Source organism: Bacillus piscicola (assembly GCF_022458745.1).
GTDB lineage: Bacteria > Bacillota > Bacilli > Bacillales > Marinococcaceae > Alteribacillus_A > Alteribacillus_A piscicola.
Genome location: NZ_JAJJJF010000006.1, coordinates 1 through 57,671, shown reverse-complemented (window position 1 = coordinate 57,671; position 57,671 = coordinate 1). Strand labels below are relative to the sequence as shown.

50 protein-coding genes, 3 pseudogenes and 1 riboswitch are annotated in these 57,671 nt (G+C 43.2%); of the genes and pseudogenes, 25 read left to right on the top strand and 28 right to left on the bottom strand.

The window, feature by feature from the left end; genetic code table 11:
- The first annotated feature begins 37 nt into the window (after window positions 1–37).
- The 3 genes from thiD (at window position 38) to LOR49_RS11015 (ending at window position 1,917) form a co-directional block, all read left to right on the top strand.
- On the top strand, window positions 38–871 hold the full coding sequence (gene thiD, locus LOR49_RS11025) for a bifunctional hydroxymethylpyrimidine kinase/phosphomethylpyrimidine kinase (protein WP_240376755.1): 834 nt from the start codon (window positions 38–40) through the stop codon (window positions 869–871).
- A 180-nt stretch (window positions 872–1,051) separates the two neighbouring features.
- Window positions 1,052–1,510, top strand: coding sequence for a LytTR family DNA-binding domain-containing protein (locus LOR49_RS11020; protein WP_240376754.1), 459 nt, complete (start codon window positions 1,052–1,054; stop codon window positions 1,508–1,510).
- Window positions 1,507–1,917 carry a DUF3021 domain-containing protein gene (locus LOR49_RS11015; protein ID WP_240376753.1) on the top strand — a complete coding sequence of 137 codons (411 nt, stop codon included), beginning with the start codon at window positions 1,507–1,509 and terminating at the stop codon, window positions 1,915–1,917. The genes LOR49_RS11020 and LOR49_RS11015 overlap by 4 nt, the downstream gene beginning before the upstream one ends.
- 94 nt (window positions 1,918–2,011) lie before the next feature.
- On the opposite strand, the gene LOR49_RS11010 is transcribed toward LOR49_RS11015, so the two are convergent.
- On the bottom strand, window positions 2,012–3,634 hold the full coding sequence (locus tag LOR49_RS11010) for a DUF2339 domain-containing protein (protein ID WP_240376752.1): 1,623 nt from the start codon (window positions 3,632–3,634) through the stop codon (window positions 2,012–2,014).
- Window positions 3,635–3,826: 192 nt separating this feature from the next.
- Between LOR49_RS11010 and LOR49_RS11005 the strand changes: the two genes are divergently transcribed.
- Complete coding sequence (locus LOR49_RS11005; RefSeq protein ID WP_240376751.1) at window positions 3,827–4,249, top strand: pyridoxamine 5'-phosphate oxidase family protein; 423 nt, start codon at window positions 3,827–3,829, stop codon at window positions 4,247–4,249.
- 99 nt (window positions 4,250–4,348) lie between these two features.
- On the opposite strand, the gene LOR49_RS11000 is transcribed toward LOR49_RS11005, so the two are convergent.
- The 6 genes from LOR49_RS11000 to acsA all read right to left on the bottom strand — a co-directional run bounded on the left by LOR49_RS11000 (window position 4,349) and on the right by acsA (window position 10,928).
- Window positions 4,349–4,849 carry a TspO/MBR family protein gene (locus LOR49_RS11000; protein WP_240376750.1) on the bottom strand — a complete coding sequence of 167 codons (501 nt, stop codon included), beginning with the start codon at window positions 4,847–4,849 and terminating at the stop codon, window positions 4,349–4,351.
- A 75-nt stretch (window positions 4,850–4,924) separates the two neighbouring features.
- Window positions 4,925–6,652: a methyl-accepting chemotaxis protein gene (locus LOR49_RS10995; protein ID WP_240376749.1), complete on the bottom strand. Its 1,728-nt coding sequence runs from the start codon at window positions 6,650–6,652 to the stop codon at window positions 4,925–4,927.
- Window positions 6,653–6,700: 48 nt separating this feature from the next.
- A riboswitch (cyclic di-GMP riboswitch) is annotated at window positions 6,701–6,785 on the bottom strand.
- 133 nt (window positions 6,786–6,918) lie between these two features.
- Entirely contained in the window at window positions 6,919–7,281 is a 363-nt protein-coding gene (locus LOR49_RS10990; protein ID WP_240376748.1) for a PilZ domain-containing protein, read from the bottom strand.
- Window positions 7,282–7,354: 73 nt separating this feature from the next.
- On the bottom strand, window positions 7,355–8,383 hold the full coding sequence (locus LOR49_RS10985) for an NADH:flavin oxidoreductase/NADH oxidase (protein ID WP_240376747.1): 1,029 nt from the start codon (window positions 8,381–8,383) through the stop codon (window positions 7,355–7,357).
- 43 nt (window positions 8,384–8,426) lie between these two features.
- Window positions 8,427–9,050 (bottom strand): protein kinase family protein, encoded by a 624-nt coding sequence (locus LOR49_RS10980; RefSeq protein WP_240376746.1) that lies wholly within the window; start codon window positions 9,048–9,050, stop codon window positions 8,427–8,429.
- A gap of 156 nt (window positions 9,051–9,206) precedes the next feature.
- Entirely contained in the window at window positions 9,207–10,928 is a 1,722-nt protein-coding gene (acsA, locus tag LOR49_RS10975) for an acetate--CoA ligase (protein WP_240376745.1), read from the bottom strand.
- A gap of 275 nt (window positions 10,929–11,203) precedes the next feature.
- Here acsA and htpG point away from each other — a divergent pair, with 275 nt between their 5' ends.
- Entirely contained in the window at window positions 11,204–13,084 is a 1,881-nt protein-coding gene (gene htpG / locus LOR49_RS10970; RefSeq protein WP_240376744.1) for a molecular chaperone HtpG, read from the top strand.
- Window positions 13,085–13,162: 78 nt separating this feature from the next.
- On the opposite strand, the gene LOR49_RS10965 is transcribed toward htpG, so the two are convergent.
- A complete protein-coding gene (locus LOR49_RS10965; protein WP_240376743.1) occupies window positions 13,163–14,335 on the bottom strand; it encodes a TraB/GumN family protein in 1,173 nt (390 codons plus the stop codon).
- Window positions 14,336–14,508: 173 nt separating this feature from the next.
- On the opposite strand from LOR49_RS10965, the gene LOR49_RS10960 reads away from it, so the two are divergent.
- Entirely contained in the window at window positions 14,509–14,832 is a 324-nt protein-coding gene (locus LOR49_RS10960) for a hypothetical protein (RefSeq protein WP_240376742.1), read from the top strand.
- A 25-nt stretch (window positions 14,833–14,857) separates the two neighbouring features.
- Here the strand turns inward: LOR49_RS10960 and LOR49_RS10955 are convergent, their stop codons facing one another.
- Window positions 14,858–16,363, bottom strand: a complete 1,506-nt coding sequence (locus tag LOR49_RS10955; RefSeq protein WP_240376741.1) for a nicotinate phosphoribosyltransferase — start codon at window positions 16,361–16,363, stop codon at window positions 14,858–14,860.
- A gap of 201 nt (window positions 16,364–16,564) precedes the next feature.
- On the opposite strand from LOR49_RS10955, the gene LOR49_RS10950 reads away from it, so the two are divergent.
- On the top strand, window positions 16,565–18,826 hold the full coding sequence (locus LOR49_RS10950; RefSeq protein ID WP_240376740.1) for a heavy metal translocating P-type ATPase: 2,262 nt from the start codon (window positions 16,565–16,567) through the stop codon (window positions 18,824–18,826).
- 39 nt (window positions 18,827–18,865) lie between these two features.
- Here LOR49_RS10950 and LOR49_RS10945 read toward each other — a convergent pair whose 3' ends face one another.
- The 3 genes from LOR49_RS10945 to LOR49_RS10935 all read right to left on the bottom strand — a co-directional run bounded on the left by LOR49_RS10945 (window position 18,866) and on the right by LOR49_RS10935 (window position 21,001).
- Window positions 18,866–19,234: a DUF2512 family protein gene (locus tag LOR49_RS10945; RefSeq protein ID WP_240376739.1), complete on the bottom strand. Its 369-nt coding sequence runs from the start codon at window positions 19,232–19,234 to the stop codon at window positions 18,866–18,868.
- An 88-nt stretch (window positions 19,235–19,322) separates the two neighbouring features.
- Window positions 19,323–19,982: a methionine ABC transporter permease gene (locus LOR49_RS10940; protein ID WP_240376738.1), complete on the bottom strand. Its 660-nt coding sequence runs from the start codon at window positions 19,980–19,982 to the stop codon at window positions 19,323–19,325.
- Window positions 19,979–21,001, bottom strand: a complete 1,023-nt coding sequence (locus LOR49_RS10935; protein WP_240376736.1) for a methionine ABC transporter ATP-binding protein — start codon at window positions 20,999–21,001, stop codon at window positions 19,979–19,981. The genes LOR49_RS10940 and LOR49_RS10935 overlap by 4 nt, the downstream gene beginning before the upstream one ends.
- A gap of 234 nt (window positions 21,002–21,235) precedes the next feature.
- On the opposite strand from LOR49_RS10935, the gene LOR49_RS10930 reads away from it, so the two are divergent.
- A complete protein-coding gene (locus tag LOR49_RS10930; RefSeq protein ID WP_240376734.1) occupies window positions 21,236–22,087 on the top strand; it encodes a MetQ/NlpA family ABC transporter substrate-binding protein in 852 nt (283 codons plus the stop codon).
- Window positions 22,088–22,968: 881 nt separating this feature from the next.
- Here LOR49_RS10930 and LOR49_RS10925 read toward each other — a convergent pair.
- The 7 genes and pseudogenes from LOR49_RS10925 to LOR49_RS10895 all read right to left on the bottom strand — a co-directional run bounded on the left by LOR49_RS10925 (window position 22,969) and on the right by LOR49_RS10895 (window position 29,777).
- Window positions 22,969–24,189, bottom strand: coding sequence for an ABC transporter substrate-binding protein (locus LOR49_RS10925; protein ID WP_240376730.1), 1,221 nt, complete (start codon window positions 24,187–24,189; stop codon window positions 22,969–22,971).
- 28 nt (window positions 24,190–24,217) lie between these two features.
- The gene (locus LOR49_RS10920; RefSeq protein WP_240376728.1) at window positions 24,218–24,958 is read right to left on the bottom strand and encodes an ABC transporter ATP-binding protein; all 741 of its coding nucleotides are present in this window, start codon (window positions 24,956–24,958) and stop codon (window positions 24,218–24,220) included.
- A complete protein-coding gene (locus LOR49_RS10915) occupies window positions 24,955–25,740 on the bottom strand; it encodes an ABC transporter ATP-binding protein (protein ID WP_240376727.1) in 786 nt (261 codons plus the stop codon). The genes LOR49_RS10920 and LOR49_RS10915 overlap by 4 nt, the downstream gene beginning before the upstream one ends.
- A 41-nt stretch (window positions 25,741–25,781) precedes the next feature.
- Complete coding sequence (locus tag LOR49_RS10910) at window positions 25,782–26,798, bottom strand: branched-chain amino acid ABC transporter permease (protein WP_240376725.1); 1,017 nt, start codon at window positions 26,796–26,798, stop codon at window positions 25,782–25,784.
- A complete protein-coding gene (locus LOR49_RS10905) occupies window positions 26,798–27,676 on the bottom strand; it encodes a branched-chain amino acid ABC transporter permease (RefSeq protein WP_240376723.1) in 879 nt (292 codons plus the stop codon). The genes LOR49_RS10910 and LOR49_RS10905 overlap by 1 nt, the downstream gene beginning before the upstream one ends.
- A gap of 189 nt (window positions 27,677–27,865) precedes the next feature.
- Window positions 27,866–28,147: pseudogene (locus LOR49_RS17725) on the bottom strand (3D domain-containing protein); the annotation flags it as partial.
- 439 nt (window positions 28,148–28,586) lie between these two features.
- Window positions 28,587–29,777, bottom strand: a complete 1,191-nt coding sequence (locus tag LOR49_RS10895; protein ID WP_240376721.1) for an MFS transporter — start codon at window positions 29,775–29,777, stop codon at window positions 28,587–28,589.
- 225 nt (window positions 29,778–30,002) lie between these two features.
- On the opposite strand from LOR49_RS10895, the gene LOR49_RS10890 reads away from it, so the two are divergent.
- From LOR49_RS10890 to mscL, 4 genes are all read left to right on the top strand, one after another.
- Window positions 30,003–30,284 (top strand): DUF2325 domain-containing protein, encoded by a 282-nt coding sequence (locus tag LOR49_RS10890; RefSeq protein ID WP_240376720.1) that lies wholly within the window; start codon window positions 30,003–30,005, stop codon window positions 30,282–30,284.
- Window positions 30,285–30,831: 547 nt separating this feature from the next.
- Window positions 30,832–31,428, top strand: coding sequence for a class I SAM-dependent methyltransferase (locus LOR49_RS10885; RefSeq protein WP_240376718.1), 597 nt, complete (start codon window positions 30,832–30,834; stop codon window positions 31,426–31,428).
- Between the two features lie 55 nt (window positions 31,429–31,483).
- The gene (locus LOR49_RS10880; RefSeq protein ID WP_240376715.1) at window positions 31,484–31,840 is read left to right on the top strand and encodes an IDEAL domain-containing protein; all 357 of its coding nucleotides are present in this window, start codon (window positions 31,484–31,486) and stop codon (window positions 31,838–31,840) included.
- Between the two features lie 122 nt (window positions 31,841–31,962).
- The gene (gene mscL, locus LOR49_RS10875) at window positions 31,963–32,454 is read left to right on the top strand and encodes a large conductance mechanosensitive channel protein MscL (protein WP_240376713.1); all 492 of its coding nucleotides are present in this window, start codon (window positions 31,963–31,965) and stop codon (window positions 32,452–32,454) included.
- A 91-nt stretch (window positions 32,455–32,545) separates the two neighbouring features.
- On the opposite strand, the gene LOR49_RS10870 is transcribed toward mscL, so the two are convergent.
- Both LOR49_RS10870 and thrC read right to left on the bottom strand, forming a co-directional pair.
- Window positions 32,546–32,788 carry a DNA alkylation repair protein gene (locus tag LOR49_RS10870; RefSeq protein WP_240376711.1) on the bottom strand — a complete coding sequence of 81 codons (243 nt, stop codon included), beginning with the start codon at window positions 32,786–32,788 and terminating at the stop codon, window positions 32,546–32,548.
- Window positions 32,789–33,206: 418 nt separating this feature from the next.
- Window positions 33,207–34,226 (bottom strand): threonine synthase, encoded by a 1,020-nt coding sequence (thrC, locus tag LOR49_RS10865; RefSeq protein WP_240376709.1) that lies wholly within the window; start codon window positions 34,224–34,226, stop codon window positions 33,207–33,209.
- 196 nt (window positions 34,227–34,422) lie between these two features.
- Here thrC and LOR49_RS10860 point away from each other — a divergent pair, with 196 nt between their 5' ends.
- The 8 genes and pseudogenes from LOR49_RS10860 to LOR49_RS10830 all read left to right on the top strand — a co-directional run bounded on the left by LOR49_RS10860 (window position 34,423) and on the right by LOR49_RS10830 (window position 44,362).
- Window positions 34,423–35,541 (top strand): polysaccharide deacetylase family protein, encoded by a 1,119-nt coding sequence (locus LOR49_RS10860; RefSeq protein WP_240376707.1) that lies wholly within the window; start codon window positions 34,423–34,425, stop codon window positions 35,539–35,541.
- Window positions 35,542–35,978: 437 nt separating this feature from the next.
- Entirely contained in the window at window positions 35,979–37,181 is a 1,203-nt protein-coding gene (locus tag LOR49_RS10855; RefSeq protein WP_240376705.1) for a cation:proton antiporter, read from the top strand.
- Between the two features lie 101 nt (window positions 37,182–37,282).
- Complete coding sequence (locus tag LOR49_RS10850; RefSeq protein WP_240376703.1) at window positions 37,283–39,004, top strand: pyruvate oxidase; 1,722 nt, start codon at window positions 37,283–37,285, stop codon at window positions 39,002–39,004.
- A 266-nt stretch (window positions 39,005–39,270) separates the two neighbouring features.
- A pseudogene (locus tag LOR49_RS17720) lies at window positions 39,271–39,601 on the top strand (transposase); the annotation flags it as partial.
- Window positions 39,602–39,783: 182 nt separating this feature from the next.
- Window positions 39,784–40,002, top strand: coding sequence for a transposase (locus LOR49_RS17715; RefSeq protein WP_420830437.1), 219 nt, complete (start codon window positions 39,784–39,786; stop codon window positions 40,000–40,002).
- A 214-nt stretch (window positions 40,003–40,216) separates the two neighbouring features.
- Window positions 40,217–41,775, top strand: a protein-coding gene (locus LOR49_RS10840; RefSeq protein ID WP_240376701.1) for an IS3 family transposase whose coding sequence is annotated in 2 segments (ribosomal slippage) — window positions 40,217–40,850 and window positions 40,850–41,775 — 1,560 coding nt in all. Because the reading frame shifts where the segments join, the coding sequence is not laid out codon by codon here.
- 160 nt (window positions 41,776–41,935) lie between these two features.
- A pseudogene (locus LOR49_RS10835) lies at window positions 41,936–42,943 on the top strand (DUF3231 family protein).
- Between the two features lie 159 nt (window positions 42,944–43,102).
- The gene (locus LOR49_RS10830; protein ID WP_240376699.1) at window positions 43,103–44,362 is read left to right on the top strand and encodes an L-lactate MFS transporter; all 1,260 of its coding nucleotides are present in this window, start codon (window positions 43,103–43,105) and stop codon (window positions 44,360–44,362) included.
- A gap of 47 nt (window positions 44,363–44,409) precedes the next feature.
- Here the strand turns inward: LOR49_RS10830 and LOR49_RS17500 are convergent, their stop codons facing one another.
- The 7 genes from LOR49_RS17500 to LOR49_RS10800 form a co-directional block, all read right to left on the bottom strand.
- Window positions 44,410–44,535, bottom strand: coding sequence for a hypothetical protein (locus LOR49_RS17500; protein ID WP_275899630.1), 126 nt, complete (start codon window positions 44,533–44,535; stop codon window positions 44,410–44,412).
- Window positions 44,535–44,771 (bottom strand): heavy-metal-associated domain-containing protein, encoded by a 237-nt coding sequence (locus tag LOR49_RS10825; RefSeq protein ID WP_240376698.1) that lies wholly within the window; start codon window positions 44,769–44,771, stop codon window positions 44,535–44,537. The genes LOR49_RS17500 and LOR49_RS10825 overlap by 1 nt, the downstream gene beginning before the upstream one ends.
- 5 nt (window positions 44,772–44,776) lie before the next feature.
- Window positions 44,777–45,280, bottom strand: a complete 504-nt coding sequence (locus LOR49_RS10820; protein ID WP_240376696.1) for a helical membrane plugin domain-containing protein — start codon at window positions 45,278–45,280, stop codon at window positions 44,777–44,779.
- Window positions 45,255–48,245, bottom strand: a complete 2,991-nt coding sequence (gene fdhF / locus LOR49_RS10815; RefSeq protein WP_240376695.1) for a formate dehydrogenase subunit alpha — start codon at window positions 48,243–48,245, stop codon at window positions 45,255–45,257. Before fdhF ends, LOR49_RS10820 begins: the two co-directional genes overlap by 26 nt.
- A 174-nt stretch (window positions 48,246–48,419) precedes the next feature.
- A complete protein-coding gene (locus tag LOR49_RS10810) occupies window positions 48,420–49,856 on the bottom strand; it encodes an aldehyde dehydrogenase family protein (protein ID WP_240376694.1) in 1,437 nt (478 codons plus the stop codon).
- A 12-nt stretch (window positions 49,857–49,868) separates the two neighbouring features.
- Window positions 49,869–51,500, bottom strand: coding sequence for an acetolactate synthase large subunit (locus LOR49_RS10805; protein ID WP_240376693.1), 1,632 nt, complete (start codon window positions 51,498–51,500; stop codon window positions 49,869–49,871).
- Window positions 51,501–51,667: 167 nt separating this feature from the next.
- Window positions 51,668–52,693 (bottom strand): YeiH family protein, encoded by a 1,026-nt coding sequence (locus LOR49_RS10800; protein ID WP_240376869.1) that lies wholly within the window; start codon window positions 52,691–52,693, stop codon window positions 51,668–51,670.
- A gap of 154 nt (window positions 52,694–52,847) precedes the next feature.
- Between LOR49_RS10800 and LOR49_RS10795 the strand changes: the two genes are divergently transcribed.
- The 5 genes from LOR49_RS10795 to ehuA all read left to right on the top strand — a co-directional run bounded on the left by LOR49_RS10795 (window position 52,848) and on the right by ehuA (window position 57,262).
- The gene (locus LOR49_RS10795; RefSeq protein WP_240376691.1) at window positions 52,848–53,750 is read left to right on the top strand and encodes a LysR family transcriptional regulator; all 903 of its coding nucleotides are present in this window, start codon (window positions 52,848–52,850) and stop codon (window positions 53,748–53,750) included.
- Between the two features lie 301 nt (window positions 53,751–54,051).
- Window positions 54,052–54,993, top strand: a complete 942-nt coding sequence (ehuB, locus tag LOR49_RS10790) for an ectoine/hydroxyectoine ABC transporter substrate-binding protein EhuB (protein ID WP_240376689.1) — start codon at window positions 54,052–54,054, stop codon at window positions 54,991–54,993.
- Between the two features lie 108 nt (window positions 54,994–55,101).
- Window positions 55,102–55,764 (top strand): ectoine/hydroxyectoine ABC transporter permease subunit EhuC, encoded by a 663-nt coding sequence (ehuC, locus tag LOR49_RS10785; protein WP_240376868.1) that lies wholly within the window; start codon window positions 55,102–55,104, stop codon window positions 55,762–55,764.
- Window positions 55,761–56,492 carry an ectoine/hydroxyectoine ABC transporter permease subunit EhuD gene (gene ehuD / locus LOR49_RS10780; RefSeq protein WP_240376686.1) on the top strand — a complete coding sequence of 244 codons (732 nt, stop codon included), beginning with the start codon at window positions 55,761–55,763 and terminating at the stop codon, window positions 56,490–56,492. Before ehuC ends, ehuD begins: the two co-directional genes overlap by 4 nt.
- Window positions 56,492–57,262, top strand: coding sequence for an ectoine/hydroxyectoine ABC transporter ATP-binding protein EhuA (ehuA, locus tag LOR49_RS10775; RefSeq protein WP_275899629.1), 771 nt, complete (start codon window positions 56,492–56,494; stop codon window positions 57,260–57,262). Before ehuD ends, ehuA begins: the two co-directional genes overlap by 1 nt.
- Window positions 57,263–57,671 lie beyond the last annotated feature (409 nt).

Below are 57,671 nucleotides of genomic sequence, written 5' to 3'. Positions count from 1 at the left end.
ATAGTAGCAGCCTGGATAAAAAAAGGAGACTTTTATAATGAAACGAGTATTATCCATTGCCGGCTCTAGCAGCATGGGCGGTGCCGGCATTCAAGCAGACCTAAAAACCTTTCAAGAATGCGGCGTTTACGGGATGGGAGCAATCACCGCGTTTGTAACGATCAGCAAAGAAAAAGGCCGGAATATTTTCCCGCAGCCACTGGGAGTCATGGAAGCACAGGTACTAACCGCCCTCAACACGATCGGAGTCGACGCGCTTAAAACAGGGTTGCTTCATTCTGTGGAGCAGATGGAATACACAGCGCAGCTCATTCAAGACCACAATCTTAAGCATGTAGTCGTAGACCCTGTTATCGTTACGAAAAGCGGTGCTGAGCTTATCGAGCATGAGGCAATTGAACGCCTAAAGAAGGTGATACTTCCAAAAGCAGCGATCGTCACCCCAAACGTGCCGGAAGCATTAAAACTAAGTGGACGTTCGCACATTGAGTCAACCGAAGATATGAAAAGAGCTGCTGTAGACATTCATGCGCTTGGTCCGAAAAGTGTAGTCGTCAAAGGTGGACGCCTGGACTCTGAAGAAGCAGTCGATGTTTTGTTTGATGGTGAACGCTTCGTCACGTTTTCATGTAAACGTATATCTACAGATACAAACGGTGCCGGCTGTACGTTTTCCGCTGCAATTGCAGCTGAATTAGCGAAAGAAGATTCTGTTCGAGAGGCTGTCAAAAAAGCAAAGACGTACATAACCGGAGCAATCCATAGCAGTGTTATGTTTCTCGATGAATCAAAACGTATCAATCACTCTGCTTTACGACATGATGCTTCTTCTCCCTCCATTCATATCTCGGAAGAAACTCTTAACTTTTAACTAGACACGGCACTTCCTCCCCTTTTTCCAGCCTTCCTTTTACAAATGAACGACAGGTGAGCAGCTAGAATGTGCAGCTCACCTTTCATTTCTCACTTTTCACCCGACAACTCAAGACAACACAAAAATTTAAGACTACAATAGTCTCACAAGTACAAAGTTAGATCGGAGGCTGAACGATTGAAAGTAACCGTAGATATTAGCAGTGATTATAAAGAGACGTCAGTCACGGTTCATTGCAGAGAGGTCGATGATTCAATCCAAGATATACTTAATTTTCTCAATAAGCGCGAAGCTGCCTTTATCGTCGGCAGAGACGGTGATATGCAGCATATCTTGCAGCCCGATGAGATTCATTACTTTCATACCAATAAAGAGTCGGTACTTGCTGTCACAGCGGATGGTTCTTTTAAGGTGAAGGAGAAACTCTATGAACTAGAAGAAATGCTGCCGCAAGACCGCTTTGTTCGTCTTTCTAAGTCAGTTATCGCCAATCTTTACGAATTAAGACGTTTTGAACATTCTTTTAACGGCACCCTTTGCGTGTATTTTAAATCAGGAGAAAAAGAGTATGTTTCCAGGCATTACGTCAACACCATCAAAACAGCGTTGCAAATGAACAGGAGGAAAAAATCATGAAAACTTTTCTATGGAGAAGTGTGATTGGTATTTTTTACGGTGCTTTCTTAATGGTAATCGTTACAAATGGCATTGTATTAATGGGAGGACACGAGCAATTAGATGGAGGCCTTTTCCTAAAAAATTCTCTTGGTTTTATGTTTTGTGGTTGGTTCTTCACTGTGACCCCGCTTTTCTTTGAGATGAATCGATTACATCTCTTCCAGCAGACAGCACTTCATTTCGTGACGGTCACTGTTCTCTATTTCACTTTATCACTAGGGGTCGGCTGGATTCCTTTTAATGCAAGAAGCATTATCTTTTTCACTGTTATATTTCTTGTCATTTATCTTATCATTTGGTCCGTCTTCTACTTTTATCATAAAAATGCAGCCAAAAAATTGAATGAAGAGCTTCACAAAATATGACGAAAACGATAGAAGAATGACAGTGCTACAGCCTCCCTTCTATGTAGAAGGGTGGCTGCCAAACTGCTAGATTCCTCTTAAAAGCGGTGTAAAGTTAATCGCCTTTGCCGGCGTAGAAAAAGCGGGATAAGGCCACGCCCATGCCTCCGAGAGCAATAAATAGTAACGCTCGCACTGCTAATGATACTTCTGAAATATCGACGAAAAACACTTTAGCAAGTGTGACGAACAACAGGATGACCCCGAATACCCGCAACCTGCCGTTATTTTTCCAGAATCCGATAATAATGGAAGCAGCAGCAAATACGATCCATACAAATGACAAGGAATACAGCCATACTTCTTCCGAGATACTATGTGTAACGGCATAAACGACTAAACTTGTATACGTCAATAAGATGGTGACAACTATCATTTCATAGACTTGAAAAAATCTCTGTACGTGCTGAGGAGGACGCCAGCGCAACCCTATAGCGTAGAGCGCACCAAGACCAAGAACCGCAACGACCCAATTAACATGCTCAGTTGATAAAGTTTCAAAAGGCGTTTGAATCGCAAGCAGCCACAAGCTGATTCCTAACGAGACGAAGCCAACCACCCGTTGCAACTGCGAGTTTAAAATGTATCCGAGTAAGACTGAGACAATGCCTGAAATGATAAGAGTAGAAGTCATCCATTCATCGAAAAACCGTACGGACAGCGAAAAGATGGTAAACGAGATGGCAGCAAGCAGCATCCCCGTACGCAATCTGCTTTGAAGGCGCCAATAAGCATGCCCCGCTGCCAGCAAATGAAAGATCAGCCAACCAAGTAAGACTATTAAAAATTGCTGTTTAGTTAAGAACAATACGCCCCACCCTGTCAGTAACACATATTGAGAAAACACCATCCCCAACGGGTATTCTTTATGCTTCCTCCAATAAAAGAAAAATCCGAGAAGTAACAAGTGTTGAAGGGCGAGCGCTGTATACATAAGATACATGTCTGTATTGGATGCAAAAAAAGACACGGGAAGATATACGATATGTAAAGCAGCAATTGATACATAAAAGAGAAATAGAAAACGAAACCACGCTGCTACGGAAAAGAACAGAATGTAAGCAATAAATTCATAGACAATAAAAAACACAACACTTGGATCACTGTTGTCCAAAAGGATCGGATTCAGAAAACCACCAATAGCTGCTAAAATAGCAAGAGCCTGGGATCGGTACTTCGCCGTTAATATTATTGTCGCTAGTGCAATTACTAAATTGGTAGAAAAAGCAATGGACAACGGGATAAGATGATATAAAGCATGCCCGGCAAAGGTTGTAAGAGTTGGTATGATCACTGCTGCTGCTAAGATTACTTGCGCTAACCCTGTATGCTTTCGCCGATACTGCCACATTCCAGCTGCTGCCAGTCCGCCGGAAACAACGTAGCCGATGGTAAGAACAACTGGCTCTGTTATCAAGCCGCTGTCATATGCAGCGGCAAATGCCCATACTACTCCCAGAAGCAAAACAAATAAAAATATTCGAGGCAGCCACGTTTTCCCAAAGTGCTTCTCCAACGCTCCGAAACTACGCTCTTCTTCTAGAGCTGGTGATTCGGAGGATTTTTCTTTGTATGTATTTGGGAGTAATTTAGATGATTGCTCTTGTTCCAAGCGTTTTTCAAGCAACAGGACCCTGCGTTCCAGCTCCGCAATACGCTGGTCTTGCTCATCTGTCATTATGGCTCTCCTGCCTTTTTTGGTTGTTATTTTCCTTTTAACTCTACAAAATCTTTATTAGTCACACAAACTAAAGCGGATAACTCTACTGTTAGATTGTAATAAATCCTAACCGGTCATCAAAGGTCAATGCATGTTTATCTTTTAGTGTGGAATACTAGTGGTTAACAGCCTTATAAGGAGTGAATATTAGTGGAACAAAAACAAATTAAAAAGAATATCGAAAACATATTAGAGAATAGTCATGTCGGGACAATGGCAACAGTGAATAATGATAAACCGCACTCTAGGTATATGACTTTTTTTCACGAAGGCTTGCAATTATATACGGTGACAGACAAGGAAACAGAGAAAATAGATGATATAAACGCTAATCCACATACACATATCTTGCTTGGATATGAAGGAGATGGATTCGGTGATGAGTATGTAGAGTATGAGGGAAAAGTATCGATCAATGAGTCAGAAGAAATGAAAGAAAAGTTGTGGAATAAAAATATGGAAGAATGGTTTGACGGACCAGAAGACCCCAACTATCTCGTATTAGAAATCGAACCAACCCAAATCAGCTTGTTAAACAAGAAAGGAACAGAACCCCAAATATTGGAAATGTAACAAGTTGGTCTTTCCCATGAGAAAGGGAGGGACTTTTTTAATTGGCGATGACGATAGACCATCGCTTCGCTTAAAAACCATCCCTCTTTTCTCTATCCCTCATGAAATTGATTTATTTAATTTCCAGAAAGAATAGTTAAGACCTAATGCAAAAGTTACCCAACCAATATAAGGTATCATTAGCGTTCCCGCGACACGATCCTTCTTATAAAACACATACGTAGTAATCATTATCATACCAAGAAGTGCAGTCATTTCCATAAGTGCCGTGCCACGAAGATTCCATTTGAAAAACAGGAAGGACCACATGTAGTTTAGCCCCAGTTGTAATTCATACAACGGAATAGAATCAATAGTTGTTTGTTTTTCGGTCTCACTTATCCGATATTTCGCAAGCCCCATCAATCCATAAAGAGTTGTCCATGCAACAGGAAACACTGCAGCCGGAGGTGAAAAAGATGGTTGCTCTAACCTTTTAAATTTTTCCTGAGCCTTTCGGTTAGCAAGCCACCCAGTAATCGAACCTCCTATAATTGGAGCAAGCACATGAAAAATAAGACGTTTTTTGTTCACGCGCCCGTTAACCTTTATTAGTTCCATTTTCCGTTACCTCCTTATTATGCTTATACTGTTCCCCAAAGAGCAATAAAAAAACAGGAGGCAAGCAGATTTCCCTTATAGCTCTTGCTCTAATTTCGTCAATAGCTCCACCACTTGCTGGGAAGCCTTGTCTAAGTAGTCATAAGCTTCTTGTGCACCATTCAAATCGCCGTCACTATACCGTTCCACCGCTTCATTTGCGTAATGATGGACCGCTTTATGCGGTTCTTCAATTTGTTTAAATGTGTTCTTCTCTCTTACTTTGGCTGGAAGGTCACTGTAATACCACTTTCCGAACCGGCAGGATTCATGGGAGGTAACTTCTTCCGGATCAATTGTGCCGATTCCAATAATCATGTTGTATACTTTCCATTTCCAATGCAGGTGATCTGTTTTCGCCACTTTCACAATGTCTTTGTTATTGAAGGCCACATTGATATGAAAGAAGGTCTGACGGTGTTCATCCATTTGCTGACTTAAATTAAATACCAGCCGGCCCGTCTGCTTCGCGATTTCTTGAGTGTCACTGCTCAGATCATAAATCACCGTATTGCGTTGGGCGATGTCCATTACCGTTGACGTCTGTTCCTCACTCATTGCTGCAATCTGCGAAATGGATTCATTAATTTCTTTCATCGTTGTTACGATATTAGTAAGCGCGCTTCCTGCATACTCCGAACCAGTCACACTTTGTTCCACCCACTCACCCGTTTGCTGAATTTGTTCTGTCACTTCATGAGACACTTGCTGCAATGACTCCATACTCGAAGTAATCTGAGTGATTTGCTCCTGCGTGTGTTCTGACAAACTCCTCACCTCCGAGGCAACTACCGCAAAGCCTCTTCCATGTTCCCCGGCTCTTGCTGCTTCAATACTTGCATTAAGGGCGAGTAGATTCGTTTGATCCGCAATTCCTTTAATAATCTCAATCACGTTTTGGGTATGTTCAATCTCTTTATCAAGCGCATTTACCCGATCGACGACCTGCTCGTAGACGCCGCCTACTTTTTTAATATCATCAAGCGCTTTATCAATGACTTCCTTGCTTTGTTCTGCCGACTCAACAGCATCTCCTGTTCCTTCTGAAACTTTGACAGCATAATCTGCGACTTCATTAATGGAGGCACTCATTTCCTCAGTAGCTGCAGACACACTATGAGTCTCTTCAATCTGCGCATCCATTCCGACAAGTAACTTTTTCGTCGTATCAAGCTGCGTCGTATGGTCTAACATTTCCGAGATACCGAAGAGGAAGGACTTGAATGTATCTTCCATGTACACTTCGACGATGAGCTGCTGGTCAAAAGCAGCTAATTTTTGTACCGCCAAAACTGCAGCCATCATATCATCCGGTTTATGGTGCAGTTTTTCCATTAAAATTGTTGTCATCATCTGCAGCAGTAAATGGTGGGCTGAAATAAAATGCTCTGCTGTCAAATGAATACGGCTATGTACTTCGCCGACAACAATTCTTGTCTTTATGTATTCTTTGTTCACATCTGCTTCTAGAAATTGGTCCAAGTACCTTTCCATCGTCTTCCGTAAGCGCTCTACTGTAGAATGATCTTCTATGATGCCTCGTAGATGATCAACAGCCGTAATATTATCATAAAAATGGTTGACGATCTCCTTTTTGAACGGCGTAAGCACTTGTGCCGCTTCCCGGACGTGCTGAAGCGTCTCTTCGTCTATTCCCAAGAATACTAGCCGTTCTTTTGCCCGCTCCCCAACTTGGATGTTCGTGGTGCCTGAAAATTCTAAATGTGCATTCCATGGTCGCGTTTTTTTCGTAAAAATACTCACTTTATCCCCACCCCTGTCATATAGTTTACAAAACAACCGACCCCTCTACAAACAAAGGGTCGGTTGCACTACTAGCTCCCAGTTATTCCAAGTGCCCACATCCAAATAACTGTTCACAGCTCCCATATTTTAATAAAATTAGCTTCTTCCTTTATTATCGGCAAGGTGAGCGTAATCTTTTGAGAAACTTTTTTTACAACACAAAACACCGGTTGCGACACACAGCCGGTGTTTGTCAATAGTTCCTGCGGAGGGAGAATCCCGCTTCACTTTTGAGATTTATGGTGATGGACATACTGTTTAAGTTCTGTGAACAACTGCCGGTCTGAGTATGTATCCGGGTTCAGTTTAACTCCGTAGGTAAACCGTTGATAACTACCTTTTTTCCAGACTAACTCCCCAATAGCGCTCACCGGATTTTTATCTAGAACAAACTCCAACAATAGTTCGGTGCCGTCCGCAGGCAAATTCAAGGGGGAGACAACTTTCGCTCCTTTTAAACTCATATCGATAATATGAAGCTTGCCTGTCTTATGTTCGACATCTTGTCCTTTCAGTTTTAGGATCGTAAAGGAAGCTGAAAGCGGCTCTTGAAACGTAACGCGGAACCCTTCATCCCGTCTATACATGCGATCACCTGCTATCTTTTTTCCAACATATTGTCGCTATCAATCCGAACTGAACACGTAAACAAACGTTTATTTAATTGGAAAAGCCCATCCTGTACTGTTTGGGGAAAGCAGTTTCTTTGTTTAGTGTTGCTGCAGCTTCCAATGACCAATAGGGATTACGAAGCATTCCTCTTCCGATGATCACCAAGTCAGCTTCCTCATTCCCTATGACGGCATTGGCCAGAACTGGATCTTCCAAACGACCGACTGCGGCAACGGGTGTGTCAGCATCTCTCCTTATTTCTCTTGCAAACGGAACTTGGTACCCTGCATGGCTTCCAGGCTTACCGCCGCCTCTTATTGGCCCTTCTCCTCCTGAACTTACATCAAAAAGGTCCACTCCTGCTTCTTTAAACGCCTTAACAAACGACTTACTATAATCAAGGTGATATCCGCCCTCCACATACTCTTTTGCAGAGATACGCATGAACAATGGCATATCAGCCGGCATTTCCTGTTTAGCCGCTTGGATGACTTCTTTTCCAAATCTTGTTAGATCTACTCCATATTCGTCTTTTCGTTTGTTAGTATAAGGGGACGTAAATTGGTGGATTAAATAGCCGTGTGCCCCGTGCAGTTCCACGACGTCAACACCCGCTTGCACTGCTCTTCTCACTCCCAACCGATATTTTTCCACCATTTCCTTTACTTCTTCCGTTTCCAAAGCACGTGGTGTTTTAAGCTTTTCATCAAAGGCAATCGCAGATGGCGCAACTGGAACTTCTGCGTCTTCTGCTTTTCGGCCTGCATGAGCAATTTGAATACCTATTTTTGCGCCGTGTTCATGCACCTCGTCTACAATTTTGGCAAACGCTTCAATGTGATCGTCAGACCAAATGCCGAGATCCCTGTTTGTGATACGGCCGTCTGGTTCCACGTCCGTCATTTCCACCATTATTAGCCCGGCGCCCCCTACCGCACGTGACACATAATGCTGCAGGTGCCAATTGTTAGGAGCTCCGTCTTCCGCCGTAACCGAATACTGACACATCGGCGACATCATAATTCTATTTTTCAGTTCAAGACCTTTCAGTTGAAAAGGTGAAAAAAGATGTGGCATTTTCCTCTTCCTTTCATAATTTATGTTCGGTGTACAGCCTGTTCTAGGTAATAGTAAAAAATGTAGTAAACCATCTTTTTTTATAGAGTACAGCGATAAAGTTTAATAAAAAAGCCGGCAACTTCCGCGGACAATAACGTTTTTTATAAACATGATTGAATGCTTTTTTTAAATCATCCCACTGGGTGCACCGTTTCGACTGTCTATAACGCGCAACATCGATGACCTTAATCTGTCCTTCTAGTGTAACAATTATGTTACGCAGATGGATATCCGAAGGGTTTAAACCTTTCTTTCGGGCCATCTGCAAAGCACGATCAATTTCCTCTACATTTTCTTCCGAAACAGGTATTCCCCGCTGTAAACATTCAAACAACGTATATCCTTCTACAAAATCAATGACTAAATAATTGCCTCCTGCATCATATAGGGATGGAAACCACCTCAACCCTGTCAACTTACGGTATACATCCGCTTCTTCTAACGCCATATACTCCAACCCTGGGAAGAAGACCTTTAACACTTTATTGGAGTTAGTAATTCTAAACACATAAGCACTGCGTCCCCTCCCAATAAGTTCCAGACTTTCTTCCTTCTCTAGCAGAACTGCTTGTGACGCTGAACGTTTCATACGGACACTTGCCGCAAGCTCTTGATAGCCTTTCACCAGCAGTAAACTCCCTTCCCATTCTATCGCTTTATTTCTCTATCATATTATATTCTATACTTCTTTCTAAATAATTTGCTTGACCAGTATAGCAACCCCCTGCATCAAACAAGAAGGTCCCACTCATTGACTGAATGGGACTTGGATATGTTCTGTTTATTCTTCCATCGTGGACAAGTCGCCGGTTGGAAGGCCGAGCTCCCATGCTTTCAAGACGCGGCGCATAATCTTCCCAGAGCGTGTTTTTGGAATAGAGCTTCGTACCTCAAACTGTCGCGGTGCTGCATGTGCAGCCAGCTTTGTTTTGACATGTTGACGAATTTCCTCGAGCAATTCTTCACTTTCCTCATATCCGTCACGCAATGTGATAAACGCTTTTATCACTTCTCCGCGAACGGAATCCGGCACCCCGATCACGCCTGCTTCGGCAACAGCCGGATGCTCGACCAGCTTGCTCTCCACTTCAAATGGTCCGACTCGTTCTCCAGATGTATTAATGACATCATCGACCCGGCCTTCAAACCAAAAATAGCCATCGTCATCTTTATAAGCCGTATCACCCGAAATAAACCAGCCATTTAAAAAATACTGTTCATAGCGCTCGGGATTATTCCAAATTGTCCGGACCATCGCCGGCCATTTCGGTTTAATTGCAAGGTTACCCATCCGCCGTGGCGGCAATTCGTTCCCGTTATCATCAATAATTGTCACTTCAATACCCGGGAGCGGCTTCCCCATGGAACCTGGACGAATTGGGTTGCAGCGGAAATTGGCACACGTGGAGGCACCGGTCTCTGTCATCCACCAGTTGTCATGAATTCGTAAATTCAATACATCCGTTCCCCAACGGATCACTTCCGGGTTTAGTGGTTCACCTGCTGACAGCAAATGCCTCAACTTCGAAATGTCATACTTTTTCGGGAGCTCATCGCCACTGCTCATTAGGAGACGAAAAGCAGTTGGCGCACTGAACCACACGGTTACGTTATGCTTTTCCAATGTATGAAACCATTCCTCCGCATTGAAACGTCCTCCACGCACTACGTTCGTTACCCCATTTAACCACGGTGACCACATCCCTGCTGATGTTCCTGTCACCCAGCCCGGATCAGCCGTACACCAATAAACGTCATCTTCTCGCAAGTCATAGACCCATTTTCCCGCTACATATTGATGTAGCATCGCATCGTGAACTTGGAGAACACCTTTTGGTTTTCCGGTCGACCCTGACGTATAAATCAATAGCATGCCGTCCTCCCGGTCTACCCACTCCATCGTATATTCAGAGGAACTTTCGATTAAATCATTATATAAAAGTTGATTGTCTTTTGTTTTTTTATCAGCCCCTGCTAAAATTACATATTGCAGGTCGGGAAGCTCTTCATCCGGGACACGCTCAAGCAGTTCAGGTGTTGTTACAACTGCTTTTGCTCCGCTGTCCTTTAGGCGCTCTTTTACCGCACCCTCCATAAACGCTTCGAACATCGGACCGGCAATAGCCCCAATTCTCAGAATACCGAGCATCGCAATATACAACTCCGGACTGCGGGGCATAAAGATAAACACACGGTCTCCTTTTTCAATTCCTTGGGCACGTAATCCATTCGCAAAACGGCATGTGAGCGTTTTCAAGTCTGCATAGGTAAACGTTTCTTCACGCGAGCTATCCGTATAAATAAACGCGATCTTGTTCCCTCTTCCTTCATCCACATGACGATCAATCGCTTCGTGCACCATATTTACTTTCCCTGTTTGTGACCATGTGAAATACTTTTCAATGTCTTTCCAATCCATCGTTTCAACGGCTCTTTCATAATTCTGAAGGTTTGCGGTCTGATCCATTCCTTTAATTTCATTGCTATCTAACGAACTGCCCATTTATGAAGCCTCCTTAGTAACAATGTTGGTGAAAAAACCAGTCTCCAAATATATTGTACGTCACTTTGAATCTTTTCGAAATGCTTTAGTCAAAAAATTAAGAAATATTATTATCATACGAAGTTTACTGCTTTGCTTTCCCCAGATTACCTCCAAGTTCAGCCATTGACATAGAAAAAGCAATCTGTAAAATAATAGGAGAAGTATTTAGCACTCTAGTCATGTGAGTGCTAATATAAATAACAATAAAAACAAATGTGGAAGGAGATACAAAAATGGCGGTAAAAGAGTTTCAAGCGGAATCCAAACGGTTACTGGAAATGATGATTAACTCCATTTACTCGCAGAAGGAGATTTTTCTGAGAGAATTAATATCCAATGCAAGCGATGCCATCGATAAGCTTTATTACAAGGCACTGACCGATGATTCCCTTTCATTTCATCAAGACAGCTATTACATAAAAGTAACGGCAGATAAGAAAAACCGGGAACTTACGATAACGGACACTGGTATAGGGATGACCGAGGAAGAACTGGAAGCAAATCTTGGGACGATTGCAAAAAGCGGATCCCTAGCTTTCAAAAATGAAAATGAAATGAAAGACGGCCATGATATTATCGGCCAATTCGGGGTCGGTTTTTACTCCGCGTTTATGGTGGCCGATACCGTGACTGTTTACACGAAATCAGTTAACAGCAACCAAGCTTTTAAATGGGAATCCAACGGTTTAGATGGCTTTACGATTGAGCCGACTGATAAGAATACCGTTGGAACCGAAGTGGTGATCAAGCTCCGTGCAAACACGGAGGAAGAGAATTACGATGAGTTTTTAGAAGAATATCGTTTGAAGTCGATTATTAAGAAATACTCTGATTTCATCCGCTACCCGATTAAAATGGATGTGACTGTTCAGAAACCAGAAGATGATGACAAAGAAGAACTTGCTGAAGTCACCGAGGAACAGACCATTAACAGTATGGTTCCTATTTGGCGGAAAAATAAGAACGAGTTAACGAAAGAAGACTATGAAGCGTTTTATGCCGAAAAGCATTACGGTTTTGATAAACCGTTACAGCATATTCATTTAAGTGTAGATGGCGCGGTCCGTTATCAAGCTGTGCTGTTCATCCCCGAACAGACTCCTTTTGATTATTACACAAAGGAATACGAAAAAGGACTTGAGCTTTATTCTAATAGTGTGCTTATTATGGAAAAGTGCCCGGACCTGCTCCCTGATTATTTCGGCTTCGTCAAAGGGATGGTCGACTCAGAAGATTTATCGCTTAACATATCAAGAGAGATGCTGCAGCATGATCGGCAGCTTCAGCTTATTGCCAAAAATATTAAAAACAAAATCAAAGGCCAGTTAAAGGACCTATTGAAAAACGATCGAGAGAAGTATGAAACGTTTTATCAAGCTTTCGGACGCCAATTAAAGTTCGGAGTGCAGATGGATTTCGGCGCACATAAAAAGGATCTTGAGGATTTACTTCTCTTTTACTCGTCGAAAGAAAAGAAAATGGTAACACTTGCGGAATACGTAGAGAGAATGCCGGAAGAACAGCCGTACATCTATTATGCGACCGGAGAATCTTACAGCCGTATTGAGAAAATGCCGCAAACGGAAATGGTGCTCGATAAAGGGTATGAAATTCTTTACTTCACAGAGGACATCGACGAATTCGCAATTAAAACGTTAATGTCCTATCAAGACAAAGAGTTCAAGTCCGTATCGAGTGGGGATTTGGGGATTGAAAGCGAGGATGATGAGAAGGAGGAAAAAGCCGAAGAAGAACAGAACCAAGAACTGTTCGCCGCAATGAAAGAGATCTTAGCCGGCAAAGTCAAAGATGTCCGGGCCTCCAAACGTTTAAGAAGTCACCCCGTCTGTTTAACAGCAGAAGGCGAAATATCGATAGAAATGGAAAAAGTATTAAAATCCATGCCGGATAATCAAGATATCCAAGCCGAAAAAGTTTTAGAAATCAACACAGACCATGATGTCTATCAGTCCCTAAAAGATAACTTTAACAAAGACAAAGATAAATTAACGCTCTATACAAACCTCTTATACAATCAAGCCCTGCTCATTGAAGGGTTGTCTGTAGAAGATCCAGTCGCATTCACGGACGATATATGCAAAATAATGGTGTAGCAGCTTACGCACGCCACCCTATGAACAGCTTCAAAAAACAGCGGAGATCCTCTCTCCGCTGTTTTTTGTCTCTATCTATTATAGATTCTCAAGAAACAGGCGTACGACATCAGCCCCACCTATCACGGTACCCAACGTACTTCCGAGATTAGCTAACACGACGATAAGCAGTATCCGTGTTACTCTGTTTCTCCAAAAACCTTTCAGACTAAAAACATCCTCATTAAGGACTTCAAAATCCCTAACGTGGGGCCGGCGGATCAGGGCTTGGACAATACCTGCAAACCACCCTGCTGCTATGAAAGGATTTAAGGAAGTGATGGGAGCTGCTACAAAAGCGGACAAAATGGTAAGCGGATGGCCGAAAGCTACTGCTGCCCCAAGTGCCGAGAAGGAGCCATTCCATAACACCCAACTAATTGTTTGCTGTATACCTGCTGATGGATTAGCGACAAAGGTATAGACGATAAGCGCTATGATCAGGATCGGGATCGCCCAGCCAATAATGGCAGGCACTTTCGACTTAGGAGGCCGTTTCGTTAGTTGTTTTAGATCATGTTCCTTTTGAATCTCTTCTGTAATGCCGGGTACGTGGGCCGCCCCGAGTACAGCAATTATCTTTTTCCCGGGAGCATGTTTGATTTTTTGCGATAAATACTGATCACGTTCATCAATTAGAGGTTTCTTTAGTTCCGGAAATGTCACCGTGAATTCATGGAGCATTGCATTTAGAGTATCTTGAGATTTCAGTTTTTCCAATTCTTCTTCCGATATGCTTTCGCTGCTGAAAATGCTCAAAATGATTCCCGACAGCAGCTTCATGCGTCCCCACAGCCCTACTCCGTTCCAAATACGGGAAAAAGTGATTTGGATATCTCTGTCGGCGAGTACAATCTCGGCTCCCGTGTCTTTTGCCGATTGTATTCCTTGAAGCATTTCTTCTCCTGCCTTGATCCCTAATTGTTTCGCGGCCCGTTTTTGAAAGGCGGAGACAGCAAGATTCATTAACAACAGGGTTGCTTTTTTCTCTTTTAGCACCTGGAAAATGTCCATGTTTTTCCACTTATCGTGGTCCATCATGGATTGGTACCGTTGCTCATCCAGTTCAATACATACCGAGTCCGGTTGTTCCCTTTCAATCATTTCCTTCACTTGTTCGGCACTTTTCCTGGACACGTGGGCGGTTCCAATTAAAATGATTTCCTTGCCGTTAACGTGAAGTCTCGTAATCGTCTCCTGTTCCTCAACCATACAATCATTCCTTCTTGATATTCGATTCTCATGGCCCTAATCTGGCTTGACACTGTATGAACACTTATTCTTCTACAATCCTTCAGTCCTCTAGAACAGATTTTTTGTCCTTCACTTGTTATTATAAATCATGGAGCATCTTAACAGTTTGTATGTTAAAAAGGAGAATGATGATGGATCAGAAGGATATGGAAGAAAAAATAATTAACAGCTACCAGCAGGATGAGCATATGATGATTCTTGTGTTTGCGCAGTGGTGTGTCAACCACAATCTCGATCCGCAAGCTCTTTATGTCCAGGCCTATCCAGATCAAGCAGCCAATCCTCCTCTCCAGCAAGCTTGTCAGTTGACTGTTCCTAAAGAGGAGGCCGGGGATATTCCTGACGACACCGTACTTGGTGTACTATCTTTATTCGGCAACGATGACCTGGCTCATATCGTCTCCCAGGAAATCGAGAAAAGGCATCAAAAAGAGAGCAAGAAGGACGGAAGATAATAGCCGTTCCTTCTTGATTACTCGTTTATCTTCTTCGGCGTCTCTCTTGCTGAGAGGAAGGGGCTTGTTTTTTCAATGCTTTTACTGCCTGCTTCACTTCCCTGATGTTCTCCATCTTATTATCCCAGCATGCCTGACTAAGATCTACCGGATATTCCTCTGGATTCAATGTCCGCAAGTATTCTTCCCATAGTAAGCCCAAGTTGTCCGCAGCGAAGTCTTGAATATTTTGCAACGGTGGAAGCTTGTAGACTAGCTGACCTTCTTTGAAAATCTCTCGATGTAGTTCAACCGCGTCAAAATCCGTAACAAACTTGCTTATGAAAGTATGTACAGGGTGAAACATTTTTAGCTGTTCTTCTTTTTGAGGTTCTTCTCCTTCAAGAGTAATGTAGTCCCCTTCCGATTTACCGTCTTTTCTATTTATGATACGGTACACCTTTTTTAACCCGGGTGTCGTTACCTTTTCTGGATTACCACTTATTTTAATCGTATCCGCCATTTTTCCGTTGTCATCTTCAATGGATACAATTTTATAAACTGCTCCAAGGGCTGGCTGATCAAAAGCCGTAATTAACTTTGTTCCAACTCCCCAAACATCAATCTGGGCGTCCTGCGCTTTCAAATTAATAATGGTTTCTTCGTCAAGATCATTAGAGGCGATTATCTCTGTTTCTGTAAAACCAGCCTCATCCAGCATTACTCTCGCTTCTTTGGAAAGGTAAGCAAGGTCTCCACTGTCCAAACGAATGCCTTTAAAGTTAATTTTATCACCAAGTTCTTTTGCCACTTTAATCGCTGTAGGCACCCCGGATTTCAATGTATCATACGTATCCACAAGGAAGACACAGTCACGGTGACACTCGGCATATTTATGAAAAGCTGTATATTCGTCCCGGTATACTTGAATCATCGCATGAGCGTGGGTGCCCGCGACAGGCATACCAAACATTTTTCCCGCTTTTACGTTAGATGTCGCCGCAAAACCTCCAATATAAGCAGCCCGCGCTCCCCAAATTGCCGCTTCCATCTCCTGTGCACGGCGACTACCAAAATCAATCGCCGTCTGTTTGCCGACTACTTGTTTGATACGTGAGGCTTTTGTCGCGATTAAGGTTTGATAGTTCACGATATTCAGGAGTGCCGTTTCGATTAATTGAAGCTCCGCAAGCGGTCCCTCCACCCGAAGCAACGGCTCATTTCCAAATACAAGTTCTCCTTCTCTCATCGACCGAAGTGTGCCGGTGAAGCGCAGATCCGCTAAATAATCGAGAAACTCCTCGTCGTATCCTAACTCATCACGCAAATAGGCGATGTCACCTTGCGTAAAACGCAGGTTGCAAAGAAAATCAACCACTTTCTCCAACCCTGCAAAGATCGCATAGCCATTATCGAAAGGCATATTGCGAAAGTAAAGCTCGAACACGGCTTTACGGTTATGTAATTGATCCGCCCAATAGGTCTGAATCATGTTTATCTGGTAAAGATCAGTATGTAGTGCTGAATAGTCGGCTTCATATTCTTGCCTCATCTCGATAACCTCCAACTTGTTTTACTAAGGCGGCTCCACCAATACATCTTATTTTAGCAAACTTTCATGTATTTACACTGTGATCTGTAAGAAGCGATGGGCTTATTATAACATTTTTTATAGGACAAGTACGTTCTATTAGGGACAGGCTCCTAATAGACTAGCCATAACAAGGTGGTTTTCAAAAGGGGGTTGAGATGAATGAACCAACAAACAATAGCATTAGAAATCACTGGGATGCATTGTGCAGCTTGTGCGGCCCGTATTGAAAAAGTAGTTTCTAAAATGGAAGGGGTTACCACGGTATCGGTAAATCTCGCTACAGAAAAAGGGCGAGTTACCTTCAACAAAAGCCAGACCAGCCTTGCTGATATTCTTAATAAAATACAAAAAATTGGCTTTCATGCAGCCCCCACCCCTTCTACAAAGGAATATGCAAGTGCACAAAAACAAAATGAAATCAGAAAGCTGCAATTATCATTTATTTGCGCTGCTCTGCTTTCTTTCCCTTTAATTTGGGCCATGTTTGCTCACTTTACATGGGCTTCCTTCATCACCGTTCCAGGACTGTTTACCAACCCATTGTTTCAACTGGTATTAGCTTTTCCGATCCAATTTTTTATTGGATTCCCTTTTTATAAGAGTGCGTGGTCTGCTCTAAAAAACAAGAGTGCCAACATGGATGTGTTAGTCGTTTTAAGTACATCAGCCGCCTTTTTCTATTCTCATTACCTCACCTTTTCGTCGATCAAAGATCCGCATCGTTTTTATTCGTTGGATTTGTTTTACGAAACAAGTGCCCTTATTATTACCTTTATTCTTTTAGGAAAAGTAATGGAAGCAAAAACTAAACGTAAGACAACCGAGTCGATGAAGAAGCTGTATCAACTTCAAACGAATACAGCGTCGCTATATGAAAGCGGCAAAGAACGGAAAGTTCCGATTACAAGCATCGTACCCGGAAATATCGTCCTCGTGAAACCAGGAGAGAAAATACCTATAGATGGGTACGTCATCGAAGGCAGCTCCACACTTGACGAATCCCTTCTAACCGGGGAAAGTTTCCCCGTTGCAAAAACGTATAGAGATCCGGTTTATGCAGGAACGTTGAATCATAACGGACTCTTGAAAGTAAAGGCGGTAACAAGCGACGCTGACACTGCGCTGTCACGAGTTATCCGCATTGTAGAAGATGCTCAGGCCTCAAAGGCACCAATACAGCGGATTGCCGATCAAATTACCGGATGGTTCGTCCCAATTGTAGTCCTTCTTGCAATGGTTACCTTTGCAGCTTGGTATACGGTTTGGGAACCTGGAGAGTTTCACGAAGCGTTGGAACATACCATTGCCGTTTTAATTATTGCTTGCCCTTGTGCACTTGGACTTGCCACCCCAACTTCTATCATGGTCGGTAGTGGACGAGCAGCCACGAGGGGGATTCTTTTTAAAGAAGGTCAGTTTATCGAAGTGTTAAATAAAAGTAATGTCGTTGTCCTGGATAAAACAGGCACCATCACAGAAGGTGAACCTCAAGTAACCAATGTATATGCTGAACATTACAGGGAAAGTGAATTTTTAAAGATAATTGCAGCAGCAGAAAAGGGGTCGAGTCACCCTTTAGCCCATGCGATTCTCACCAAAGCAGGCGAAAAAATTTTTACCTTACCGGAAGCCAGTCACGTTCTTTCCATGCCTGGTTACGGGATAAAAGCCTTTGTCAACGGCAAAAGCGTAATCGTTGCTAACGCACGGTATTTCCATAAACAAAAACTGCCCCTTCCCTCCCATGCCAGGGAACTGATTCGTCATTTGGAAAGGGAAGGCAAAACGGTGATGATCGCTACTTTCGACGATCGTTTTGCTGGAATTGTTGCAGTTTCTGATCAAGTAAAACCTGCCTCTCCCCCAGCGATCAATCGTTTACAGCAAATGGGACTAGAGGTTATCATGCTTACCGGCGACAACGAGGTGACAGCGGCCGCCATTGCGCAAAAGACCGGGATTAGACAAGTCGAGGCAAATAGAACGCCACAGGAAAAAGCAGCGTTGATTCAACAGCTGCAAAAGGCAGGAAGAAAAGTCGTCATGGTAGGAGACGGGATAAACGATGCGCCTGCTTTGACTACTGCCGACATCGGCATTGCCCTTGGTACTGGCGCCGACGTGGCTATGGAGGCTGCTGATGTTACCGTAATGAAAGGAGACTTAAACCGCGTGGTCGATGCCATCACAACCAGCCAGGCAACAACCACGAATATGAAACAGAATTTTGTATGGGCATTTCTTTATAACATGATCAGCATCCCCTTTGCTGCACTGGGTTTCCTGGCTCCTTGGCTTGCTGGAGCGGCCATGGCATGCAGCTCCGTATCCGTCGTAGTAAACTCTTTACGATTGCAAAAAATGAAGCTCTTTGAAGAAAACAAACTTTTTTCTGTTGAAAGAACAAAAAGACCTTCCTAAGAGATTTATTCCTTTCTCCAAGGAAGGTCTGACAGAGAATTACGTCAAAGCGCCACTTTCGTTGTTTTTAAAAATGGTCCGGGTCACATATTTGTGGAATAACCATTCACCTGCACCGATAGCAATAGATGCCAGGAAGGCTACCAGAAAAGACACTGGCTGGTTAAGGATAAGCGGCCCGACCAGCCATATGAGTAGCGTACACATGCCAATATCTAAAACGGTTGATAGCGTGTTATTGCTCAACCGTAAAATCAAAAGATCTCCAACGACATAAGCAACCGCCGTAATTATTAATGCCAGCCCCAACGTATTCCAGATGGCATAACCATTAAATAATGACAACACAATGCTAAGTGCAAAGAAAATGATCGTGGCTTTGAGGCTAAGAGCTGCAATGTGATTCATATTGTTCCTATCCCCTTTCTCTTTGCATTTTAGTGTGTGATAAAATGTAAAAAGTATGTGCACAGAAAGGGAACTCACGTTGATTCTCTTAGCCGCGTCGGACTTTACGAGCGAGAACATTTCCTAATGATTGTATAACTTGCACGAAAACGACTAAGACTACAACCGTTGCGATGATTACAAATGTGTCAAAGCGCTGGTAGCCATAGACGATGGCCATATCACCAACGCCTCCTGCCCCCACAGCTCCGGCCATTGCGGTTGCCCCGATAAGCCCGATAGTCGCCGTAGTAAGACTTAAAATCAAAGACCCAAATGCTTCTGGCAGCAAAAAATAGCGAATCACTTGATATGGTGTTGCCCCCATTGCCTCCGCCGCTTCCATAATTCCCGGGTTTACCTCGAGAAGTGAATTTTCCACGAGCCGCCCTATATAAGGAGCAATATAAATCGTTAACGGAACGATGGCGGCACTAGTGCCAATAGACGTCTGAACAATTAATTTGGTCAGCGGAATAATCGCCACGAGTAAAATAATAAACGGAACCGATCTTACAATGTTTATAATAGGGTTCAACAGCCCATAAACCCATTTATTCTCGATAATTCCTCCTGGTCTCGTCACAACTACGAGAATGCCGAGCGGAATGCCAAGTACGGAACCGATGATAAGGGAAATACTAACCATTTGGATTGTTTGATAAATGGACAGCATAAATTGATCCATTGTAATCGTTGTCGATATCATGGGTACACCACCTCCTGTACTGCCACATCATTTCCCTCCAAAAATTGAATAACCTCTTTCGCCTTGGCACCTTCACCCTCTAATTGAACAATTAAGGTGACGAGCATCGCTCCCTGGATATCAGTGGTGTTGGCAAACAGAATATTCACTTTCACATGAAAGCGTTGAATCAACTTGCTAATTAACGGTTCCGACGAGCTCTGGTTTAAAAAATCAAGTTTCAAAAGTTTCGAGTTGCCGTCTTTTTGTATCGCCTGTTTTAAACTGTCCGGCACTTCATTTTTAATGACTGTCCGTACGAATGTTTCGGTTGTTGGGTGCTTAGGATTACCAAAAACTTCAATGACCGCTCCCTGCTCGATGATTTCTCCTTTTTCCATCACGGCGACTTTATCGCAAATTTGCTTCACCACTTCCATTTCATGGGTGATGATGACAACTGTTATGTTATATTCTTCATTTATCTTCTTTAGCAGCTTTAAAATCGAATCGGTCGTCTGCGGGTCTAAAGCGGAAGTCGCCTCATCACATAGTAAGATGGTTGGGTTAGAAGCAAGAGCACGGGCAATACCGACGCGCTGCTTTTGTCCACCTGACAGTTCATTCGGATACTGCTTTGCCTTATCCTCAAGACCGACGAATGCTAGTAATTCATACACCCGTTTTTCGATCACTTGCTTCTTTTCTTTTAATAACACAAGCGGCAAGGCCACATTATCGAACACTGTTTTCGACTCAAGCAAGTTAAAATGCTGAAAAATCATCCCGATCTGTTTTTTCTTCGCCCGTAATTCAGATACCGAATAAGAGGCTAAATCTACCCCTTCAATGAGCACTTGGCCTTCTGTCGGCTCCTCCAAGTAATTAATAAGCCGGACTAACGTGCTCTTCCCTGCACCGCTGTAGCCAATCACCCCATAAATGTCACCCTTTTCAACCTGTAAGTCGACATTCCTTAAAGCAGTAACTGCCGCACCTTTTTTGTTATATATTTTCGTTATATCCCGCAATTCAATCATGGCTCTCCCCTTCTATTCTTTCATTCCTGGCAGTGCCTATATAAAAAATCATAGTAAACTAATAAGAATTATTTATTTAATTATGTTAGCTTTTCTTTTTCTTTCTGTCAATCCTTTATCCGCCCATTTTACCGGGAAAGGAGATTAAAAATTTAATTGACGAACGTTTACTTCGGTGCTAATATTTTATTAATCCAATTAGAAAACTATGAATTGAAGGGAAGGAGATAAATAATGAGAAAAATAGGGTTGATCCTTTTAACTGGACTGCTGTTTATCATTTCAGCATGCGGTAATAGCGGTGGAGAAGAAGTTTCCGAGCAAGGAATAGAAGGGGATGAAGCTAAAAAAGAAATGACGATGGGGTTTGGCGTAGGCACCTATGAGGAGCAGTTTAGAAAAGGGATTCTGCCAATTTTGGAGGAACAAGGATATACCGTTGATATCAAAACATTTTCTCAAAACATGCAGGTGAATCCGGCCATGGATGAAGGGGCCATTGATGCGAGTGTGTTCCAAAGTACAGCTTACATGGAAGGGATCAATACGGAGTTAAATACGAATATGGCTCGTCTCGCTTTCGCTCCCGGTGCCCCCCAAGGACTATATTCCACGCGCCACTCTTCCTTAGATGAAGTAGAAGACGGCACAACCGTCGCTTTCCCAAATGACCCGGTAAACCAGGAACGTGCCGCGCGTATTCTTGAGGAACTAGGGTGGATTACCATTGATGAGGATGCCGGCACTACGGACTTTAACGTGAACAGTATTCATCCTGGCGACTATGATATTCAGGTGGAAATCCTAGATCCGGCACAAATTCTCGTGTCACTTGATGACGTTGATTACGGGGTCGTGAATGGCAACTACATCGCGAATTCAGGCCGAAAAATTACGGAAGCACTAAAAATTGAAAATACACCTGAAGAACATCGCATCATTGTCTCCATTAACGAAAAAGACCTTGACTCCCAGTGGGCAAAAGATTTAAAAGCCGCTTATGAGTCACCGGAGTTTGAAGAGTATATTAACAGCGAGGGCAAATACGACGGCTTCATTTTACCAGAAGCTTGGGAAAACAATTAAGAACGCAACCGCAGAGACCCGTTGCTGATTTATTCAGCGAGCGGGTTTTTTTGCTATTCAATCCTTTTTTATCCTCGACTACTAAACCAGTATCCTCGCAATCAAAGGGGGAAGTCGCTACGGTATCACTATTTCCACAGAAGCCTGTTTTCACGACTTCATTCACCCCCTATGACGTCGTTATTTTCTCGCACACGCTTTTTCACGACTTCATTCACCCCCTATGACGTCGCTGTTTTCTCGCATACGCTTTTTCACGACTTCATCCACCACCTATGACGTCGCTGTTTTCTCGCATACGCTTTTTCACGACTTCATTCACCACCTATGACGTCGTTATTTTCTCGCATACGCTTTTTCACGACTTCATCCACCCTCTATGACGTCGCTGTTTCCTCGCATACGCTTTTTCACGACTTCATCCACCCCCTATGACGTCGCTGTTTTCTCACATACGCTTTTTCACGACTTCATCCACCCCCTATGACGTCGCTGTTTCCTCGCATACGCTTTTTCACGACTTCATCCACCCTCTATGACGTCGTTATTTTCTCGCACACGCTTTTTCACGACTTCATTCACCCTCTATGACGTCGCTGTTTCCTCGCATACGCTTTTTCACGACTTCATTCACCCTCTATGACGTCGCTGTTTCCTCGCATACGCTTTTTCACGACTTCATCCACCCTCTATGACGTCGCTGTTTCCTCGCATACGCTTTTTCACGACTTCATTCACCTTCAATGGCGCCGTGATTTACTAATTGACCTTTTTTCTCTGAGCATCGGGTAACCTATCATTCTCGGATCAAGCTGACACCCTTCTTTAATTTCATAAAAAAAGACCCGGGTTGCATTCCCGAGCCTCTCCCTGCTACTATTTTAGTTATCTTCCATCAGTACCCACTCTCCGTCTTTTACCGTGGCGACGACAAGGCTGTCTGCCTCTAGTCCGTTGTGATCTTCAGAAGAGAGATTGAACACGCCAGTTGTACCAACCCAGTTACTAATCTCATTTTCCAAATAATCACGGATCGAGGCACGATCGGTTGCGCCATTTTTAAGTGCTTCAACAGCAAGCATTAAGTTATCATACCCATAGGAACCGAAGTTAGTTGGTTCACTATCGAATGTTGCTACGTAATCTTCATAATACGTATTCAAAACATCATACTGTGTATCACCTTCTGGAATTTGGTCAGGGAATAAAGCCTTCCCAGTCGGAATAACGACCCCTTCTGCGCCCTCTCCCGCTAACTCAATAAACTTTTGGTTGGCGATGCCATGACTGCCGATAAACGGCATGTCAAATCCTAATGAATCAAGATTACTTGCAATAATGGCCGGTCCGGGATTGGTACCCCAGACAATGAGTGCTTCTGCACCGGAACTATTGATATTGGTCAGCTGGGTACTCATATCAGGATCTTGCGTATTGTAGCTCTCCTTCGCAGTAATCTCGATGTTGTACTCTCCTGATAGATTTTCCAGCTGCTCAAGACCAGTCGTTCCAAATGCATTCGAATCCGTTAATAATCCTACTTTGCTGATGTTTTCATCGTTTAAATACATATAAATACGCTCGACCGCTAATCGGTCAGACTGCGGTGTTTTAAAAATCCACTTGGAATCTTCCACCGGTTCTACCACCTGAGCCGCCGCTGCCGCAGAGATCATAGGGACTTCATTCTGCATCGCCACCCCTTTCATCGCCAAGCTTTCAGTCGTTCCTGATGAACCAAGTACTGCGAGGACATTTTCGTCATTGATAAGACGGTTGATTTCCTGAACTGCTTTTTCCTGGCTTGATTCATCGTCCGCTAATACCACCCGGAGTGGCACACCGTTAATTCCACCTTCTTCATTAATTTGTTCCACTAACATTTCAGTCGTATTCCATTCCGGTTCACCGAGCGGACTGTTCGGACCCGTTTTCGAGTAAATAGCACCGAGTACATACTCTTCTGCATCCTTTTCAGCTTCAGCGCTTTCCGGGCTGTCTCCCTCATTGCCGGTTTCTTCACTAGTCCCGCTGTCTCCTCCACAGGCTCCAAGCACTACAGCCGCCAACATCAACAGAAAAACTAGTAAACCTTTTTTCATTTTCGTAACCCCCCTGCAAGTTTGGTTGTTACACACTTTGACCGAGATATGCTTCCTTTATTTCTTTATCATTACGTAACTCAGATGCGCTTCCACTTTTGACAATCTCTCCGTGAGAAATGACGTAACCGCGGTCGGCAATTCGCAGTGATGAAACGACATTCTGCTCTACTAAGAGAACAGTTGTCTCGAATTCATTCCGCAGGTCGGCGACAAGACCAAGCACTTCCTGCGCAATAATTGGCGCTAATCCGAGTGTTGGTTCATCAAGGAGAAGAAGGGATGGTTTCGCCATCACACCACGTGCAATCGCCAGCATTTGCTGCTGTCCGCCTGACAACGTTCCTGCCAGCTGTTCTTTCCTTTCTTTCAAAATCGGGAAAAAGGAAAAAACCTTTTCCATTTCCGTTTCTACTGCTTTTGCCCCGGTTTTGCGGTAGTGGTGATACGCTCCTAATGTTAAATTATCTAAGACAGACAGCGTAGGAAACACTTGCCGGTGTTCCGGAACATGAATCAGATGCTTTGCTGCCACTTCTTCGGCTTCTTGTCCTATCATCTCCACTCCCCTGTAGATAATCGTGCCGTCGTCAGGGGTTATCAATCCAGAAAGCGTTTGCAAAAGCGTTGTCTTTCCCGCCCCGTTTGCACCAAGCAGGGCGACAATTTCTCCTTTTTCAACGTGCATAGAGACATGTCGGAGTGCCTGAATAGCCCCATAACTAACAGATAAGTCCCTGGTTTCTAAAATGACTTGTTCGTTTTTCATGCACCTCCCCCCTGCTTTACCTCTTCCATTTCCTCTGCTCCCAAGTAAGCCGTAATGACCTGTTGGTTACCCTGTATTTCCTGCGGTGTTCCTTCTGCTATTTTTTCACCTTGATCTAGAACGATCACCTTGTCACAAATAGACATCACCAGATCCATATCATGCTCTACCACAAAGACGGTAATCCCTTGTTCTCTTATTTTCTGGATTAGCTTGCTCATGTCTTTAGACTCTTTTTGATTCAACCCCGCTGCAATTTCATCGAGCAACAGCAGTTCAGGGTTCACGGCTAATGCTCTTGCCAGTTCAAGAAGCCGCAGATCTCCGAGCGCGAGATTCCCGGCTTGTTGATCTAAAACCTTTTCAAGCCCGACAAAATGAATACATTCTAACGCACTCTCATAGGCCTTTCTCTCTTCATCTTTGGCACTTGGTAACTTAAGTGCGGCTTTCAACATTCCTGTTTTAGTGCGAATATGACGACCAATCATGACATTTTCCACAACCGTCATACGTTTAAAGATCTGTAGATTTTGAAATGTACGCGAAATTCCGAGTGGCGCCATTTCGTTCGTAGACTTCTTTTCAATATTCAGGTCGCGAAAAATAATTTCCCCTTTTGTCGGTGGAAAAATAGCAGATATCATGTTAAACATCGTACTTTTCCCTGCCCCATTTGGCCCGATAAGCCCGACAATTTCTCCTTTCCCAACCGAAAAATTGACTTCTTTGTTCGCTACCACCCCTCCGAAGGTTTTTGTTACATTTTTTACTTGCAGCATCACGCTTCACCTCACTCTTGTGAAATCCTGCTGTTTCAACTTCAACTTGCCTTTGTCTGCTCTATGTTCTTTCTAAACCGTTGCTTCATTATCCTCGTAAACCAGCCGGCAATTGGTGGAAACAACCCCCTCGGTGTAAAGACGATGACCAATATGAGAATCAACCCGTAGACGACGTGTTCAAAGTCACTCGTGATAAATGGGACGGTTTCTCCTAATTCATGTACAATAATGCGAATGACGGTAATAAGTACAGTACCAAAGACTGCTCCCCACACACTGCTGCTTCCACCAAGTACTACCATCGTCAGGAACATAATAGAGGCGTCTAACGTAAAGGAACCCGGAGAAATACTATAGCTCATATGGGCAAATAACCAGCCAGCCACTCCTGCCAATATAGCACTTAAGACAAATATCTGTGTCTTATACTTTCCTGTGTTGACCCCCATCGCGCTTGCTGCTATTTCACTGTCATGAATAGAACGAAGGGCCCGGCCGACATGAGAATGCACAATATTTAGACAAATGACGATAGCAACGATTGCAAATGTCCACACAAAATAGTAATATGGCAATCCTTGTGACAGCGACATTCCGAATAATTGAATCTGCGGTATCCCGTACAATCCAGAAGCCCCTAACGTCACCCCGCGCCATTCTACGAGCACTCCGTGAATAATGATACCAAAAGCAAGGGTTGCCATTGCCAAATAGTAGCCGCTTAGCCGTGCCATCGTATATCCCATCACGTATGCAAGGAGAGCTGGTATCAAGATAGAAAATAACAGGCCCAGCCACGGACTTAGCCCATAAGAGGTCGTCAAAACAGCTGTGGCGTAAGCACCTACTCCGTAAAACGCTGCCTGGCCAAGAGAAATCTGCCCGGCATAACCCATTAAAAGACCGAGCCCCAATGCAACAATGACATAAATACCAGTAAAAGTTGCTTGGCTTAACAAGAAGGACTGGGTAATGACAAAAGGGAAGATTAGAACAATTCCTACAAAAATAGCCACTCCCGTCCACTTAGTCTGCTGCACCCCTGGAAGCTTCATTACAGTCCTCCCTTTCCAACGTTTTTTTCACCTAGAATGCCGCTTGGACGGATGAGGAGAATGAGCAAAATGGCTGTAAAAGCAATAGCATCTTTCAAGCCTGAACTAATGTAGCCGGCTCCGTATGACTCCAAGAATCCAATAATCAAACCACCTGCAACCGCACCAGGTGCACTGCCGAGACCACCGAGGATGGCTGCGGAAAAGCCTTTAATACCCAGCATGACCCCCATATCGTAAGCAGGAAATAAGATTGGCGCCACAGCAAGTCCCGCAAGTGCACCAAGCCCTGCACTTAAGGTAAAAGAAAAGGAAGACATCCGGGCCGGACTGATTCCCATCAACCTTGCCGCTGGCGGGTTAGCCGAACAGGCTTGAAACGCTTTGCCGACAATCGTTTTATCGATAAGTATATAGAGGAAAATAACAACTAAAAGCATAATAAACACAACCCACATACTCTGCGGCGTAATGGATGCTGGACCAATATTGATTGACTGATTTGATGAAAAAGCAGGTATCCGCACTTGGCCTTTTCCCCATACGACGCTTGCAACACCCCTTATAAATATAGCGATTCCGATGGTTAAGATGATCAGGCTTATCGGATCCGCCCCTTTAGCTCTCCGAATGATGGTCCACTCCACCAGCCAGCCAATTATCATAACCAAAATAAGGGTTAGTAAAAATGAAATCCAATAGTTGATTCCTATGTTTAAAAACGTAAACATAATCATGCCACCAAGCATGACAAACTCTCCTTGAGCGAGGTTGATCACTTTCGTAACACTATAAATAGTGACAAAACCAAGTGCTACAATGGCATAAATGCTCCCAATCGTTAACCCTGTTACCGAAAACTGCAAAAATTCTCCCATTGTTGCTTTATCCCTCCTCGGCTTTAAGTTACGATTTTTGTTATGACGTAAAATAAACGACAGTAGTTTTAATAAAATACTATACGTTTTAATTCTGAAAGTCAATAATTTTTAGATAACTATATGTATAAAAAAACGAAGCTCACATAAAAAACCTGCCTGGAATCGATCAGGCAGGTATCTCTTCTTCTATTCGAGAATTTTAATTTTTACTTGTTTTCGTCCCCAGCGCAAGGCGGAACTGCGGTCTTTAAAAAATACGTCAATTTTGTTTCCGCGGATGGCACCCCCGGTATCGCCGGCAATGGCAGTGCCGTAACCTTCCACGTGTACTTTAGTTCCTAATGGAATAACATTCGGGTCCACTGCGATAACTTTCTGATTAGGGTTCGCTTTTAAATTAATACCGGTAGCTGTAATTCCGGAACAGCCTCGGCAATTAGCCGTGTAAGCTGTCGATGAAACAGTCAGTTCCCGGATTGCCTTTTGTTCCGATGAAGGTTTGTCCGATGCAGAATTAACACGGGCCGCCCCACTTTCAGAAAGCTGAAGAGTCTGACCGGGATAAATAAGATTGGATGAGAGGTCATTAATCGATTTAAGTTCTTTCACTGACATATCATGATGTAAGGAAATACGGTACAGCGTATCTCCGCTTTTTACTGTATATGTATTGCTTGCAGCATCAGCTTCTTCCATAGCCGTTCCTAGTAAAATGGCGATTGCTAAACTAGCAACCGTTAGTAACTTCTTCAAAAAATCAACTCCCTTTTTGTAATCCACAGTCACTTTAACATAGAAAGATTACAAGAATATATCAGACCCTTTCCCATCCTATTACAACTAGAATCCGTTATGTTACAAACGTTTCCCACGATAAAAAAGACAGGCTCTCTCGCCTGCCTTCTTTCTATTGATCTATCTCCCTAGTAAGTTTCGTGCTGTTCTCTTTTTCTGTGTTCATTTCCTTGTATCGGCGTCTCTGCCGATATCCATACGTAATAGTACGTACTAGTTCATCGTTTTCAAGTCCTGCTCCCATCGCGCCGGCTACCGTCGCCACCGATGCTGCCAGCCAAGCCAGCTTAACGTAGTCGACTATCGTGGCTGATTCTTTTAACCCTGCTTCTTCAGCAAACAACTCTGGCGGGACAAAAATAGAAACCATCCCAAAGAATAGAATCACTAAGACAATATAATAAAACATTACCGCTATGCTAAGAGTTGAGAGAGTAGCTGTATTATACAGCCGTCGTAGTTTCTTTTTGCTTTTAGCCGTCCGTTTTTCCCACAAGCCATGCGCGATCGTCACCCATACAACCATGCTGAAAAGGGAAACTGCTGTCAAACCAAGGAGACGTGGAAGTGCAAACGCTGCGCTTAACTTCCACAACGTAGGGAAAATCAGCCCATACGCTCCCGTTGCAAAAGCGATGGCTATTACATTTTTAAAGGATGGAAAAACCGTCCACGGCCGATTTGCATGCGTCATTCCCAACAAAATGCGCAGACGTCCATTCATACGCGGAATAACAATATAACGAACATCTACTTTCTCATCTTTACGTATAAATTTCGTTTTTCGTATCGAGGAAAATTTCCGAGTCTTCTCCTGTTTAAAGCCATAGTAATGGACTTGTTTTTTTTCTTTGTGAGACATGTCTTTTCCCTGCATGGAATTCTGATTGGCGCCTTTTATATCCGAAAAACCTTTATACAATTCACTTAACAGTTCGATGATCGTATTACATATTCTATTTTTCATTGGAACCGAACCAAAAGCCGGCAGCGACACTTGGGCTACCCTTTCCTCGTAGTTGGCATCTGCTAACACGATGTCTTTGCCTGTAAAAATCGGCAGATCCGTCAAACAGATGGCATAATGCCAGTTTTTCTGCTTCCTGCGCATGATCGCTTCATCAATAATATCATTAACATTTTCCGCTGCCCCAGTAAGCGGATCTACCAATATATCTACATTCCAAGAGACTTGATCGTCAATGTATTTGGAAAAATAGTCAGGAAATTTATCTAATAAATCACGTGCGATGCTTTCTGGCAATTCTGGTGCCGGAATAATGCCAACTCTTATTTCCTGCACAACAATGACCTCCTGATACAATGCCACCTATTTCTGCATTTATGAGGATACCCTCCTATATTATCTTTAAACATGTCTCTGTTTTATCACGACAGCATTTTTTAAACACTTGACAATGAAAATGATTATCATTTACAATAAAAACCAAACAACTGAGAACGGTTTTCATTTGATTTCATTATTAGCTTGTCCGATACTAATTTAAAGAAAACGGAGGAGAAAAATATGCGTTCACTTCTTGTCGTAGGTGCTGATCATTTAGGACTGATTCCTAATAAACTCTCTGCTGTTGGCTTTGATAAGATCTTACATATGGATGGAAGGAAGGCACAAAAGATTAAAAAAAATATCCCCTCTGACATTACCTGCATTCTTGTATTAACGGATTATGTCAATCATAATCTTGCCAAGTCAATAAAAGAACGAGCGAAAGACGAATCAATTCCGATTTACTACGCAAAACGATCATGGTGTTCCATCTACCAAGCGATGAAGTATGCGGTTTAAGCACGAATAAGAATGAAAAGGGGGAGCATCACTCCGTTCATCACACTCGTCTTCCTTCCCGAAGAAATCTAACGGATTATCAATGCGAAATGATGGTATGAAGAATAAATTGCGCTGAGCGGACCGGACACTTGCAAAGCCAGACGGTCTTCAAATAGAAACGAAGAAGTCATCCAGTTGTATACTCACCTGCTTACTGTATTTTCACAGGATGCCTTCGGAAAGGTACCAATACAGATTGATATTTATACCTTGCTGGACGGAGAGCACTATACGTGCTTCCCCCTGAATAAAGATGTAGTAAAAGGTAGATCTTATTTAAAAAGCATGGTTAGGAATCATCGGTGGCTGATTGACAGTCCTTCCTCTCCCCACTTCTTAACATAAAAGTCCGCACCTTACATAAAGGGTCGGAAGGTGAAATACACGAATATAAAGCAGAAACTGTCGTCGTCAATTGATCTCTTGCCTAATGAGAGGATTACTGTCATTGTAGTGATAACAAAAACTGGGCTCTATGAAAAAGTTCAATAAGGAGTTGTTCATTTTGTCTAACCATTGGAACGATCGTTTTTCTGCGGAGGAGTATGTATATGGAGAAGTGCCGAATGTATTTGTTAAAGAGCAGGCTCACTTTCTAAGAGGAAACAAGAAGATTGCTGCTTTTGCGGAAGGAGAGGGGCGGAATGCCGTCTATTTAGCGCAGCATAATCATGAGGTAACCACATTTGACTTCGCGGAAAACGGTTTACAAAAAACAAAAAAACTCGCCAATCGTTTTAATGTAGAAGTTGAAACGATTCAAACCGATCTTATTCATGACTCTCTCCCAGTGGAAAAGTTTGACGGTGCGATCATGGTCTTCGGCCACTTTTTGAAGAAAGACCAAAAGACCGTCCTTGATAAAATCATTGCCAGTGTCAAAAGCGGTGGCACCATTATGTTTGAAGTCTACTCTGAAGACCAGCTCCGCTATCTTACGGGCGGACCTAAGGTAAAAGAAATGCTTTATCATCCTAACGATGTGCTATCATGGGTATATGACTACAACGTCCTTCACTTTTTTTACGGAGAACAAGAAAGAGTAGAAGGGTTATTGCATACTGGAAAAGGGCATGTCATTCAAGTGATTATTCAGAAATAACACTATCAGCCGAGCTTCCGGTTTATATTTACCATCGGTTACGGAGGGAATTATCATGCACTCCTATTTTACTGTCGTTCACCCATCTCCTACGGATATCCATTATGTAAAAAATGAGCAGGAGAGAGTTTTCTCTTTAAAACGGGGAGACCAATTGCAAATAACGGACCAAGGCTTTTATATTGAAGGAAAAGGCTGGTTTATTTCCACAATAATTAACGGAGCTGTCCGAGTGTTCGTTTCATTTCACGATATCGAGAACTGTTTGGAGCGCAGAATCATGATGAATGCAGCAGACATGGAGATGAAGCGCAGCGTTTGGAATGAACAGATCGACCAGGCGCTCGAGGAAAAGAACAAAGAATGGTTTCGTTTTATTGCAAGGAAATTGGCCAGCCTGAAATCGTGTTAAGGCCGTAGGAACACCTTTCTAGGGTCTTTACGTTTAGAATCTTCGAAATGCATTTCGTATCCCTACTCCTTTTCATAGTCCTGGCTGCTTCTCATAGAATAGAAGTAAAAGGAGTGGACGACATGGGATTATTTCACGAGTTTCGCCAATTTGCCGTAAAAGGCAGTGCGATTGATATCGGAGTAGGGATGGTGTTAGGAGCAGCCTTCAGCAACTTTATGGATTCTCTCGTCAAAGACTTACTGCTCCCGCCAATCGGATTGTTATACTCTAAAATGAACGTAGAGAATTTACATATCAGCTTAACCGGCGAGACGTACCCTTCTCTTGCCGAAGCAAAGGAAGCCGGCGTGGCCACGATTAATTATGGTCTTTTTCTTACGACATCCGTACGCTTTCTCATCATTTTATTTGCTGTATTTCTCGTCGTCAGGCAAATCAACCGCTGGAAAAAGCCGCATTTGCATCCGCTCGAGGCCATGAGTAAGAAAGAATGTCCGTATTGCTGCCTGCCGATCCCATCGCAAGCTGTAATTTGTCCTAACTGTTCCTCCGCATTAAAGCAACAGAAAGAAATCCGGAAACAGCCGCCTCCGCGCTTGCGAGTTAAATAATCCTGTTTTAGGTACAGAGCATCCTTCCCTACCAACAATTTGTTAGAGTAGGCATGATGAATGAATTGCTTCAGAGGGTTGCCTTTTAAGATTATTTATCTGCAAATTTAATAAACATAAGTTCATTTTCTATCAGTCCGCAGACCGCACATTGGATCCTCCGTTCGGGACCTTGATAAAGCGTATGGAGCGGTCCTGGGTCCTCCGAGTTCTCAAAGCGTTCCATCACCTCTCCTGTCTGCGGATCCAGTTTTACCGCATGGGCCGTCTGTTCAATAATATTGAACCTGGACCGGTTCGTTTTACAATTAGGACAGCAATACCGAGTACTCATCGGAAACCTCCTTTCAATTGATTTCCCTTATAGTACCCAGTGTCACTCCTATTTATGAACAATTCCCCTATTGCTTCCGTTTTCAGGAAAGTATGGGTTTATTCCTCCCTAATGTCTTTCTCTAATGTGGCAAGCCTGCTATTGAGTAAACCCAACAGGTATTCACATTCCTCTATCTCGAAGGTATTATTCGCCTTCCGAAACCACTTCAAACAAAACAGCACATGTTCCCGCCATTGATATAACTCAGATTCATTGCAGCGCAGCACCCGCTCTCGAACATCTTCCCTGTGCATCTCTCTTAACCCTTTCATATATGAAAATATTCCAAGACTGGAATAGCTGTGACTGGACTCCACTTTATATCAGAGGAGTTAATCAAACGTTTGTTTAATAAAAAAGCTTAGCAAGTTTATGATTACTTTTTCAAGCCAGTTCCGCATAATGCCAGCACAACTACTTCCTTTTCATTAATATGAATGTCACGGTGTTTTTTGTAAGCGGCATACGTAGCGGCAGTTGTCGGTTCGACGTAAAAACCTTTTCCGGCGAGCCCAGCTTGTGCGGTTGCAATGTCTTCTTCGGGGGCGGTGACGATGGTCCCACCTGTTGCTTTCACCGCTTCTATAATTTGATCCCCTCTTTCCGGGTTGGCGATGGCAATTCCCTCTGCTTGTGTCCCTGTGTTTTCAACCGGACGTACCTGCCTGTTGTCCTTGAATGCAGCAGCAATCGGAGAACACGGCTCTGCCTGGACAGCAATAATCCGTGGCATTTTATCCGCTGCTCCTGCCTCCACTAGATTCTTAAACCCAATATAAGCTCCTAACACAAGAGTACCATTGCCAACCGGTAAAACTACGGTATCCGGTACTTGATACTGAAGCTGTTCCCAGATTTCAAAAGCGAATGTTTTCGTTCCTTCTAGGAAAAACGGATTGTACACGTGACTGGCGTAAAATATCTTTTCCCTGTCTACTGCTACTTTCGCTGCTTCGGCTGTCTCTTCTCTTGTACCCGGAATTTTATGCAAGTACGCACCATGCATCTTAATTTGGGATAACTTTTTCTCCGAAATCGCCGCCGGAACATAAATATGACAAGGAATGCCGGCTCGTGCACTGTACGCGGCAATGGCCGTACCTGCATTACCACTGCTATCGGCCAACACGGCAGAAACTCCAAGTTCTTTTGCCTTTGCGATTAACACCGCAGCCCCTCTGTCTTTAAAAGACCCGGTCGGCATTAGATAATCCAATTTCAATAAAAAACGGGGCTCGCCTCGTTCGAAGCGTACAAGCGGTGTCATTCCTTCCCCGAGCGTAACCGATGAATAAATATTGGTTTTCTCAAAGGGTAATGCTTCCAGGTAACGCCACATCGATGCCTCTCGTTCCTTTATGATATCAATCGGAAACGATACGTGGTACGGCTTCATGTTAAAAATTCCTTCCTCAGGCCTCCACCTGTGAGCATGAGGCAGATACTCTTCCCCCTTTACGGAACCTATAAAACGATAAGCAATAATCCATCCCCCCTCTTTCGCTTCTCTTCTCTCATAAATAATTTTGTCAAAACTAGGATAACCTAAATTTTACAACACATTATTTCTTTCCAAAAGGGTGAGCCTGTTCATGAGTAATAATAAAAAGATATCTTCTAGAAAGCGTGGACTTTTAATGAAAAAAGTGGCAGTTGCTGTTATTTTCCTTTTCCTGATTAACTTGTCGGCTGCCGGAACAGCAATTGGCGCGAAGGAACCCGAGTTAGCAAAGGGGTCTGTTTTCATAGACAATCAACCGACAAAAACAGAGTACCTCTTGCAAGATGGCCACTTGCTCGTCCCTGCTTTGTTTTTCAAACATACTGGTGTTCTAGTTGATGAAAGTAACAAATATCATTCCATAATTTTTCGAAGTGGTAATGTCAAATTTGCCATACCTATCGGAAAATCGTACGCGGATCATTATGTTGGCACGAAAGCGTGGAAACGATCTAACCTTTCTACCAAAACCATTGAAAAAAATGGGAAGGTATTCGTGCCCCTTGTCGACGTAGGTAAAAAACTTGACATGGAGGTAACGTATAACTCGAAAACGTCACAAACTTTCGTAACAACGAACATCCCGAAACCTCCAAAGGGGATAAGCAAAGGAAGTTCCGACAAAAAATTGGTCGCACTCACTTTTGACGACGGTCCTGATGACTACTTCACACCAAAAATTTTAGATATCCTTAAAAAGAAAGATGTAAAAGCGACTTTTTTTGTCATGGGAAAACATGTAACCGAGTTCCCGGATATGATGAAGCGCATTGTTAAGGAAGGACACGCGATTGGCAACCATACACAAAATCATCCTTTATTGCCAAACAAAATGTCTGCCGATGTCTATCAGGAAATCGCCTCCACACAAACCGCACTGGAGAAAACAGTAGGGCTTAAACCAGATATCTTCCGCCCTCCATACGGAGCAATCACAAAGACCGATGCCTGGATTCTGCATAAAATGGGGTTAAGAGCCATTACATGGTCAGTTGACTCGGAAGACTGGGAAGGAAAAACGGCGGAAGAAATCGTAACTACTGTAAACCGTGAGATTTCCCCCGGTGGCATCATTTTGCAGCATAACTTCCCTTCGAAAGATCGGCAGATACTGGCAGGATCGGTAAAATCACTTCCTGACATTATCGATGATTTACGGGAAAAAGGGTACCAATTCGTTACGGTACAGACCCTTCTCGATCAAGGCTAGTCTCAAACGAGTCAGGACTATTATCAGTCCTGACTCGTTTTGTTCTCGCAAACCATATGAACGAGGGGATTACCTTAGTGAATCGTAAAAAAATTATTCAAGAACAACATCCATTATCCGCGATCCAAATTCCTCATCTTCTCAAAAAAAACAGAGGAACAGTCAGCTACTAAGAAAGAATAAAAAGAAATGTAAAAAAGAAAAAAATACGCTGCCCAGCATAACGACACAGGAAGAACAACTTGTCTCTTTGGAAGTCATGGAAGAGGAGCTCTCTAAGGTAAACCCGAGGTATCCGGTTATTCGTGGAATGCTTTCTAATTTTCAAGAACTTATCACCATTGAAAAATATATTGACGACGTTTTGGCAATCCTAAAAACAAAATAGTAGCTGTGTTTTCTATTATCATTATGTTCCTGAATAAAGGTGGACTTTTATGGAATTAACGTTAGTTGTAATCGGTATCATTTTATTTATTGGGATGTTCTCGCAGTGGTATTCATGGCGCCGGGGATTGCCTGCCATTGTTGTCATGACAATCACAGGGGTACTGTTGGGCCCAGGCTTAAACCTCCTTCGTCCTGAAGAAATTTTCGGTCCGGTTTTGGAACCCTTAATTTCTATGGCAGTTGCGATCATTTTGTTTGAGGGAAGTCTAAGTTTAGAACGTAGAGAAATTTTTCATTTTCAGAAACCAGTGCGGCGAATGGTAACGATCGTCCCTTTGCTTTCTTGGGTTTTCTCTGCTGCAGCGACCCACTATATCATCGGTCTCACCTGGGTAACGGCATTTGTCATTGGCGGTTTATTTGTAGTCACAGGGCCTACCGTGATCGGGCCGCTTCTACGTCAATCTAAACTTCAGGAGCGCCCGGCAGCCTTGCTTCGTTGGGAAGGCATTATGGTTGACCCTATTGGTCCATTATTCGCCCTTCTCGCTTTTCAAATCGGACTGGTTGTAGCAGGTGTGACCGAATCAGCTTATCTTTTTTTATTTTTCTTAGCGGCTGCGATTGCTTTGATAAGTGGTTACTTTGTTGGTTTTCTAATGGGATATGTCTTCCAAAAAGAATTAATCCCGCAATACATGCAGACTTCCTTGATGTTTGCCGTTGTTGTTCTCAGTTTCAGCATCTCTGATATGCTGATGCCGGAAAGTGGTCTATTAACAGTTACGGCCATGGGACTTGCTCTTGCGAATATGGGAATAGATGATCACATCTTGAAAAACATCCGCCATTTTAAAGAAAATATATCTGTTCTGTTGGTCTCGTCTGTGTTTATTATTTTGGCTGCCTCTATAACGAGAGAGGAGCTTATCGGAATGCTTGATATCCGCCTCGTCGGGTTCGTGCTTGTGATGATTTTTGTTATTCGGCCGTTAACTGTCTCTTTAGCACTGACTAACACAGGGCTTCCAGTCCGTGAAAAAGCGTTAATTGCGTGGATTGCTCCCCGGGGTATTGTGGCAATGACAGTGAGCAGCTATTTTCAGTCCGCTTTGTTGCAAGCCGGCTTTTCCGATGCAGTCTTAATAGTGCCCATCACACTTGCCTTAATCTTCACCACCGTAAGCATTCACGGTTTTACAATGACTCCATTAGCAAAACGATTAAGGCTGACACAGAATGAGACTTAATACCTCACTCTTTAAGTTCACTCCGTTTTTCCGTTTGTAAGAAGCCTGAAAAGGTAATAAGTATCTTACAATCAAGTGAAAGTAGAGGAGGAGTGACTACGGTGTTTGAGAAGAGAACGGGAGAAATTCTTACAGAACAGCTGATTGACTGGGGAGTCCATCATATATACGGGATGCCCGGTGATTCCATCAATGAATTCATCGATGATCTTAGAAAAAAACAAGATGAAATATCTTTCATTCAAGTACGTCACGAGGAAACAGGGGCTCTAGCCGCTTCCGCTTACGCAAAACTAACTGGAAAGCTTGGCGTGTGCTCCTCCATTGCTGGACCTGGAGCCGTTCACTTATTAAATGGTTTATACGATGCAAAAGCAGATCATGCACCTGTCCTTGCTATCGTTGGACAGGTACACAGCGATCAAGTCGGTACGAGTGCCTTTCAAGAAGTGAATCTTGAGCAAATGTTTGAGGATGTTGCTGTTTTTAATAAACGTGCTGAAACAGAAGCACAACTACCTGATATGCTCAACCAGGCGATCCGGGAAGCATACGCACATAAAGGAGTTTCTGTCCTCATTGTTCCAGACGATCTATTTGCGAAAAAACAGAAAGAATTTGATCGGTTAACTGCCAATCACTATTATCAACCGGAGATTGTTTCGAAAGAGTCGCATATAGCCAAGGCTAAAACATTAATGGAACAGGCGGAAAAACCCGTCATTCTCGCTGGAAAGGGAACGGCACATGCAAGGGAAGAGTTGCTAACCTTTGCGAAAACAATCGGTGCTCCCATCGTTCTTAGTCTGCTGGCGAAAGGAGTAATCCCGGATAATCATCCTTATTGTCTCGGACAACATGGACAAATAGGCACAAAACCCGCCTACTATGCGATGAAAGAAGCCGATTTGCTGATCCTCGCCGGCACCCAGTTCCCTTATCGCGACTTTTTACCGGACAAGGCGAAGGCGATACAGATTGATAATAAGCCCGAGAACCTGGGAAGGTATTATCCGATTGATCTTGGACTTGCTGGTGACACTAAGGAAACATTCACATCCTTAACAGACTCCATTGCGCCCAACGATTCTCATATATTCCTAGAAAAGTGCCAGGCCAAAATGGAAGAGTGGCGCAATAATCTTCAGAAAGAAAAAGAAGCAGAGACGACCCCAATCCGAGCACCGCAAGTGATGCATCAATTAGAGCAGGTCATGAAACCTGATGCAGTAGTGTCCGCAGATGTCGGCAATGTAACCGTGTGGACAGCCCGTTTCCTGCCATTTGCCAACCAAAAGTTTGTCATCTCGGGACGAATGGCTACAATGGGAAGTGGTATTCCCGGTGCGATTGCAGCGCAGCTTTCTTACCCAGACAAACAAGTCGTCAGTATCTGCGGGGACGGCGGCTTTTCAATGGGGATGCAAGATTTTATTACAGCTGTAAAATACGAGCTCCCCGTAAAAATGATCGTTCTTAACAATCGTAAAATCGGTATGATTAAATACGAGCAACAACTGATGGGCCACTTAAACTACGAGACAAAGATTGAAGAGATTGATTTTGCCAAATTTGCGGAGGCATGCGGGGGAGAAGGGTATCGCATCGAAAAATATGAGGATTTAGGAAAGAAAATGAAACAAGCGTTCAACTCAGAGAGCCCTGTCATTATAGACGTATCCATCGAAGACCAAGCACCGCTCCCCGGCCATATCGATTATCAGTCAGCTGTCAATTTCTCGAAATATATTATAAAAAACTTTTTCGAAACTGGAAAAATGGACCTTCCTGATGTAGAGAAGTCGATCAACCGCCTCACCTAAAAAACAATCCTAACTAGGGGGCTGTATCAAAAGGTCATAAAAAATGACCTTTTGACAGCCCTTTTTTTAATTCTATAAGATTTATCGTTAAGATTAATTAATACCCTTTCAGATAGATGGCTCTTCAGGTTCGCTTGCCGCGGGCAAGGCTTCAGCTAACCGACGGAAGATCACCGTCGGTGGATCTTCAGCTCTTGCTTTTCCCGCAGGCGTCTCACCTGATCGCCATTCAAAGTAGTGGAACGAAAAAACAATCTAACATTTTTATGAGTAGCCAAACGGTCACTTTCCAAGAGGATACCATGAATCAGCTGTATCTTCCTATGGATTTTTCGGATTTAATTCCGGAAGATCACGTTGCCCGGATCGTAAGCGACATGATCGACGCCCTGGACGATCAGCTGTTTTTTGATGCTTATAAAGGGGGCGGCCGCCCTGCCTATCATCCGAAGATGATGGCGAAAATCGTCCTGTACGGATACACCCAGAGCCTGTTTTCTGCGCGCGCTATCGAAGGAGCACTAACCGAACACTTGCCCATGATGTGGATGGCGGCCAGTCAGACACCAGACTTCAACACGATCAACCGGTTTCGTTCGGAACGCTGCAAATCGTTGATGGATACCTTATATCCGGAGATGGTTCGGCTGCTAATCGAGGAAGGGTATGTGGATGGAAGAGACTATTTTTATCGATGGAACCAAGATCGAAGCCAATGCTAACAAATACACGTTTGTTTGGCGTAAAAGTATCAAGAGGTATACAGCCGGGACTTTAAAATCTATGAATGTGAGTCCTGTGAAGGATGCCCATTCAAAGCGGACTGTACCACCGCCAAAGGCAACCGGAAGGTCTATTATAATCCGGTTTACAAGGAACTCAAAGCGAAAAAAGCGTTCAAACTGAAAAGTGAATTCGGACGAACACTCTACGCGCACCGAAAAACGGACGTGGAGAGTGTATTTGGTCATGTCAAACAAAATCTCGGCTTTCAGTGATTCCACCTGAGAGGGCAAGAAAAAGTCCAGGTGGAGTTCGGTTGGGTGGCCCTGGCCCACAACATACGGTGGCGGCGACGAAGCGCCGCCAAAAGAAACAAACAGCATAAACACAACCAAAAAAGCCATGGTTCCCATCTTACTAGATTGATATGCTCCCCTAAAGGTAGACAGATGAAATAAAAAATCTGTTTATCTTTGGGGGAGTATTTTTATGGCAAAAAGTAAATTTTCAAAAGAAGAAAAGTACGAGATTTTAATGGCTCATGAAACTGGAGAAATAACATTGCGTGACTGTCTTCGGAAACACCAAATATCTGAACGAACTCTTTACTCCTGGAGAGAAAAATATGAACATTTTGGGTTGGTTGGTCTAGAAAGGTCAAGTGGTTGGAAGAAATACTCCAAAGAGGTAAAGGAAGCTGCGGTAATAGATGCTTTATCTGGAGAATATTCTCTTATTGAGGTAACTCATAAATACAACATTTCTAGTCATTCTGTACTTAGAAGATGGATAAAACTTTATAATGGTCATAGAGAGTTAAAAGAAACATCGAAGGGGAGAGACCGGTCTATGGCCAAAGGTAGAAAAACAACGGTGAAAGAGAAAATAGAAATAGCGTCATATTGCATGGAACATCATAAAGATTATCATAGAACAGCGGAGGTCTATCAAGTCTCGTACCAGCAGGCATACCAATGGGTAAAGAAGTATGAAGATGGTGGAGCTGACGCTCTTCAAGATAAACGCGGAAGAACCAAACCTGAAATAGAGCTAACGGCAGAAGAGAAGGTCACATTTGAAATGAAAAAACTTGCCCGAGAAAATGAACGGTTACGTGCGGAGAATGCATTCTTAAAAAAGTTAGAGGAAATAGAAAGGGGGCGAAAATAAATCAAATCCAATTTGAAACGAAATATATCGCTATCCAGAAGCTTCATGAGGAAGAAGGCGTAAGCATTGTAGTACTTTGTGAAATCGCTGGTATTTCACGAGCTGCTTACTATAAGTGGCTGAAACGTACACCTTCTACCCGAGAGCTTGAAAATAAAGAGATCATTAGAGAAATGAAAGCCCTCCATCAAAAAGTGAATGGGATCTATGGTTATCGCCGTATGACGTTAAATATAGATCGAAAGTTTACACAGAAGATTAATCACAAACGCATTTATAGGTTGATGAGGGCTGCTGGTTTACGGTCTGTAATTCGAAGAAAGAAAAGTCCTTACAAGCGCTCTATCCCTCAACATGTGGCGGAGAATGTGTTAAATCGTGAATTCCAAGCGGAAAAACCGAATGAAAAATGGGTAACCGATGTCACGGAATGTAAATATGGCTCTTCCCAGAAAGCCTATTTAAGTGCCATTCTTGATCTATATGACGGCTCTATTGTTAGCTATGTTTTAGGATATTCTAATAATAATCATCTTGTTTTCGAGACGCTTGACCAAGCTACAAAGGTTTTGGAGGGAGACCAACCACTGATTCATAGTGATCGTGGATTTCAATATACATCTCGTGGGTTCAAACGTAGAGTAGATAAAGCCGGGATGACTCAAAGTATGTCTCGTGTCGGTAGATGCATTGATAACGGCCCAATGGAATCTTTTTGGGGAACTCTCAAGTGTGAGGAGTATTATTTACATAAGTATAGGTCGTTTGAAGAACTTTATAAGGGAATTAATGAATACATTGAATTCTATAACCACGATCGCTATCAAAAACGACTAAACGGCCTCAGCCCTATGGAATATAGAGCTAAAGCCGCTTAGCGTTGTTTTTATTATTTCTACTGTCTACTTGAAAGGGTGCAGTTCAGATGGCCTCATGGCTTTTTTGGTTAAAGGCTTTTGATACAGCCCCTATTCTTCCTGGAATATTCCACAGGTTTAACGTAAATAATAAACATATCAATAATTTGGAGGGTGGCTCATGCCGGAAGAACATAACCCAAGACTAACAGCTGCTGAGATATCGGTTATTTGGAGCAGCTGTGCGAATAACGGCCTTTCTGTATGCATGTTAAACTATTTTTTAGCTAATGTGGATGATCCAGATGTGGCATCTGTTTTAGAATTTGCGCTCGGAATCTCTCAATATGATTTACAGAGAAGCAAGGATATTCTAGAGAAAAATCAACAGCCTATCCCTATCGGTTTTCGAGAGGAGGATATAAGTCCTAACGCCCCGCGCCTTTTCTCCGATGCTTTTTATTTATATTACTTGAAAAACATGGCAAAAGTAGGGTTGTCCGTATACGGGGTAGCATTAAGTACGGCAGCAGACACGGATGTTCGTGCTTTCTTCAGCCAGGCGATCCAAACATCGACAGAGCTCTATAATAAAACGGCCGCTGTCTTATTAGACAAGGGTCTATTCATAAGAACCCCTTACGTGACAACTCCGGACACGGTTGAGTTTATCAACAGTAAAGACTATATAAGCGGCTTTCTCACGACCAGTAAAAGACCGCTAAACGTGATAGAAATCACGCATATAGAAGCTAACGTTGAAACAAATACGGTAGGCAGCATACTTCTGACTGGTTTTTCCCAAGTAGCGAAGTCGAAGAAAGTTCGTGAGTATTGCCGGAGAGGAGCAGAGATAGCGAAGAAGCATATTAACATTTTTGCAAAATTGCTGACCGATGATGATCTTCCTGCTCCCATGGCATGAGATGTAGAACTCACGGATTCCACGGTTGCCCCTTTTTCAGATAAGCTGATGATGTTTCATACAACCACTTTAATCGCATCGGGCATCTCTAACTATGCAACCGCATCCGCTGCCAGTTTACGAACGGATATTGCGACGTCCTACGTTCGGTTAACAACAGAGAATGCCCAGTTCGCAACAGATGGTATGACTTTAATGATCAAAAACAAATGGATGGAGCAGCCGCCGCAAATACCTAACCATAAAAAACTGGCAAAAGGATAAAGAATCCAATAGGGCCAAGGCCGACATACTATTTATAAAAGACTTGGAGTTCCCACCAATTCGTTTCTAAGAAAACGATTTGGTGTTTTTTTATTTGCTCATATTATCCCCGTTCCATGCTCACAATAAGGATATCCTCTTAAGAAAGGAGAGATGGTATTGCCAAATAAAAACAGATGGCTCATTGCCCTTTCCGCTATTGCTATACATGTATCCATCGGGTCTATTTATGCATATAGCGTGTATCAAATTCCTTTAAATGAAACCCTCGGTTGGGAGAAGACAGATGTGTCGCTTGCCTTTACGATTGCCATCTTCATTCTCGGATTCTCCGCAGCATTTTTCGGTAAATTTGTTGAAGCAAAAGGCCCTCGTCCTTCCGCTATAATCGCAGCGGTATTATTTGGTATCGGAACGACAGGAGCCGGTTTTTCCATTCAACTTGAAAATTATTTCCTGTTCTTACTATTTTTTGGGGTAATTGGAGGACTTGGTCTTGGTTTTGGTTACATTGCTCCTGTATCCACTCTTGTCAAATGGTTTCCGGATCGAAGAGGGCTTGCTACAGGGATGGCAGTGATGGGTTTTGGTGCGGGAGCACTAATAACGAGTCCGGTTGCCAATCAGTTAATGATTCAATTAACAATTCCAATGACGTTTTATATTCTTGGTATTGCTTACTTTCTTCTTATGCTTTTTGGCGGACTCTATATTGCAAGGCCTCCAGAAGATTGGGCACCACACGGCAAAAAAATAAAAGAAGAAAATGGAAATAGCAAGGATTTAGCTTATCTTAATGCAAATGAAGCCATCAAAACATTACGATTTTGGTTGTTATGGTTTATAATGTTTATTAATATTTCAGCCGGGATTATGATATTATCTGTGGCATCCCCAATGTCTCAGGAAATCACTGGTGCTACTGCTGCAACAGCCGCCTCAATCGTTGGGATTATGGGATTGTTTAATGGAGGCGGTAGGATTGGCTGGGCATCAGCATCCGATTATATGGGCCGTTCCAACACCTATTTAACCTTTTTTATCATTCAGGTCGTTGCTTTCTTGTTACTACCTTTCATCAGTAATGTTATCTTCTTTTCCATCTTGCTTTTCATTATCGTCTCCTGCTACGGAGGTGGCTTTTCCTGTTTACCTGCCTTTATCGGTGATTTGTTTGGTACGAAGCAGTTAGGAGCCATTCACGGTTACCTGCTGACATCTTGGTCCTTAGCTGGTGTGGTTGGGCCTATGATCGTATCCAATGTGCACGAAGCAACACAAAGCTATACGTTAACATTTTTTCTATTTGTAGGCTTCTTAGTGGTAGCGCTTGTCCTGTCCTTTTTAATGAAAAGAAACATTACAAAAATACGCGAAGGGGCAGTGGAAACATCAGTACCAGAGCCGTCACCACAATAACAGAAAAACATCCTTTTCATGAGAAAAGGATGTTTTTCTTTATTTCATTATTGTTTTTGAGAACGATCCTCCATACAGTTCTGGCAAATACCTAAGATATTGTATCCCTTTTCTTCTTCTTCTTCTTGCTCTTTCACTTCTTTATGCCCGCAAATCTCACAAAGCTTTGCCATTAAGACTCCTCCATTTCTGTGTGTGAGGTATGCTCTGCTACTTCGAATCCGCTATCCCGGACAGCTTGTTCAAAGTCCGTGAAAGATGCAGCTTTATCATTAAAAGATATAATCGCTGTCCCTTTTTCTGGGTGAAGGGTGACGTTTCGTACTCCCCACACATCGTAAAGTGCTTCATGGATTCGTTTTTCATCTGCTGCACTCATGTCTACAATCGATAGCGTACGAGTGACCAAGTAGATCATCCTTCCTTTCTCTTGGCATTTTTCCTAACCATTTCTTCCCCCATACCGTTTAAAAAGGCTGTCAGATATGAAAGTGCCGACAAGACATGAGGATCACTCATCGTTTTAATAAGCCCCCACTTACTGACTTTTTCATTTTTCTCGACTTCTTCTGATAATCGTTCCATTCCAAGAGCAAGCCCATTTAGCATTCTTTCTAACTCTTCCGGCTCAATTTTGCCTATGAATTCAACGACATTAAAGCTGTTCTTAATGAGATGATGTACGGATGGCTGATTAATGGTATCTATACTGATTGCCCCTATTTTCTCCCTCATCTTCAGTGCGCTTCTTGCCATATCAAGAACCCCGGATTGTTGAAGCTCTTCTAGAATTTCAAGCGTTGTCTGGATAGACTCGCGATTGTCTGCTATTTGTCCGAGCAATGCTTCATGGGCTTTACGTTGTTGTTCCTGCTCTGTTTCTTTATGAATATCAATTTGCGTTATTGCTTTTGCCATCCTCAATGCCCTCCTTTTCTACAACCTCTGGCACCGGTGTAAAATCGGGTCTGTCCCATTTTTTGTTGACATTCACACCAATTTGGGGCTGCGGATTGCCAAACCGGAAGTTCACATGAGGCAGTGGTGATTCACCATCTGCTTCTAGTACATCCATCTTGACCTGCATTTCTTTATAGTTAGGGGTGTGCGTGTCTTTGTCGTGGTAACTGCTTGTTAATTTATTGACCGCTCTAACATCCTGCATGGAGTTCATCGGTAGATATAATTCTTTGCCCTTCACACTGTCTGTCACGAGCACACGTACTTTGACTTTTCCATAAGGGGATGTTAAGCGAACAAGAGCGCCCGTTTTGATCTTTCTTTCTTCCGCCAGTTCATGAGATACCTCCAACCACGGATTTGGGGCTTTATGTCTAATTCCCTCTGCTTTATTAGTCATGTTACCTTCATGGAATTGTTCCAAAATCCGCCCATTATTCAGATGAAGATCATATTCACCGCCAGCTTCAAACGGTTCACTCCACTCTACTGGGAACAACCGCGCCTTACCGTCAGGAAAACCAAACGATTCTTGATATAAAAGCGGAGTATCGTGGCCGTCCTTATCTACAGGCCAGACTAGGCTTTCCCAGTTTTCCAAACGCTCATAACTCACTCCGGCAAACATAGGGGCTAGCGACGCTGCCTCGTCCATGATTTCTCCAGGGTCTGTGTATTCCCAATTTGCACCACACTTGTTGGCAAGTTCTACGAATATTTCCCAATCCGGTTTGCTGTTTCCCAGAGGCTCAAACACTTGGTAAAAACGTTGGATACGTCGTTCCGTGTTCGTGAACGTACCTTCTTTTTCTAGACTGGGCGAAGCAGGTAGTACGACGTCCGCGAATTGAGCGGTTCTTGAAAAGAAGATGTCTTGCACAACGAAAAACTCAAGCTTTTCAAACTGTTCCTGTACATAATTAATATTCGAATCAACGAGTGCCATTTCTTCTCCAAATAAATACATGCCTTTGACCGAACCATCGTTAATCGCTTCTACAATCTGGTGATTATCCAAGCCTGGCTCCTTTGGAAGTGTTGTTTGCCATGCTTTTTCATAGCGGGATCTCACTTCTTTACTTTCAACAGGTTCATACCCCGGGAAGAAGTTCGGCATTGTTCCGAAGTCACTCGCTCCTTGCACGTTATTGTGACCACGGAGCGGGTAGGCGCCTGTTCCTTCTTTTCCGAAATTCCCTGTGACAAGAAGCAAGTTAGCAATTGCAGTACTCGTATCCGTACCTCCAATATGCTGCGTAACTCCCATGGCCCAAAGAATGCAGGTTCCCTTTGACTCATGAATCATTTTAGCAATTGATATGAGATGATCTTTCGGCAGACCCGTAATTTTTTCAGCATATTCAAGCGTATACTTCTCAAGGGACTCTTTATATTTCTCCACATGGTTCACACGGCTCTCTAAAAATTCGTTATCATCCCACCCTTGATCCAACATGTACTTCGTGACCGCCGATAACCAAACTAAGTCTGTACCAGGCTTTGGGTGAATATGAAGATCTGCTCGTTTTGCGAGTTCGTTTTCTCTTAGATCTGCCACTATCAGTTTCTGATCATGAAGTTTATTCGCTCTTTTGACCCTTGTTGCTAGAACAGGATGCGATTCAGCTGGATTGGCGCCGACCACGATCACTAGACCTGCACTCGCGATATCTTTTATCGTTCCGGAATCCCCGCCAATCCCAATCGTTCGCATTAAACCGGCTGATGCCGGCGTCTGGCAATATCTTGAACAATTATCTACATTGTTCGTTTGAAAAACAGATCGTGCTAGTTTTTGAAACAAGAAATTTTCTTCATTCGTACACTTAGAAGACGAGATAAAACCAAGCGCTTCTGGTCCCTCTTTTTCTTTTATTTCTTGGAACTTACTTGCTATTAGGGATAGCGCTTCATCCCATGATGCTTCAACAAATCTATCGCCTTTCCTTATTAGCGGTGAGGTTAACCGTTCTTCACTATTGACAAAATCCCATCCGAACTTCCCTTTCACACATGTAGAAATACCATTAACAGGCGCTTCAGGCTGCGGTTGAATTTTTAGGATATCCCGGTCCTTCGTCCAAACCTCGAAGCTGCATCCCACTCCGCAATAGGTACAAACCGTTTTGGTCCGATCTATTCGGTCCTCACGCATGGATGCTTCCACATTGGATATTGTGAAAATTTCTTGGTATCCCGGCTCCACTTCCTTTGTTAGATCAATCATTGGCTCCAGGATATTTTTTGGTATGCCTGTCATGTAACCAGCTTCGCCAAGCATCGATTTTTCCATCAATGCGTTACATGGACAGACAGTCACGCAATGACCACAGGAAACGCATGAGGATTCATCTATAGGTACATCATTATCCCAGATCACTCTTGGCTCTTGCCTTTCCCAATCTATACTTAACACTTCACTCACTTGAAGATCCTGGCAAGCCTCCACGCATAGACCGCACAAAATACACTGATCAGGTTCGTAACGGTAATTGGGATGCGAGTTATCCGGTGGATACGGCTTGGGGGTGAATTCATATTTCTGATGATCCAACTCTAAAAATTCCGCTGTGTTGTGAACTTCACAATTACCATTATTGTTGTCACAAACCGTACAATACAGCTCATGATTTTCGAGTATGCGTGACATGCCTTCCAGCTGAGCGGCTTTTGCTTTACCCGAAACGGAGCTTACTTTCATTCCTGATTTAACCTCTGTGGTACAGGAACGCTGCAGTTCTCCATCCACATCTACAAAACATGTATCACATGTTTGGATGACCCCGATCCCAAGGTCAGGTTGACTGGCACAAATCCCCGGGACATACTCGTCATTATCCCTACAGGCTTCAAAAATTGATTTTCCTGGTTTTGTCTTTATTCGTTCATCATTGAAATGAAATGTTAATTCATTGTCTTCCACTTTACAATCACCTGCAATATTATGACTTTATGTATAGTTATTTACAGAAGGAGCACGTTATATAACAAAAAGCCTAAGATTAAAATTATTAGAACGATAAAAGGAAAATATTTTCGATCGGACTTCACCAAAAAAGGAGTTATCCCTGTGGGACACTCCTTTTATTCGCAATTATTATTTTCCATTAAGCTTTACGCCGATAAACTTCATTTCCGTCATTTCGTCTATTGCATACTTCACCCCTTCTCTCCCCAGACCGCTTTGTTTTACCCCGCCGTATGGATGATTATCCTGGCGGTAAGTAGAAACCTCGTTAATCCATACTCCTCCTGTTTCTAGTTGATCCGCTACCCGCAGTGCCCGATCAATATCCTGGGTAAAGACACCTGCCTGCAAGCCGTATATCGAATCATTCGCATAGCCTACGACTTCATCTTCTGTATCAAAAGGAATTACCGAGACGATAGGAGCAAACACTTCCTTGGCAATAACTTTCATGTTGCGGTCTACATCTGTCATAATGGTCGGTTTTAAAATCGTCCCGTCTCTGTCTCCTCCTGTTTGAATGACTGCTCCCTTTTCAACAGCATCATCAATCCACAGCTTTGCACGCTTCGCCTCTTCCTCCGTAATCATTGGGCCGATGTCGGTACTCGTTTCTTTCGGATCTCCAACGCTTAGTTGTTCTGTCTCTTGGATGAATTGTTGAAGAAACTGATCATAAATCTCTTTTTGTACATAAATACGCTGCGCGGATATACAGACTTGGCCGGAAAAAGAAAACGCCCCCTTGACTAAGGCATCAACTGCTTCATTAATATTCGCATCTTCGAAAATAATATTTGGGGAGTTGGACCCTAATTCTAAGGTTACTTTTTTAAAGTCTGCTGATTTTCGAATTTCCCTGCCAACAGGCAAACTTCCCGTGAAAGTAATTTTATGAACTTTATCGTGAGTCGTAAGCGGTTCGCCCGTTTCTTTTCCAGTTCCAATCAATAAGTTTAATACTCCTTCCGGGAGACCGGCATCATGAAACAATTGAACCAATTTGTAGGCAGAGACAGGCGTTTTCTCAGCTGGTTTAAATACAATTGTGTTTCCCGCGGCAAGAGCGGGCGCAATTTTATGAAGGGACAGATTAAGCGGGAAGTTAAACGGAGTGATGGCTGCAACAACGCCTAGTGGTTGACGCTTGATCATCCCTATTCTATTCTCACCGCCGATCGCCGCATCCATCGGAATAACCTCACCGGTAATGTTTTTAGCCAATTCAGAAGCAAAGCGGATTACCTGCACGGACCGTTCCACTTCAGCACGGCTGAATGTAATCGGCTTCCCGGCTTCTACTGTAATTGTTTGCGCAAAATCCTCCATTCGTTCTTCCAGCAAGTCAGCCGCCTTCCGGAGAATTGCCGCTCGCCTGTAAGCCGGCATTCCTTTCATGGTCCCATGAAACGTATCAAAGCTGTTACGAACAGCCTCGTCTACATCCACACGGGTTGCCAAGGCCAGCTCTGCTACAACCTCGTCATGAAACGGGTTCTGAACCTCTATCTTATCTCGATTGCTTTCCTTTCTCTCTTTTCCATTAATAATGGAACCAATACGCATCGTTTCACCCCGCTAACAAATGATGTCCCCTAACTTTTCAGTCAATTTCATGTTTTCGCTGTAATCAACCGGACAATCAATTAATACCGGCTTCTTGAGCGCGATGGCTTTTTCTAATGCTGGTTTTAGCGCTTCACTCTCTTTGACTGCAATCGTCTCAAATCCGTAAGAACCCGCCAGCTGTAGAAAATCTGGATTCCCAAATTTAATGTACGAGGACCGCTGGAATTTCTTCATTTGATGCCATTCAATCAAACCGTAACCTTCGTCTCTCCATAGCAAAATGACAATCGGCAGGTTCAGCCTTTGTGCAGTTTCTAATTCGGCACTCGTCATCTGAAATGAACCATCTCCACAAACAGCTACGACTGATCGTTCCGGGTAAACCATTTTAGCTGCAATAGCCCCGGGTACAGCAACCCCCATGGAGGCAAGCCCATTTGAAATCAAACACGTGTTAGGCTCAAAGGTATGATACATTCTAGCAAGCCACATTTTATGGGCCCCTACATCGGAAACAACAATATCCTGTTCTTGCAAAACCGATCGCAAGTCAGAGACAATCTTCTGTGGCTTCACGGGAAAATGATCGTTGTTTTCATATGCTTCCAGCTCTGCGAATGCCTTGTCTCTCACTCCCTTCACCCACTCATTATCTCTATCTACCGGGGAAAAGGCTTGATCTAGTTTTTGTAAGTTTCTTTCGATGTCCCCGATCACGTGCAAAGCCACTGGATAATGGGCATCTGTTTCAGCTTCCCTGGTATCGATATGCATGATTGGTACTTTTGCATCCGGGTTCCAGCTTTCCGGAGCATATTCAACCATGTCAAACCCAACTGCTATAATCAAATCTGCTTCGGTAAAACCGCACGTGATATAATCGTTGCCACCAATCCCCGCGGTCAATAAACTAAGCTCATCTTTCCAGGACAACGCTCCTTTTCCCATAAAGGAATGAACAACGGGGATATTTGTCTTTTTAACAAACGAACGAAAAGCTTCGGCTGCATTTGCTCTTGTCACACCATTACCCGCCAAAATAAGCGGATGTTTAGCTCTTCCGATACGTGCAGCTGCTTCGCTTACCACTTCATTATTCGCTTCCACGTGTGCATGGCTTGTTAAAGATAGCGGTGAACCCTCTACTTCCGCATTGGCAATATCCTCCGGCACATCAATATGAGCAGCACCTGATTTTGGCTCGGTTGCGACTTGGAATGCTTTTCGCACCACTTCCGGAACAATTTCCGGTGTTTTTACCTGCACACTCCATTTCGTAACTGGATCGTACACGGATACCAGATCATAGTATTGATGAGAAATTTTATGCTGACGGTACAGACCCGCCTGTCCGGTGATGGCAATGATGGGGTTCAGGTCCATATTGGCATTGGCTACCCCTGTTAAAAGATTCGTCGCCCCCGGTCCAAGCGTCGCTAAACAGACACCCGGCTTTCCCGTCAATCTTCCATAAATTCCTGCCATAAAAGCTGCTCCTGCTTCATGCCTCGTGACAATAAATTCAATCGGTGAGTCACGAAAAGCATCCATAAGATCGATGTTTTCCTCGCCCGGCACCCCAAAAACGTATTCTACCCCTTCATGCTCTAAGCACTTTACAAGCAGTTCTGCCACTTTCACTATAAACACCCTTTTGTTGTTTAGTAACTACTGCTCTTATATTTTGTACAAAACGCTTTTTTTAGTCGTATTTCCGGAGAACAGCTTAGTTACAGGAATTGCTTTCAGTAAAAAAACACACGTTTTTGATTACACTTCTGTAATCAAACGTGTGTTCCTACCTAACCTTACACAATAAAGTAAACAATGATGGATAACGCAATGGAAGTAATCGTCATTGCTGCTAATGGGCGCATTGCTCTTGTACGTAAATCCTTCAAGCTGACATTCAAACCGAGCCCGACCATCGCTGCTGTTAACAACCACGTTGTCAAAGTAAATACACCGTTCATGACGTCTTCAGATACAGGGATAGAATGACCAAACACATAGCTTCCTAGAAGACTTAAAACGATAAAGCCAACAAGAAACCATGGGAATTCGATTTTTGCATTCGTTTCCTCGTTTCCTTTGTTTTTCCGCTTCATTATATAAATAAAGACAAAGCAAAGCGGCACAAGTAAAAAGACACGTCCCAATTTTGCCAGCAATGCGATAGCTAACCCATCTTCTCCAGCAGGGGCCCCCGCCAATGCCACATGGGCAACTTCATGAAGGCTGGTTCCAGACCAAATACCATATTGAATGGCATCAAGTGGTAGAAACGGCCGCAAAATAGTGTAGCCAATTGCAAAAACAGTACCCATGAGGGCGATAATCCCTACACCAATCGCCGTATCTTCGTCTTTTGATTTAATAATTGGTGCAACAGCTGCAATTGCCGCTGCACCACAGACGCCAGTTCCAACTCCTAATAATAATGAGATTGTTTTGTCTGCCTTAAATGCTTTCGCCAGCCAAACTGTTATAAAAATCGCAAACACAATGACACCAGCATCTCGCAATAGCAGCCCCAAACCATCACTTAAAACAGTATCTATGTTGAGTTTAAGTCCGTATAAAATAATTGCGGCTCGAAGTAAACGTTTGGACGAAAAAGCAATTCCCGTTCGAATAGCTTCTGGATAACCAAAAATTTGTCGGTAAAAAATAGCGATAATAATGGCACACGCCAGCTGTCCAACATGATCAAATCCTGGTACCATCGCTAGCAAGTAACCTAATAAAGCGATCAGAAAAGTAAAGGCTACACCTCCGCTCCACGCAGTTTGTGGAGAAGGTCTTTTTGAAGCCTGTGTGTTCGTATTTGACATTGCCACGGAAACACCTCCTGTTATAAGGATACTGGTAATATGCGCATAAGGAAAATAATTATTAATAATTATAACCATAAGTAAAATGTTATAATAAGTTAAAATGATGTTGCTAAAACAAGATAACGTAAATCAGGAAAGCGGTGAATGTCGGGTGGATCAACAATTGCAGGTCTTTATAACGGTTGCGGAAAAAAAGAACTTCTCAAGGGCAGCGGAAGAATTATTAATGACTCAGCCGGCTGTAAGTCAGTACATCCGAACATTTGAAGAGAATATAGGTATGAGGCTGCTGGAGCGGACAAACAAGTACGTTCGTTTGAACAAAGCTGGTGAAATCGTCTATCATCATGCGAAAGAAATAGTGGGACTATATTCAAGAATGCAAAACCTTGTGGATGATTTAGTCAATAAAGCAAGTGGGCCCCTGTCAATCGGTGCCAGCTTTACATTCGGTGAGTATGTCCTTCCCCATGTCATTGCAAAAATGCAGGAAAATACACCTGATATTCTACCCTCTGTAACAATCGGCAACACTGCAGAAATAGCCGGTTATGTGATGAGTCATCAACTTGATATTGGCATTGTAGAAGGACACTTTGACAAAGAGAAACAAATGGAAGTCGAGGAGTTCGCCGAAGACTATATGGTAGTAGTTGCGTCACCAAAGCATCCATTAGTAAACAAAAGAGATAAAGTATTAATAAAGGATTTGGAACAACAGAGATGGATTTTGCGGGAAACGGGTTCGGGTACAAGGGAAGCAACGGAAAAGGTTTTCGAGCGCTATGATATATCCCCCGCCTCTATTATGAGCTTTGGAAGCACACAGCCGATTAAAGAAGCGGTTGAAGCGGGCTTGGGCATTAGTTTATTATCGCAGTGGGCCATTCAAAAAGAACTTCGAAATGGTGATCTGCAAATACTTAACGTAAAGGGGCTGCCGTTTACAAGACAGTTTTCGATCGTTACAGCTTCACCATTTAAAACAAAATCTTTGCAGGTATTTATTGATCTGTTACGGCATAATAAAGAACTAACCGTTTGGAGCACGTAATCCCGTATCCTTAAGCAGGTGCAAGAAAAAACGGAGCTTTGAAAAAACAAGCACCGTTTTTTCTAATAATTCTGGCGCTTAAAGGCGTAATCTGGATCATACGACAGCATGTAGTTGTTACTCTGAGCCAACTAGAACTAATTGCGTCAAATAAACATTTATTACCATTTTTCTGAATATACTGAGTTTGTAGATATTGGTAAATACCTATAACATAAAAATACGACCGTTTAAAACAAATGAGAGAATGGTCGGATGCAACATATGTAACGATAGTCTACTTATTGGGGGGTACATGAAAATGAAAAAATCTGTATTTGCGGCATTTTTTTTAACAGCTTTCATCATGATGCTCGCAGCCTGCGGAACGGAAGATGAAGCGGCGTCCGATGACGCAACGTCCGATGAAGCGGCGTCAAGCGGAGAAAGTGATGCAAACAGTGAAAGTGCGGGAAGTTATTTAGAAGAATTACAAGAAAAAGGGACAGTGAAAGTCGGTTTTGCGAATGAAAAGCCATATGGCTATCAAAATGACGAAGGGGAACTGACCGGTGCCTCTGTCGAAACAGCAAGAGCCGTTTTTAAAGAGTTAGGCATCGATAACATGGAGGGACAATTAGCCGACTACAGTCAGCTGGTTTCTGGTCTTTCTGCGAAAAAGTTTGACGCGATCACTTCTGGAATGGCGATCACGCCGGACCGCTGTGAAAGCGTAAATTTTGCTGAGCCGGATATGAAATACGGGGAAGGATTAATCGTACAAAAAGGCAATCCGTTAGATCTGCACAGTTACAAAGATATTGCCGACAATCCGGACGTAATCGTATCCGTTATGTCCGGTGCCACTGAGAACGATTTCTTAAAATCAGAAGGTGTGGACCCTGACCAAATTCAGAGTGCCCCTGATATTCCAGCCACTTTCGCAGCCGTCCAGTCTGGTCGTGCTCATGCGACTACCGGAACAGAAATGACCATTAAAATGGCATTGGAATCTGCTGATACCGATGAATTGGAGTTTGTTGGAGATTTTGAGCAACCTGACATTGAAGGCGTGCCGAGTTACGGTGCCGTAGCTTTTCATCCGGAACATGAAGAACTGCTAAAAGCTTTTAACGAGAAATTAGCAGAATTAAAAGCAGACGGAACAGTAGCTCAGATTTTAGAAGACAATGGATTCAGTGCGGATTTGAATTTCCCTGATGAAGGTGTCACAGCAGAAATGGTTTGCCAAGGAGAAGAATAATCCAGGCAGACACTAGGTCGACTCCATTAGGTAGGGTCTGGCTCTTCCGGGGCCAGACCCTTCATTTTTGCTTGAGACCAACGATGATCCGCTAAAGGAGTGATTACTATTAGTGCAATTATTGATATTTTTCCTTTTCTTGTTAAAGGAATCCACATCACGCTTACCGTCCTTCTAGCTTCTGCTGTTTTTGGCTATGCCATGGCTTTTATCGCTGGACTGTGCCGTCTGTCCCAAAATCCTATTCTTAGAGGGTTCACAGCCTTTTATGTGGAAGTCTTCCGAGGCACTTCTCTAATTGTTCAGTTATTCTGGCTATTTTATGCTTTACCCATCTTATTCAACATTGATTTAGGCAGTGAATTTTGGGCCGGATCGATTGCCATAGGACTGAATTACGGAGCTTACATGTCCGAGATTGTCCGTGGATCGATTCTATCTGTTTCAAAAGGTCAGTCGGAAGCAGCGACCGCATTAAACATGTCCAGATTCCAACGGATGCGTCTCATTATTTTTCCGCAAGCTGTCCGAATGATGCTTCCTGAATTCGGTAACTATCTCATTCAAATGTTAAAAGCGACATCCCTGGTTTCGCTTATTGGACTTACGGATGTTCTGTACCACGGTGATATATTGAGAAGTTCAAATATTTCGATGGCACCCGGTATTTATTTCATGGTGCTTATCTTCTACTTCATCCTTGCGCTGCCTTTAATTTGGTTAACGCGTAAAATGGAAAGCGTATCGAAAAAAGGGGTGGCTAGTCAATGAATACTAATAATTGGAGCTGGGAGACCTTTTTCGAAGCCTTCCCTATTGTGATCCAGGGACTTGGCATTACAGCCGGATTAACGTTTGCCTGTTTTCTATTTTCTTTGATCTTCGGATTTTTTTGGGTACTCGTTCGGCAAATTCCTATCGGATTCATTCGCGGATGTATCATATGGATCATGGAATTTATCCGTTCCACACCGCCGCTCGTGCAGTTGTTTTTTATATTTTACGCCTTCCCGATGATCCCCGGAATCGGAATGACATTATCCCCGTTTACGAGCGCCGTACTCGGTCTCGGCATACACTTTAGCACATACATTGGCGAGGTATATCGCTCCGGCATTGAATCCGTAGACAAGGGACAGTGGGAAGCAGCAAAAGCACTCAACTTTTCAACGGGAAAACGGTGGACGAAAATCATATTGCCGCAAGCCTTGCCACCAACGATTCCGATGCTCGGAAACTATTTAATTATTATGTTTAAAGAAATTCCACTTGCATCCACGATCGGTGTAGTCGGCATCCTGCAGCTAGCCAAAAACTACGGAGCCCAGCATTTTAATTACTTAGAAGCATTAACAATCGTTGCTATTCTTTTCCTCGTGTTAAGTTATCCTTCAGCACTCTTAATCAACAAATTGGAAAAGAAAATGAATCGCCGTTTTGATAAAAAAGCACCATCCGGATCAAGGCCTATACCAGATAACAAAGGAGCTGTCATGTGATGAAAGATCCCATTGTCCGTTTTAAAGAAGTACACAAATCATTTGGAGATGTCGACGTCTTAAAAGGCATCAACCTAGATATCGCTCCAGCTGAAAAAGTAGCCGTCATCGGGCCGAGTGGATCAGGAAAAACAACCATTATTCGCATGTTGATGACCCTGGAAGAGCCGACCTCCGGTGACATTATTGTAGACGGTAACAACCTCTGGAAAATGGAGAAAAACGGAAAGATGGTGCGGGCAAATGATAAACATCTCCGCAATGTCCGCGGGGATATCGGCATGGTATTCCAGCATTTTAATCTGTTCCCGCACATGACGATAATGGAGAACTGCACCACAGCTTTAATTCACGTTAAAAATATGAACAAGGAGGAAGCTAGAGAAAAATCTGCTCAGATGCTGGGGAAGGTGGGACTTGGAGACAAAATTGAACAATATCCAAGCCAACTCTCCGGTGGTCAAAAACAGCGGGTCGCAATGGCACGAGCTCTGGTGATGAATCCGAAGGTAATGCTCTTTGATGAAGTAACCTCTGCCCTCGACCCGGAGCTCGTCGGTGAGGTACTCGAAGTGATCCGGGAAATCGCCAAAGAGGGAGATATGGCCATGATTCTCGTCACTCACGAAATGGACTTTGCCGTTGATATTGCGGATAAAGTGCTTTTCCTCGACGGTGGGGTCATTGCTGAACAAGGCAGCCCGCAAGAAGTAATTCAGAATCCAAAAAACGAGCGCCTGCAAAGTTTCCTACACCGGTTTATTTCGTAGTTCATTTACAATATGCCTTCTTTTTTAGGGGTCTCTCCCTTAGAAAACATAAAAACCGAGCGGGGACTGGAGATAAATCCGATCCCCGCTCGGGTTCTGAGCATTGTACGTTTGGTTTGGCCTATTACCGTTGTTGATGAGTAATCGGTGTGTAGCTTTAAAATAAAGTTTGATCATAAATACCTCACAAACCTGTATATTACCACAAACAAACGAATCCATTTTGGAAAAAAGATTGATCAAAATGGATTCGTTATTTGTGAAGTCGTATACAATTTTTATATAAAGTTTGATCATTTCTACTTATGTTATTCCGCAATTGCGCCCTTTTCCTGAATAAACGTCTGCTTATTAAACGATATCCACCTTTTTTTCTTTCTTCCACCGATAAACCAAAAGGGAGATGCTT

Bases quoted from the DNA above. Each gene is read 5' to 3' on its own strand.
- acsA (WP_240376745.1), bottom strand. From the start codon at position 10,928: ATGGGCAGTTCGTTAGATAGCAATGAAATTAAAGGAATGGATCAGACC.
- htpG (WP_240376744.1), top strand. From the start codon at position 11,204: ATGGCGGTAAAAGAGTTTCAAGCGGAATCCAAACGGTTACTGGAAATG.
- thrC (WP_240376709.1), bottom strand. From the start codon at position 34,226: ATGAAGCCGTACCACGTATCGTTTCCGATTGATATCATAAAGGAACGA.
- LOR49_RS10960 (WP_240376742.1), top strand. From the start codon at position 14,509: ATGGATCAGAAGGATATGGAAGAAAAAATAATTAACAGCTACCAGCAG.
- LOR49_RS10930 (WP_240376734.1), top strand. From the start codon at position 21,236: ATGAGAAAAATAGGGTTGATCCTTTTAACTGGACTGCTGTTTATCATT.
- ehuB (WP_240376689.1), top strand. From the start codon at position 54,052: ATGAAAAAATCTGTATTTGCGGCATTTTTTTTAACAGCTTTCATCATG.
- LOR49_RS10890 (WP_240376720.1), top strand. From the start codon at position 30,003: ATGCGTTCACTTCTTGTCGTAGGTGCTGATCATTTAGGACTGATTCCT.
- LOR49_RS10935 (WP_240376736.1), bottom strand. From the start codon at position 21,001: ATGATTGAATTGCGGGATATAACGAAAATATATAACAAAAAAGGTGCG.
- LOR49_RS10945 (WP_240376739.1), bottom strand. From the start codon at position 19,234: ATGAATCACATTGCAGCTCTTAGCCTCAAAGCCACGATCATTTTCTTT.
- thiD (WP_240376755.1), top strand. From the start codon at position 38: ATGAAACGAGTATTATCCATTGCCGGCTCTAGCAGCATGGGCGGTGCC.
- mscL (WP_240376713.1), top strand. From the start codon at position 31,963: ATGGGATTATTTCACGAGTTTCGCCAATTTGCCGTAAAAGGCAGTGCG.
- LOR49_RS10915 (WP_240376727.1), bottom strand. From the start codon at position 25,740: ATGCTGCAAGTAAAAAATGTAACAAAAACCTTCGGAGGGGTGGTAGCG.
- LOR49_RS10800 (WP_240376869.1), bottom strand. From the start codon at position 52,693: ATGTCAAATACGAACACACAGGCTTCAAAAAGACCTTCTCCACAAACT.
- LOR49_RS10965 (WP_240376743.1), bottom strand. From the start codon at position 14,335: ATGGTTGAGGAACAGGAGACGATTACGAGACTTCACGTTAACGGCAAG.
- LOR49_RS10820 (WP_240376696.1), bottom strand. From the start codon at position 45,280: ATGGCAAAAGCAATAACGCAAATTGATATTCATAAAGAAACAGAGCAG.
- ehuD (WP_240376686.1), top strand. From the start codon at position 55,761: ATGAATACTAATAATTGGAGCTGGGAGACCTTTTTCGAAGCCTTCCCT.
- LOR49_RS10985 (WP_240376747.1), bottom strand. From the start codon at position 8,383: ATGCCACATCTTTTTTCACCTTTTCAACTGAAAGGTCTTGAACTGAAA.
- LOR49_RS10870 (WP_240376711.1), bottom strand. From the start codon at position 32,788: ATGAGTACTCGGTATTGCTGTCCTAATTGTAAAACGAACCGGTCCAGG.
- LOR49_RS10990 (WP_240376748.1), bottom strand. From the start codon at position 7,281: ATGTATAGACGGGATGAAGGGTTCCGCGTTACGTTTCAAGAGCCGCTT.
- LOR49_RS10950 (WP_240376740.1), top strand. From the start codon at position 16,565: ATGAACCAACAAACAATAGCATTAGAAATCACTGGGATGCATTGTGCA.
- LOR49_RS10920 (WP_240376728.1), bottom strand. From the start codon at position 24,958: ATGAAAAACGAACAAGTCATTTTAGAAACCAGGGACTTATCTGTTAGT.
- LOR49_RS11000 (WP_240376750.1), bottom strand. From the start codon at position 4,849: ATGGAACTAATAAAGGTTAACGGGCGCGTGAACAAAAAACGTCTTATT.
- LOR49_RS10955 (WP_240376741.1), bottom strand. From the start codon at position 16,363: ATGAGGCAAGAATATGAAGCCGACTATTCAGCACTACATACTGATCTT.
- LOR49_RS10940 (WP_240376738.1), bottom strand. From the start codon at position 19,982: ATGATATCGACAACGATTACAATGGATCAATTTATGCTGTCCATTTAT.
- LOR49_RS17500 (WP_275899630.1), bottom strand. From the start codon at position 44,535: ATGGCAAAGCTTTGTGAGATTTGCGGGCATAAAGAAGTGAAAGAGCAA.
- LOR49_RS11015 (WP_240376753.1), top strand. From the start codon at position 1,507: ATGAAAACTTTTCTATGGAGAAGTGTGATTGGTATTTTTTACGGTGCT.
- ehuA (WP_275899629.1), top strand. From the start codon at position 56,492: ATGAAAGATCCCATTGTCCGTTTTAAAGAAGTACACAAATCATTTGGA.
- LOR49_RS10925 (WP_240376730.1), bottom strand. From the start codon at position 24,189: ATGAAAAAAGGTTTACTAGTTTTTCTGTTGATGTTGGCGGCTGTAGTG.
- LOR49_RS10880 (WP_240376715.1), top strand. From the start codon at position 31,484: ATGCACTCCTATTTTACTGTCGTTCACCCATCTCCTACGGATATCCAT.
- LOR49_RS10905 (WP_240376723.1), bottom strand. From the start codon at position 27,676: ATGGGAGAATTTTTGCAGTTTTCGGTAACAGGGTTAACGATTGGGAGC.
- LOR49_RS10810 (WP_240376694.1), bottom strand. From the start codon at position 49,856: ATGCGTATTGGTTCCATTATTAATGGAAAAGAGAGAAAGGAAAGCAAT.
- LOR49_RS10860 (WP_240376707.1), top strand. From the start codon at position 34,423: ATGAGTAATAATAAAAAGATATCTTCTAGAAAGCGTGGACTTTTAATG.
- LOR49_RS10910 (WP_240376725.1), bottom strand. From the start codon at position 26,798: ATGAAGCTTCCAGGGGTGCAGCAGACTAAGTGGACGGGAGTGGCTATT.
- LOR49_RS11010 (WP_240376752.1), bottom strand. From the start codon at position 3,634: ATGACAGATGAGCAAGACCAGCGTATTGCGGAGCTGGAACGCAGGGTC.
- LOR49_RS10855 (WP_240376705.1), top strand. From the start codon at position 35,979: ATGGAATTAACGTTAGTTGTAATCGGTATCATTTTATTTATTGGGATG.